The sequence below is a fragment of the Desulfosporosinus sp. genome, from assembly GCF_014237355.1.
Taxonomy (GTDB): Bacteria; Bacillota; Desulfitobacteriia; order Desulfitobacteriales; family Desulfitobacteriaceae; genus Desulfosporosinus.
This window is the reverse complement of record NZ_JABZFS010000056.1, coordinates 1-57,671: the sequence shown is the minus strand read 5'-3', so window position 1 is coordinate 57,671 and position 57,671 is coordinate 1. Positions and strand designations below refer to the sequence as shown.

51 protein-coding genes (1 of these 51 running past the window's edge) are annotated in these 57,671 nt (G+C 42.4%); 40 read left to right on the top strand and 11 right to left on the bottom strand.

The annotated features are described in order from the left end of the window. Nucleotides 1-40 carry the 3' portion of a type II toxin-antitoxin system RelE/ParE family toxin gene (locus HGJ98_RS12090; protein WP_291351670.1) on the top strand. It extends 275 nt beyond the left edge of the window, so the window shows 40 of its 315 coding nt (coding positions 276-315); its start codon lies beyond the left edge, outside the window; it ends in the stop codon at nucleotides 38-40. An 11-nt stretch (nucleotides 41-51) separates the two neighbouring features. On the opposite strand, the gene HGJ98_RS12085 is transcribed toward HGJ98_RS12090, so the two are convergent. Beyond that, nucleotides 52-210, bottom strand: a complete 159-nt coding sequence (locus tag HGJ98_RS12085; RefSeq protein ID WP_291351669.1) for a DUF1659 domain-containing protein — start codon at nucleotides 208-210, stop codon at nucleotides 52-54. Between the two features lie 159 nt (nucleotides 211-369). On the opposite strand from HGJ98_RS12085, the gene HGJ98_RS12080 reads away from it, so the two are divergent. From HGJ98_RS12080 to HGJ98_RS11945, 28 genes are all read left to right on the top strand, one after another. Next, nucleotides 370-1,752 carry an MFS transporter gene (locus tag HGJ98_RS12080; RefSeq protein WP_291351668.1) on the top strand — a complete coding sequence of 461 codons (1,383 nt, stop codon included), beginning with the start codon at nucleotides 370-372 and terminating at the stop codon, nucleotides 1,750-1,752. A 195-nt stretch (nucleotides 1,753-1,947) separates the two neighbouring features. Further along, complete coding sequence (locus HGJ98_RS12075; protein WP_291351667.1) at nucleotides 1,948-3,411, top strand: FAD-binding oxidoreductase; 1,464 nt, start codon at nucleotides 1,948-1,950, stop codon at nucleotides 3,409-3,411. Between the two features lie 314 nt (nucleotides 3,412-3,725). Next, nucleotides 3,726-5,399: a methyl-accepting chemotaxis protein gene (locus HGJ98_RS12070; protein WP_291351666.1), complete on the top strand. Its 1,674-nt coding sequence runs from the start codon at nucleotides 3,726-3,728 to the stop codon at nucleotides 5,397-5,399. A gap of 15 nt (nucleotides 5,400-5,414) precedes the next feature. Then, complete coding sequence (locus HGJ98_RS12065) at nucleotides 5,415-5,717, top strand: STAS domain-containing protein (RefSeq protein ID WP_291351683.1); 303 nt, start codon at nucleotides 5,415-5,417, stop codon at nucleotides 5,715-5,717. 189 nt (nucleotides 5,718-5,906) lie between these two features. After that, the gene (locus tag HGJ98_RS12060; protein WP_291351665.1) at nucleotides 5,907-9,149 is read left to right on the top strand and encodes a PAS domain S-box protein; all 3,243 of its coding nucleotides are present in this window, start codon (nucleotides 5,907-5,909) and stop codon (nucleotides 9,147-9,149) included. A 225-nt stretch (nucleotides 9,150-9,374) separates the two neighbouring features. Next, nucleotides 9,375-9,812 (top strand): hypothetical protein, encoded by a 438-nt coding sequence (locus HGJ98_RS12055; protein ID WP_291351664.1) that lies wholly within the window; start codon nucleotides 9,375-9,377, stop codon nucleotides 9,810-9,812. A gap of 185 nt (nucleotides 9,813-9,997) precedes the next feature. Next, nucleotides 9,998-10,327 carry a CGGC domain-containing protein gene (locus tag HGJ98_RS12050; RefSeq protein WP_291351663.1) on the top strand — a complete coding sequence of 110 codons (330 nt, stop codon included), beginning with the start codon at nucleotides 9,998-10,000 and terminating at the stop codon, nucleotides 10,325-10,327. 330 nt (nucleotides 10,328-10,657) lie between these two features. Next, the gene (locus HGJ98_RS12045) at nucleotides 10,658-11,446 is read left to right on the top strand and encodes an ion transporter (RefSeq protein ID WP_291351662.1); all 789 of its coding nucleotides are present in this window, start codon (nucleotides 10,658-10,660) and stop codon (nucleotides 11,444-11,446) included. A gap of 22 nt (nucleotides 11,447-11,468) precedes the next feature. Further along, a complete protein-coding gene (locus HGJ98_RS12040; protein ID WP_291351661.1) occupies nucleotides 11,469-11,573 on the top strand; it encodes a YuiA family protein in 105 nt (34 codons plus the stop codon). 154 nt (nucleotides 11,574-11,727) lie between these two features. Further along, nucleotides 11,728-12,015, top strand: a complete 288-nt coding sequence (locus tag HGJ98_RS12035) for a hypothetical protein (RefSeq protein WP_291351660.1) — start codon at nucleotides 11,728-11,730, stop codon at nucleotides 12,013-12,015. Nucleotides 12,016-12,131: 116 nt separating this feature from the next. Continuing rightward, nucleotides 12,132-13,085: a LysR family transcriptional regulator gene (locus HGJ98_RS12030; RefSeq protein WP_291351659.1), complete on the top strand. Its 954-nt coding sequence runs from the start codon at nucleotides 12,132-12,134 to the stop codon at nucleotides 13,083-13,085. Continuing rightward, nucleotides 13,066-13,983 (top strand): LysR family transcriptional regulator, encoded by a 918-nt coding sequence (locus tag HGJ98_RS12025; RefSeq protein WP_291351658.1) that lies wholly within the window; start codon nucleotides 13,066-13,068, stop codon nucleotides 13,981-13,983. The genes HGJ98_RS12030 and HGJ98_RS12025 overlap by 20 nt, the downstream gene beginning before the upstream one ends. Nucleotides 13,984-14,285: 302 nt before the next feature. Beyond that, complete coding sequence (locus HGJ98_RS12020) at nucleotides 14,286-15,794, top strand: SLC13 family permease (protein WP_291351657.1); 1,509 nt, start codon at nucleotides 14,286-14,288, stop codon at nucleotides 15,792-15,794. A gap of 126 nt (nucleotides 15,795-15,920) precedes the next feature. Further along, nucleotides 15,921-17,180 (top strand): CynX/NimT family MFS transporter, encoded by a 1,260-nt coding sequence (locus HGJ98_RS12015; protein ID WP_291351656.1) that lies wholly within the window; start codon nucleotides 15,921-15,923, stop codon nucleotides 17,178-17,180. Nucleotides 17,181-17,399: 219 nt separating this feature from the next. After that, nucleotides 17,400-19,286 (top strand): aryl-sulfate sulfotransferase, encoded by a 1,887-nt coding sequence (locus HGJ98_RS12010; protein WP_291351655.1) that lies wholly within the window; start codon nucleotides 17,400-17,402, stop codon nucleotides 19,284-19,286. A gap of 211 nt (nucleotides 19,287-19,497) precedes the next feature. Continuing rightward, on the top strand, nucleotides 19,498-19,821 hold the full coding sequence (locus tag HGJ98_RS12005) for a co-chaperone YbbN (protein WP_291351654.1): 324 nt from the start codon (nucleotides 19,498-19,500) through the stop codon (nucleotides 19,819-19,821). A gap of 83 nt (nucleotides 19,822-19,904) precedes the next feature. Beyond that, nucleotides 19,905-21,128: an FAD-dependent oxidoreductase gene (locus HGJ98_RS12000; protein WP_291351653.1), complete on the top strand. Its 1,224-nt coding sequence runs from the start codon at nucleotides 19,905-19,907 to the stop codon at nucleotides 21,126-21,128. Nucleotides 21,129-21,269: 141 nt separating this feature from the next. Beyond that, a complete protein-coding gene (locus HGJ98_RS11995; RefSeq protein WP_291351652.1) occupies nucleotides 21,270-22,430 on the top strand; it encodes an ABC transporter substrate-binding protein in 1,161 nt (386 codons plus the stop codon). Between the two features lie 18 nt (nucleotides 22,431-22,448). Further along, complete coding sequence (locus HGJ98_RS11990) at nucleotides 22,449-23,327, top strand: branched-chain amino acid ABC transporter permease (RefSeq protein ID WP_291351651.1); 879 nt, start codon at nucleotides 22,449-22,451, stop codon at nucleotides 23,325-23,327. Continuing rightward, complete coding sequence (locus HGJ98_RS11985) at nucleotides 23,328-24,269, top strand: branched-chain amino acid ABC transporter permease (RefSeq protein ID WP_291351650.1); 942 nt, start codon at nucleotides 23,328-23,330, stop codon at nucleotides 24,267-24,269. Next, nucleotides 24,269-25,030, top strand: a complete 762-nt coding sequence (locus tag HGJ98_RS11980; protein ID WP_291351649.1) for an ABC transporter ATP-binding protein — start codon at nucleotides 24,269-24,271, stop codon at nucleotides 25,028-25,030. Before HGJ98_RS11985 ends, HGJ98_RS11980 begins: the two co-directional genes overlap by 1 nt. 2 nt (nucleotides 25,031-25,032) lie before the next feature. Next, the gene (locus HGJ98_RS11975; RefSeq protein ID WP_291351648.1) at nucleotides 25,033-25,749 is read left to right on the top strand and encodes an ABC transporter ATP-binding protein; all 717 of its coding nucleotides are present in this window, start codon (nucleotides 25,033-25,035) and stop codon (nucleotides 25,747-25,749) included. A 216-nt stretch (nucleotides 25,750-25,965) separates the two neighbouring features. Continuing rightward, nucleotides 25,966-28,134: an LUD domain-containing protein gene (locus tag HGJ98_RS11970; RefSeq protein WP_291351647.1), complete on the top strand. Its 2,169-nt coding sequence runs from the start codon at nucleotides 25,966-25,968 to the stop codon at nucleotides 28,132-28,134. Between the two features lie 5 nt (nucleotides 28,135-28,139). Beyond that, nucleotides 28,140-29,213, top strand: coding sequence for an LUD domain-containing protein (locus HGJ98_RS11965; RefSeq protein WP_291351646.1), 1,074 nt, complete (start codon nucleotides 28,140-28,142; stop codon nucleotides 29,211-29,213). 26 nt (nucleotides 29,214-29,239) lie between these two features. Further along, nucleotides 29,240-29,977 (top strand): FadR/GntR family transcriptional regulator, encoded by a 738-nt coding sequence (locus tag HGJ98_RS11960; protein WP_291351645.1) that lies wholly within the window; start codon nucleotides 29,240-29,242, stop codon nucleotides 29,975-29,977. A 212-nt stretch (nucleotides 29,978-30,189) separates the two neighbouring features. Beyond that, nucleotides 30,190-30,396 (top strand): nucleotidyltransferase domain-containing protein, encoded by a 207-nt coding sequence (locus HGJ98_RS11955; protein WP_367142727.1) that lies wholly within the window; start codon nucleotides 30,190-30,192, stop codon nucleotides 30,394-30,396. A gap of 80 nt (nucleotides 30,397-30,476) precedes the next feature. After that, nucleotides 30,477-30,728, top strand: coding sequence for an HI0074 family nucleotidyltransferase substrate-binding subunit (locus HGJ98_RS22410; protein WP_367142724.1), 252 nt, complete (start codon nucleotides 30,477-30,479; stop codon nucleotides 30,726-30,728). A gap of 211 nt (nucleotides 30,729-30,939) precedes the next feature. Next, nucleotides 30,940-31,530 (top strand): transposase, encoded by a 591-nt coding sequence (locus HGJ98_RS11945; RefSeq protein WP_291351644.1) that lies wholly within the window; start codon nucleotides 30,940-30,942, stop codon nucleotides 31,528-31,530. A 49-nt stretch (nucleotides 31,531-31,579) separates the two neighbouring features. Here the strand turns inward: HGJ98_RS11945 and HGJ98_RS11940 are convergent, their stop codons facing one another. The 5 genes from HGJ98_RS11940 to HGJ98_RS11920 form a co-directional block, all read right to left on the bottom strand. After that, complete coding sequence (locus HGJ98_RS11940; protein WP_291351643.1) at nucleotides 31,580-32,722, bottom strand: VanW family protein; 1,143 nt, start codon at nucleotides 32,720-32,722, stop codon at nucleotides 31,580-31,582. Nucleotides 32,723-32,896: 174 nt separating this feature from the next. Then, complete coding sequence (locus HGJ98_RS11935) at nucleotides 32,897-33,025, bottom strand: hypothetical protein (RefSeq protein ID WP_291351642.1); 129 nt, start codon at nucleotides 33,023-33,025, stop codon at nucleotides 32,897-32,899. Between the two features lie 196 nt (nucleotides 33,026-33,221). Then, complete coding sequence (locus HGJ98_RS11930) at nucleotides 33,222-33,458, bottom strand: toxin Cry1Ac domain D-VI-related protein (protein ID WP_291351641.1); 237 nt, start codon at nucleotides 33,456-33,458, stop codon at nucleotides 33,222-33,224. Nucleotides 33,459-33,770: 312 nt separating this feature from the next. Next, complete coding sequence (locus HGJ98_RS11925; RefSeq protein ID WP_291351640.1) at nucleotides 33,771-34,484, bottom strand: formate dehydrogenase subunit gamma; 714 nt, start codon at nucleotides 34,482-34,484, stop codon at nucleotides 33,771-33,773. Nucleotides 34,485-34,489: 5 nt separating this feature from the next. After that, nucleotides 34,490-35,128: a cytochrome c3 family protein gene (locus HGJ98_RS11920; protein WP_291351639.1), complete on the bottom strand. Its 639-nt coding sequence runs from the start codon at nucleotides 35,126-35,128 to the stop codon at nucleotides 34,490-34,492. A gap of 477 nt (nucleotides 35,129-35,605) precedes the next feature. On the opposite strand from HGJ98_RS11920, the gene HGJ98_RS11915 reads away from it, so the two are divergent. From HGJ98_RS11915 to HGJ98_RS11880, 8 genes are all read left to right on the top strand, one after another. Next, nucleotides 35,606-36,652 carry a GDP-mannose 4,6-dehydratase gene (locus tag HGJ98_RS11915; protein WP_291351638.1) on the top strand — a complete coding sequence of 349 codons (1,047 nt, stop codon included), beginning with the start codon at nucleotides 35,606-35,608 and terminating at the stop codon, nucleotides 36,650-36,652. Between the two features lie 326 nt (nucleotides 36,653-36,978). Beyond that, on the top strand, nucleotides 36,979-37,536 hold the full coding sequence (locus HGJ98_RS11910; RefSeq protein WP_291351637.1) for a LemA family protein: 558 nt from the start codon (nucleotides 36,979-36,981) through the stop codon (nucleotides 37,534-37,536). A 49-nt stretch (nucleotides 37,537-37,585) separates the two neighbouring features. Further along, complete coding sequence (locus tag HGJ98_RS11905) at nucleotides 37,586-38,338, top strand: YgcG family protein (RefSeq protein WP_291351636.1); 753 nt, start codon at nucleotides 37,586-37,588, stop codon at nucleotides 38,336-38,338. Nucleotides 38,339-38,798: 460 nt separating this feature from the next. After that, nucleotides 38,799-40,157: a thiolase family protein gene (locus HGJ98_RS11900; protein WP_291351635.1), complete on the top strand. Its 1,359-nt coding sequence runs from the start codon at nucleotides 38,799-38,801 to the stop codon at nucleotides 40,155-40,157. A gap of 63 nt (nucleotides 40,158-40,220) precedes the next feature. Then, nucleotides 40,221-41,369, top strand: coding sequence for an acyl-CoA dehydrogenase family protein (locus HGJ98_RS11895; RefSeq protein ID WP_291351634.1), 1,149 nt, complete (start codon nucleotides 40,221-40,223; stop codon nucleotides 41,367-41,369). A gap of 210 nt (nucleotides 41,370-41,579) precedes the next feature. Further along, on the top strand, nucleotides 41,580-41,720 hold the full coding sequence (locus HGJ98_RS11890) for a CoA-transferase (protein ID WP_291351633.1): 141 nt from the start codon (nucleotides 41,580-41,582) through the stop codon (nucleotides 41,718-41,720). Nucleotides 41,721-42,003: 283 nt separating this feature from the next. Beyond that, on the top strand, nucleotides 42,004-43,386 hold the full coding sequence (locus tag HGJ98_RS11885; RefSeq protein ID WP_291351632.1) for a DUF5667 domain-containing protein: 1,383 nt from the start codon (nucleotides 42,004-42,006) through the stop codon (nucleotides 43,384-43,386). A gap of 372 nt (nucleotides 43,387-43,758) precedes the next feature. Continuing rightward, nucleotides 43,759-44,703 (top strand): hypothetical protein, encoded by a 945-nt coding sequence (locus HGJ98_RS11880; protein ID WP_291351631.1) that lies wholly within the window; start codon nucleotides 43,759-43,761, stop codon nucleotides 44,701-44,703. Nucleotides 44,704-44,847: 144 nt separating this feature from the next. On the opposite strand, the gene HGJ98_RS11875 is transcribed toward HGJ98_RS11880, so the two are convergent. Next, nucleotides 44,848-45,984, bottom strand: a complete 1,137-nt coding sequence (locus HGJ98_RS11875; protein ID WP_291351630.1) for an HD domain-containing phosphohydrolase — start codon at nucleotides 45,982-45,984, stop codon at nucleotides 44,848-44,850. 78 nt (nucleotides 45,985-46,062) lie between these two features. After that, nucleotides 46,063-46,410, bottom strand: coding sequence for a DUF3307 domain-containing protein (locus HGJ98_RS11870; RefSeq protein ID WP_291351629.1), 348 nt, complete (start codon nucleotides 46,408-46,410; stop codon nucleotides 46,063-46,065). Nucleotides 46,411-46,629: 219 nt separating this feature from the next. Between HGJ98_RS11870 and HGJ98_RS11865 the strand changes: the two genes are divergently transcribed. Genes HGJ98_RS11865 through HGJ98_RS11855 form a run of 3 tightly spaced genes read left to right on the top strand, consistent with a single transcriptional unit; the run spans nucleotide 46,630 to nucleotide 55,074 of the window. Next, complete coding sequence (locus tag HGJ98_RS11865) at nucleotides 46,630-48,843, top strand: cell wall-binding repeat-containing protein (RefSeq protein ID WP_291351628.1); 2,214 nt, start codon at nucleotides 46,630-46,632, stop codon at nucleotides 48,841-48,843. A 16-nt stretch (nucleotides 48,844-48,859) separates the two neighbouring features. Further along, a complete protein-coding gene (locus HGJ98_RS11860; protein ID WP_291351627.1) occupies nucleotides 48,860-50,641 on the top strand; it encodes an adenylate/guanylate cyclase domain-containing protein in 1,782 nt (593 codons plus the stop codon). Further along, the gene (locus HGJ98_RS11855) at nucleotides 50,641-55,074 is read left to right on the top strand and encodes a FecR domain-containing protein (protein ID WP_291351626.1); all 4,434 of its coding nucleotides are present in this window, start codon (nucleotides 50,641-50,643) and stop codon (nucleotides 55,072-55,074) included. The genes HGJ98_RS11860 and HGJ98_RS11855 overlap by 1 nt, the downstream gene beginning before the upstream one ends. Before the next feature lie 99 nt (nucleotides 55,075-55,173). On the opposite strand, the gene HGJ98_RS11850 is transcribed toward HGJ98_RS11855, so the two are convergent. The 3 genes from HGJ98_RS11850 to HGJ98_RS11840 all read right to left on the bottom strand — a co-directional run bounded on the left by HGJ98_RS11850 (nucleotide 55,174) and on the right by HGJ98_RS11840 (nucleotide 57,497). Next, entirely contained in the window at nucleotides 55,174-55,737 is a 564-nt protein-coding gene (locus HGJ98_RS11850; protein WP_291351625.1) for a hypothetical protein, read from the bottom strand. A gap of 10 nt (nucleotides 55,738-55,747) precedes the next feature. Further along, a complete protein-coding gene (locus HGJ98_RS11845) occupies nucleotides 55,748-56,443 on the bottom strand; it encodes a hypothetical protein (protein WP_291351624.1) in 696 nt (231 codons plus the stop codon). 190 nt (nucleotides 56,444-56,633) lie between these two features. Further along, nucleotides 56,634-57,497 (bottom strand): DUF2589 domain-containing protein, encoded by an 864-nt coding sequence (locus tag HGJ98_RS11840; RefSeq protein WP_291351623.1) that lies wholly within the window; start codon nucleotides 57,495-57,497, stop codon nucleotides 56,634-56,636. Nucleotides 57,498-57,671 lie beyond the last annotated feature (174 nt).

Here is a 57,671-nt window from a genome sequence, read left to right as displayed (position 1 = left end):
TGTGATGTATGGCGGAAGAAATGTGGAGGAACAATTATAGTTCAAAAGGAATCATTCGTTCTTCAGGATGCGCCCGCGGAACAGCACTCCAATCAATGGATAGTCTTGAAGACTATAAAGGGCTACAGCAACATCATATATGTCCAGGACTGTTGTGCTTGATTTCACATCGGAGAAGCTACGCTGACTCAGGATGGGTAGGCCTTTCATACAATACTAAGGATTGAGGATGTTTTTAAATATTACCTTCTGAACCATGCACTTTTTCGCCATATTTTACGGTCAATTAGGATTATAGTTGTACTATGGACAAATCAAGCTAGGTAGCTTGATTCAGAGATGAGAAAGAGTGTTTTAGGGGGAATTAATATGGAACAGAATCGATCTATCGTAAAGCTCACTATGGTTATTGTCATGATAACATCCTTTATGACCCCATTTATGGGCAATGCCATCAATCTGGGTATTCCGCAGATGGCGCTGGAATTCGGCGTTGGTCAATCGTTGCTGAACTGGGTCGTTACCAGTTATCTTTTGGCGACGGCTGCTTTTTTGCTTCCCTTTGGACGTTTAGCGGATATTATGGGCCGGAAAAAAGTTTTTATCATTGGAATGTTCCTTTTTGCCTTAACGGCTGTAGGCTGCGGGTTCGCTTTTTCGTTCCCTATGTTAATAATTTTCAGAGTCTTGCAAGGAATCGCCAGTGCCATGATTTTTGGAACTTCTATGGCGATACTAACGTCGGTTGTCCCGCCAAAAGAACGTGGAAAAGCCATGGGACTAAGCGCTGCAACGACCTATATTGGCCTTTCACTAGGGCCGGTCTTAGGAGGCTTGATATGCAGTACGATAGGTTGGCGAGGAATCTTTTATTTTACCTTTATACTTTCCTTAGTTGTCCTTAGTTTAACATTGGCTAAGCTCTCTGGTGAATGGTTGGGGGCAGTGGACAAATTTGATACGTGGGGTGGGATTCTTTGGATCTTTGGCATAGTGCTCTTTCTCTATGGGTTAACTGATATTACAGCAGGTTTTCAGTATATGGTTACCTTTATTCTCGGGCTGACCCTTTTGATCGCTTTTGTTGTCTATGAAACTAAAATCTCTAATCCCTTATTGCCTGTACGTATGTTTATGAGTAATCGTTCGTTTACTTTTTCAAATTTAGCTGCCCTTATTAACTACAGTGCTACCTTTGCCTTAACCTTCCTGATGTCTTTATATCTACAAAATGTGCAAACTATCGGAATCTCTCAATCAGGCTTGATTCTATTGTCCCAGCCCATACTTATGGCCGCACTTTCCCCTTTAGCCGGGCGATTATCGGATCGAATCAATTCCCAAATACTCGCTTCCTTAGGGATGGCTATTACCACTTTGGGACTCTTCTTTTTTATCTTTCTGGATGAAAAGACATCTATTTTACTTGTGATAATTAATCTGGCGTTTATCGGACTAGGCTTTGCCTTTTTTTCCTCGCCCAATTCAAATGCTGTAATGAGTTCCGTCGATCGAACCCTCTACGGAGTTGCGTCTTCTACCCTTGGAACCATGAGACTGCTCGGGCAGACGCTGAGTATGACGATTGTAGCTCTCATTACTTCTTTAGGCATGAAAAATCTAACCCTTGATTCACCAGACTATGTTACAAGTTTCCTGCAAAGTTCCAGAACCAGTTTTATTGTTTTTTCGGTTCTCTGTTGCATAGGGATTTTTGCCTCTTTGGCAAGAGGAAGGAAGTTGGGAGTCTGACCCACTTTGGGGTCACGAATTCGAATTGTTTGGGGAATTGTTTGGGGGTCTGACCCCCACACAATGGGAAACGATTCTGACAATTTGCCCTGGGTGAGACTATTGACAATTTCCGTTGATTCAGTTATTCTTATTCAGTCGCCCCTATACGGGTGGGGGGTACTGTTAAGAATTACTGAATAGGAGGGTCTCGCTTTGGCAGCAGCATTTAACATTAAAACCAATAGGACATTTACTTTGATTAGAAAGAGAGCATGGCTGATAACCCTTCTGGTAGCAATAGGGGGGTTATGGTATCCTAAGCTGGGCTTGCTGGTTATCCCAATAATTTTGTCCCTGACTGGTTTGGCATTTTTTAGGGGGAGACAGTGGTGTGGAAATTTCTGTCCCCATGGCAGTTTATATGATTATTTGGCCCTTCCCTTAAGTTTGAATAAGAAAATCCCATCGTTCTTTAAATCTAAGGGTGTGCTCGGCCTTGTGCTTGCATGGTTCGGATACAGTATGACCAACAAATTACTAAAGACATTACCAACCCTTGGAACGGAGAGTTTTCTCGATAAGTTGGGCTTTGTTTTTGTAACGACGTATCTTATGGTGTTGATTGTCGGGGGCTTTTTGAGTATCTTCATTGCACCGAGAACTTGGTGTCAGTTTTGTCCAATGGGCACCCTTCAGATGTTGTCCTATAAGCTTGGTAAACTTCTGGGAGTGGCCAAGGTAACGGATCAAAAGATCACGATTGCTGCAAAAGAAAAGTGTCATAACTGCGGTAAATGCTCAAGGGTTTGCCCCATGCAGTTAGCTCCGTATCAAGAGTTTTCGGGTAAAAATCAATTTGACAATGAGAAGTGTATCAAATGTTCTACCTGTGTAGTAAACTGCCCAGCAAAAATTCTGTCCCTGAACACTGAGGAAAAGGCTGCTCAGCTTATTCAAATTACGGATATCGACGGATATGACAAGAGAGTAAAAATTAGTGCGGTTCTCACCAAGATTACGAAACTAAAAGAGGATGTTACGGAATACACCTTTGATTTTAAAACCCCACCAAGGGTTGACTACAAAGCGGGACAGTTTATTCTAGTTAAAGTTCAAGATAATCCTAGGATGAGTCGTGCCTATTCAATATCTTCCTATAATAAGGATGGCAGAAGTCTGAGTGTAACAGTCAAGACTATGACAGATGGATACGGCACAGGGCTTATAGCTGGTTTCAAAGTTGGAGACAAAGTAGAATTGGATGGTCCGATGGGTAAGGAGTTGGTGGTCGACAAATCGGTGAAAAAGGTACTTCTGGTGGCAGGAGGTATTGGGATCACTCCTTTTAGATCTATTGTTACTGAATTGCTGAACTCGCCCAATAAGATTGAGGAAATCAAACTTATCTATGGTGTTAACAAGCAACAGGAATTTATTTTCGATGAAGACTTTAAGAAGATGGAATATGAGCATAAGACGTTTGAATTTATCAAGGTGGTTGCTGCGGATGACACCTGGGAAGGGAAAAAGGGTTTTGTGACTAATGTGATACAGGAAATGGACCTGGATGATTACAAAGTCTATATTTGCGGACCCAAGCCTATGATTGGGCCGGCTATGAAAGTTCTCAACCAGCGTAATGTCAATGAAGAGAATATCTTTGTTGAAAGCGCATAAGAAGGATACTAATCGAAGGGCATAAAGGTAGGGAGGGTTCTTGGTTCCTCAAATGGAACTAGATCCCTCCCTAATTGTTTACCCTTGTTTCTGGTTATGGAAATTCGACTAATTTTTCTGAAAAATATAAACAGTTAGTATTTATGGATAAAAATGATTATTTTTGTCCAGTGTTACAGAAATTTGGCAGGAATTTACGAATATATACAGAATTTCTGTAATATCATCTTTGTGACTAAATCAGCTATAAGGGAGGGATCTTGATTCTACCTATTAGAATCAAGGAATGAATGAATATGACTTTAGCCAAGAAAATGTTATTTTATTTTATGTTAGTCGTTTTGGCAGCGATCGGGGGATTTACATATACCATTTATGGTAGTAATAAAGCTCAAGTGTCTGTCGAGAATCTCAAAGAGTATGAGGTATTACGTCTAGAAAAGAATAATGATATTGCATATTATGCCCTGGGCCAATCCTCTAATCTGAGGGCATATTTACTCTATGGTCAAGAACAGTATCTCGCAGAATATAGGCGGCTAGCAGGCTTGAATGCCAAGCTTGAAGACGAGCTTATTAAGGAGGCTCGTACGGAGGAAGCACGTGTTTTGTCCGTGGAAATCAAAGAACTTAATGATCAATACTCCAAAGGTGCTGAGGAGAAACTTATTCCTATGGTGCAGGCAGGCAACATTGAAGGAGCAATGGAGTATGCGGTTAAAGTATTGGCACCTCTAGGAAACCAAATGAATGCCAAGCTTGAAGAAGCAAAAACTTATCGTAAGAATGTGATTAATGTTGCTATGGATGATACTTATAATGTAACAAAACAAGCAAAACTAGTTGCCATATCCTCTTCCATTCTAGTAACTATTTTGGGAATCTTAATTGGGTTGATTGCTGCCCGGAGAATTACGAACCCGATTAAGGTGTTGCAGAGGTTAATGGCTCAGGCGAGTGAAGGAAATTTAATGGTAAAAGCAGAGGTCAAAACTAAGGATGAGATCGGGCAGTTGAGCGAGTCCTTTAATACTATGATTTCCTCCCAACTGGAAATTGTCAAGTCTGTGCGAAACAGTTCGATTGAACTGGCTGCAGCCTCTGAGGAAATGTCGGCTTCTTCGACTGAAGTATCGGCGACCACAACGACCATCTCTGATAGAACCCAGATGGTTGCAAAGTCCATGGAGGAGGCCTCCAATTCAAGCACGGAAACGTCACAAGTTCTGGTCGAACTTTCGGCGCTTATTCAAATTGCAAAGGATAAGGCTACCTCCGCCAGTGTTAAATCAGATACTTCAATAAATGCTGCTAAGGAGGGAATGGCTACTGTAAATATTGCTATGCAAAGCATGAATACTATTCATAATAAGACAAGAGAAGCAGAAAAGGTTATTCTTCTTCTGAATGAATACTCTCAAAAAATTGGGATGATTAATGAAACCATTACTGGTATTGCCGAACAAACCAATCTATTGGCTCTTAATGCAGCTATTGAGGCCGCCCGGGCTGGTGAATCGGGCAGAGGCTTTGCGGTTGTAGCGGAGGAAGTTCGAAAGCTCGCTGAACAATCGAATACTGAGGCCAGTAATATTTCGGAGCTTATTTCTAAGATTACGGAAAATACAGATAGTGCGGTTGTAGCAATGAAACACAGTCTAACTGAAGTTGAAGTCGGGGTGGAAGAGGTCGGTAAGGCAGGGAAATCCCTTGAAAACATTTTAGCTGCTGTTGCGGAAACCGTCAGTGATATAGATGGGATTGCCAGGGTAACCAACGATGAGGTTGCCTCCTCAGATAAAATTGTTCAGCTCATCGAGGTTGTTGCAGAGGATATAGAAGGGACAAGCCGAGATGCTCAAGAGGTTTCCTCAGCAATTGAGGAAATCACAGCAACTATCGAAACTTTAGCGGCAAGTTCCCAGCAGACCAGTGCAATGGCACAAAACCTGCACAATCTAATTACTAAGTTTAAAGTTGAAGAGTAAAGGAGAGAGATTGTTATCAAACATTCGATTAAGGTCAGTGGAAATCATGCAAGTGTGTTTTTAATGGACAAAATATACGTTCACGATGCTTCCTTACTAAGGGATGATCTCTTAGAGATCATTGACCAAGGAATTATAGATATTAAGATTGACCTCTCAGGTCTTACTTATATCGATAGTTCAGGACTGGGAACGTTAGTGACGATTAATAAACGCACTAAAGAAAAAAACGGCAGACTTGTGTTGGTAGGTGCTCAAGGACTCCCTTTCGATCTGATTAAACGCACTAGGCTTGATAAAGTATTTATAATTGAATAACTTATTCTTCACTAGGATGTAGACGATATTTTATGGAGAAACGCTATTTGAATACCCTAATAATGTCGTAAAGGCTCTAGGTTAAGAGATTGAATGATCTGTTGGCCTAGAGCCGAATTTTATTAAAACAGGCATTTATCAACTAAAGAATATAAGTACATCAACGAGGGATGGCAGGAGGTTACCAAATTGAGTAATAAAAAACATCATCACGAGGTCGCTGATCATCAATACAGAGACTCTTTTGAGTTATTGTTTAATCAAATAGAGGATTGCCTTTATATTGTAGATATTAAGGGGGGAATCATCAAGGCAAATAAAGCTGCCCTAGAGAAATTGGAGAATACCCATGAAGAAATAGTAGGCCTTAATGTTAATGATGTTCTTGTTAAGACAATGACGAGTGACATTACAGAGAGTAGGAAGCAAGAAGAGGCTGCAAATACATTAAAGAATACAAAATTAGTGCTTGATGGTGTACCATTTCTCGCTTGGATGAAAGATCGAGAAGGTAAATATATTGTAGTTAATCATGCTTTTGAAGAGTTTTACAACATTAAGAATACAGATATTATGGGTAAAACTGATTTTGATATTTTCCCTTATGAAATAGCCTTGCAACATAAAAAAAGCGAGGAAGCCTTAATCACTTCGAAAAAGAAATTAATGAGCCCTCTGCACTCGGATAAAGTGGGTGGCAGGTGGTTAGAATCCTTTGTAACCCTGTTCTTTGAGGATGATGGCGAGGTTGCAGGAACTTTAGGAGTTGCCAATAATATTACAGTACATAAGCAGCTCGAGATTGAGCTGAATAACCAAAAGAGATTTCTCAAAACAATGCTTGATACCATTCCTGATTTTATTTTTTTTAAAGATCTAAACAGTAGGTTTTTAGGATGTAACAAAGCTATGTCGGAAAAGGTTCTCGGTTTAAATACGGATGAGGTTAAAGGTAAGACAGACCTAGACCTTATAAAGGATCTTGAACTGGCGGAATTTTATCGTCGAAGGGACCGAGAGGTTCTTTTGGTCCGTAAGACCTTGAAGAATGAAGAAAAAATTTTTTTAACAGATGGTACTGTACTTGAGACTGAAACAGTAAAAACCCCATTTTGGGATGAACAGGGAAACATTGCCGGGTTAATAGGAATTGCCAGAGATATTACGGAGAGAAAAAGGCTTGAAAAACAACTTAGGAAACAGGCCGAATATGCCGAGCAGCTCTTTAGAACTGTTCCGAGTGCTGTCGTTTCAGTCGATAAAGACAGGAGAATTACTCGATGGAATAAAATAGCTGAAGAAATATCCGGATATACTGCTGCTGAAGTCCTAGGCAAAGAATGCTCATGGGTGTTACATGGAGTAGGTATTGAGGGATGCGAGATGTGTCGCAAGGCTTACGACTCGCCGCTAATTAATCAAATGAGTACTATGTTAACAAAAGATGGCCAAATTAGGTATGTATTGAAGAGTATAGCGGTGGTAAAAGATGAGCATGGTCGAGTCAGCGAAAAAGTGGAATGCTTTGAAGATATCACCAGTTTGATCAAAATGGAGGCAGAGCTTAGGGAAAGTAAAGATACTTATGCTGCCATCGTAAATAATGCTCCCCAAATTGTGGTTATTCATAGAAAAGGGATCATTCAATTTGTGAATAATGCTGGCAATAAAGTATTGGGTTATAAGGAAGAAGAATGTATCGGCCATCATATGAAGGATTTTATGACTGAAAGTTCATTGAGGAAAGTTGACTTAGCGCTCAAAAATAGGGCTAAGGGGAAAGATGGTCTGCCTTATGAAATAGAACTGATTCAAAAATCCGGTGAAATTTGTCATGTTCTTTTAAAGGGTACTGATATAACCTTTGAAGGGGAACAAGCTACCCTAGCTGTTATGATGGATATTACGGAAAGTAAACAGTTAAATGCAAAACTTCGAGCCAGCGAAGAGAAGTTCAGGCAGATTGCCAAAACCATCAACGAGATTTTTCTTATTTCTGACAGAGAGAAAATTATCTATGTTAGTCCAGCCTATGAAAGAATCAGTGGAATGTCTTGTCAAAGTCTTCTAGATAATCAAGATTCTCTTGTGGAGTTGATCCATCCAGCTGACCGTGGGAGGATGAAGGCTTCCATTTTTCACAGTTTTCATAACATATTTCAAGCGACGAACGAGGAGTTTAGAATTATACGACAGGATGGAGAAATACGGTGGCTCTGGTTGCAAAGCTATCCAATAAGAGATGGGGCTATCGAGAGTACTCTTAAAGCTACCAGTATCGTTGATATTACTGATCGAAAGATAATGGAAGAGCAGCTCCGGGAGAGAGAACGACAAACCCAAATGGAGCTTTTATTGGCTGAGCGGGTTCAACGGGATTCCCTACCTCACCCTTTTGTTGGAGCTCAAGTACGTGTTGAAACCATCTTTGAGCCCTATAGGACAGTTAGTGGAGATTTTTTTAACTATCAGTGGTTTGAAGATAATAAAAAATTATGTGGCTACATTATGGATGTCAGTGGACATGGTGTTGCGACTGCTTTACAAACTGCAACCTTTAAAATGATGTTGGATAACGTACTTTTAACTGGGGAAACGGTTGAAGAGGATACCCTTCGGATTATCAATCAAAGAATCATACATTACTTATATGAAGATTCTTTTTTAGCCCTATTGTATTTTGAATTTGACTTACAAGCAGGGGTTCTTAAACTTATCAGCGCGGGAATAACCCTATTTTTGGCTGCGAATACTCAGGAGTGTTCCTTAGCCCCCATATCTGGTTGTTATCTGGGGATTATAGATGATCCAGAAATTGAAACAAAACTAATACCACTCAGGCCTGGGGACATATTTTGTTTGATGAGTGATGGTGCATCTGATCTCATAGAATTGCTGGGAATAAGTAAACAAGATAGTTTTACGGAATATAAGAATTGGCTTGAAAAACTAGCCAGATATCCAGAGAGAAACGACGATTTTTCCGTTATTTGCATAGAAATTCTTGAGGAAAACATGAATATGAAGTTGTTTGAAATAAAAAATAATCAAGACCTCCAGGGAGTACAAGTAAAGATTAGCGAGTTTCTAGAACAGGTCGCTCCAAGCCAGGCGACGACCTTAGAGGTTGCCATCAACGAAGCTTTGAATAATGGTTTACAGGCAGGTGGACGAGTATGCGTCAAATTAAAGCGAATGGGTGATAGGCTCATAATAAGGGTAAAAGACGATGGCCCAGGTTTTAATACTGAGGTACTGAAGATTCAACCGGATAAAGGAAGGATTGAAGAGGAGTTCGACGAGCTTTCAGAAGCCGAAGGTGGACGCGGTATTCTCTTGATGAGACTATTCTGTGACAAAGTAGTCTATAACGCCATGGGAAACGAAGTGCTGCTCATGAAGAAGAATGTGGGGAATTGTGTGGGGGTCTGACCCCCACACAATGGGAAACGATTCTGACAATTATCGGCAGCGGTTTTCCCTTTCCTTTTAGGTTTAAAAAGGACGATTCCAGCCAATTTGGCTGGAATCGCTTTAGCTGCTAATTAAATCTTTGAGCAATTTAATATTAGGAATAACAATGCTTGAGCGGCTTTTGGTAATTAGACCATCGTCGAGGGTATTTATGCTATTGGAGACGTTGTAAATAAATATCAGTTGACTCATGTTGCCTCTGCCCAGGGGATCATCGCGGCGGGGAACATTATGGGGAAGGATGTCAAAATGGATTATAGTGCCGTTCCTAGCTGCGTTTTTACAAATCCAGAGGTAGCCTCAGTAGGCCTGACGGAACAAGAAGCAAAGGCTAGAGAAATACCTAATAGTATAGGAAAATTTAATTTTATGGCTAACGGGAAAGCACTGGCCATGGGTGAAAGTGAAGGTCTAGTCAAGATCATGGCCCATCAAGAGAGTGATGTTGTGTTAGGGATTCATATTATCGGTCCTCATGCCTCAGATTTAATCTCGGAAGCAACTTTAGCAGTCAGCAGACAAATCACGTCTAAAGAATTGGCAGAAACAATCCACGCCCACCCAACCTTAGCCGAGGCAATTATGGAAGCAGCAGAAAACGTGGGAAACATGGGGGTCTGACCCAAAACCTAAATTGTGTGGAAATTGTGTGGGGGTCTGACCCAAAACCTAAATTGTGTGGAAATTGTGTGGGGGTCTGACCCCCACAATTTCCACACAATTCACTGCATTATTTTTTGGACTGTGCGGCATGTCACATCTATCCCTTAGAAATAGAGGTATAATGAACTCAAGAGGTGTGACATATGAAAATCGGAATTCTAGTAAGAGAAGAAACTGCGATGAATTGTACCGGAAAGGGCTGTCTTAATGCTCTTTTGCAACGAAAAGATTCCTTTGCCAGATATACGGATGAGATAGAATTGCTAACCTTCACTCACGTTGGTGGGGATTTAGATCGAAAGATTAAAAGCATGATTCAAGCTGGTATAGAATCTGTACACCTGTCTTCCTGTCTAAGGGCAAGGTCGCCAGAATATGCGTCTTTGATTGAACGTCTTTCTAAGGATTTTACGGTTGTGGGATATACACATGGACCAGAGAAAAGGATGAACATTAGATTGGATAATCGATAGAGAAAGAGTAAGCAATGAGCTTTTCATCTTCGGATGGAAAGCTTTTTTAAGTAATCAGAAAGCATGAGTTTAACGTTATTGCTATGAAAGCAACTCGAGTGATGTGTCATCCTGAAGGAGGGACGACTCAAGGATCTAGATCCTTCACTATCGCTCAGGTATGACAGAATAATCTTTCGCTAATCGTGATGCAGGTAAAGAATCTAAGCACAGCAAAGAATCTTATTTAGTATAAACGATGGGAAAGATTGATTTGTGAAATGCATAGGAAAATACAAAGACATGGCGAATACTTATTAAGTATCGAACATTTAACAAAGAGGGGATTCAATGAATAGATTAAGTGCTATTTATGAGATGGCAATGTTTTTCTTAATATTATTGTATATAACCGTAATTTCGGTTACTTACTCAGGGAGTAATGTACTTAGTCATCAGCAAATCAGATGGATAGAAACGGGTATTATCTTTTATCTTTCAATTGAATATTTGGTAAGGCTTTATCGAGCACCCCAAAAATGGGCTTTCGTTAGGGAAAATATCTTTGATTTAATTGCCATTATTCCTTTTGATTCATGGTTTCAAATCGCGCGTTTAATGCGTGTTGTCCGTTTACTGCGAATTGTAAAAATATCTAAGACCATTCGGGGTATTTTAAACTTAAGCGGCTTAAATTTTGTGTTTGCGTTTACAGTTTTAATCGTAACTTGGGGCGCTATAAGTATTTATGTATTAGAGAAAGATACGAATCCATCGATTAACAGTTTTTTTGACTCGATATGGTGGACAGTGGTGACTGTAACAACGGTTGGATATGGTGATATTTATCCGGTGACTACTGGTGGAAGATTCATAGCAAGTATTCTTATGATAGTCGGTATTGGTTTGATTGGTTCGATTACCGGAAGTATGGCGATGTACTTTTCAAATCTAAAACAAACTGACGAAGAAGGAAAGAACGGATCAGATTGTGATGATGATTTAGAGACATACATTGATAGTCAACTGAAAACACTCCCTAAACTAAATGAAGAGGAGCTTGAGCATCTGTTATCTTCAATTCGAATCCTTCATAGGAAAAAAATTAATGGTAACGGATTCATCAATAATACTCCTTAACGATAAACGAGGAGGAAATGGTATGAAATGTGAAACATGCAAAGGGAAGGGGAAAATACAAATAACACTGCCTATTCCTATGGAAATTATTTGTCCGACGTGTAACGGTACGGGCAAAAAAGTTTAGGTCTAAAGGGGGTCAGACCCCCACACAACGGGAAACACAAATAGAAAAAACTAATACAACTCATACTAAGTTCCAATTTCACTTCTGGAGTCCTTGGTATTATGATAGAGACACTAAGACATCGGCGAAGATAAGGGATGAAGGAGGAGTTAGTATGTACGAGTATTCAAAAGAGGAGATCCAACGTATCAAGGATTCGATCAGAGTTACAACGAATGACGCTGGACAGATTTCCGTGGATTATCAACCAGCAGCGATCAAGGAGGATCATCCATCAATGAGTGCTATTTTGGATTGCGCCTATCAACAGATGTATTCCTTTTCGCTGATTAAAATAATCTATAATGCCCTGTTTAAGAAAACGAAGATTGCTCAATCAACTCCTTGTGCAGCCTTCGCTGATTGGATGAATGAAATCGATCATGCTGTTGGAGTAAAATAGCAAGACTCCGCCTTTCTAAATTTAGAGGGGTGGAGTCTTTCAACTTTCAATCATCTGTTTTAAATGCTATTATGATTACAGAAAATGGAGTTTTATAACAATGATTGAGGTGGGCAATGCGCATAGAACAGCTCCAGCATATTATTGAAATTGACAATAAAAAATCCATATCCGAAGCAGCCAAAACGTTTTTTATGAGTCAGCCGCAGCTTAGTCACTCTGTTAAGAATCTGGAAGCTCAATTGGGCTATAAGATTTTTCGGCGTAATAAAGCGGGTCTCATTCCGACTGCTCAGGGTAAAGAAGTTTTGGGACTGGCTCGTGAAATTATCAATAATGTCGAAGAAATGAAAACGATTGGAAGTAGAGAGGCAGATCTCACGGGAAATTTGAGTTTGTCCCTTGGACCAGCTGTTTTTAACGCTTTTGGGTCCCAAATCATTGAAGGCTTTTATCAGATGTATCCGAACGTCAACCTAATGATTACAGAAGATATAGCTCTAGAAGTGATTGAGAAAGTGGCAAACAGGACTTGCTTAGTGGGTGTTACGGGCTGGCCTGATGAACAGGATGATACTAGGAAGATGCTTCTTGATGCTAGCAATATTGCCTATCAAGAAGTAATTAAGGACTATTTTGGTTTGATTGTTGGAAATCAGCATCCTTTAGCTAAAAAAGAAGTTGTCACCTTGGCAGACCTTGAAGAGATGACTTTTGTCGATTATTACGGCTTCACTGAAGGCTTTTTAAGAATGTTTGGGATTAAACCGAAGAATCAATCCATTTTCGTTTATAATCGTGAGGTTTTAAAATCGATTATCGCTGCTAATGAAGGAATTGCAATTTTCCCACGGTTTTTTTTATTAAATGATATTTATTTGGAACAAGGACTGCTTAACATACGAGGGATAGAAAACATTACTGATCGGATGAAAGTAACGATGTACCTTATATATTCTAGGGTTGAACCCTTGTCGCCGTTGGCTAAGCAGTTGATTAAAATGATTATCGAGACCATTCGGGAAACTATGCATAGGAGTCTAACATACAATGCGCATAGAACAATTTAAACAAATTGTCCAAATTCATGAGCAACAGTCTATATCCAAAGCGGCCAGTGATTTGTTTATCAGCCAACCATCGTTAAGTATATCCGTCAATAATCTTGAAGAGGAACTTGGCCTTAAAATATTCGATCGGAGCAATGCTGGAGTTATTGCCACGGAGCAAGGGAAAGAAATATTAAGACTAGCTGAAAATATACTAGACTTAAGTGATAAGATGACTGGGATTATGGAGGGGACTAAGGTCTCGATTCGAAATCTCCAGATGGCAATGCCGGCTTCCTTCGCCAATGTCATTGTTCCAGGGCTTCTTAGACAATTTCGGGAACTTTATCCTAATGTTAATCTTCATACACATGAGGCGTCTTATTATGAAATTGTAGATCTAATGGACAAAGGCATATATTCCATAGGGATAGTAAGCTGCAGAGTGGATCTTGAATACAATTTTATCCAACAGCTCAAAGAAAGAGATATTGCCTGGGAGGTTATTCCAGGGGGAGAGCGTTTAAGAATGTCTCTTTTTATAAGCAGTAAGAATCCTTTAGCTGATAGGGAATGGATCAGTAAGTCCGAACTAAGGAATTTGAGGATGATTTCCTATAAAGAAAACTATTCCAAGTTTTCTAAAGACTTAGAACGTTCCTCGAATAAACCTGTCATTGTTGAAGATGTTGAACTTTTAAAAAAACTAATCAGTAATGACTTTGGCTTTTCAATTTTCCCCGAAATCTTAGCCTATAATGATTTGTATGTAAAAAGTGGTATGATCAAGGTTATTCCCATTAAGGAGTTAAGTGAGCCCTCGAATGTTTATATACTTTATTCCAACAAAGAGTTGTTGTCGTTTATTGAAAGGGAATTGCTGACGATTGTAAAAGAGTTGATTACCGACACACTATGATGGACCGGAAGGTCTTCGCGGATCAAGTGATTCTTAAATATACTCACGGGGGTTAAAACCCAGTGAGTATATTTTTTTTGACATAATACCTATGAGAAAACCTATATTATGCAGGTCAATTATTCTAATCTACAATAGAAAAAGATAATCGTTTTATACGGATTGAATTATACCCAATTATGCGAAATTGTGCACAATCACTGATTGGAGGGCATCTAATCCGTAAGCCCATCATTAAACCAAGGGTTGGTGAAGGGGACTTAGATCCTTTACAGAAAAATGATAGGAGGAGGCTTTTGACAATGGCAGTTAAACTAGAAGAGCAACCAAGCAACGCACTACCGACAAATAATCAACTGAAGAGTATCGATGCAAAACCAGGCATGGATAAAGAATTATTAAAAGTCATTGGATTTTTTGTGATTGCAGGCTTAGGCTGGATTTTGCCAGCTCCAGCACCTATTACACCGATCGGAATGAAAGTTTTTTTGGTCTTTCTAGCAACGATTTATGGCTGGACGGTAACCAAGCATGTTTGGCCTAGTTTATTAGCTTGTTTAATGTTCCCGCTGTCGGGTGTTGTCAATATGAAGCAATTCATCGCCATGGGCTGGGGCAGCGACGCCTTTTATTTCATGATACTTACATTTGCTCTAATTAAGTTCTTAGAGGAAGCAGGGGTTAGCCAATTCTTAGCTTCTTGGCTCATGAGCCGTCAGTTTATACAGGGGCACCCTTGGCGTTTGATTTTTATGATCTTAGTGACCGCTTATGTCGTTTGCAGCTTAGTTAACACCTTTATCGGTATTTTCTTAGTTTGGGAAATTGTTTACACCATTACTAAAACCATCAAGCAAAAACCTTTTGACAAATTTCCAACCCTTATGATCTTCGGGGTTGCCATGATGGGGGCTTTAAGCCTTTCGGCAATGCCTTGGGGGAATAATGCTATTGTAAACTTAGGGGTTTATGCTAACTTGATGGGTGAACCAGGTAACATGGTTCGTTATATTATATACACCGTCCCGGTAGGTATCCTTTCCATAATTGCTTATCTTGTACTTTGTAAGTATGTCTTTAAATTAGATATCACACCCCTCAAAGAACTAACGGGTGACATGATTGACCCTAAGGGTCTCCAATTAACTAAAGTGAAAACAATTGCTTTAGTTGCTTTAGGAAGTTTTATTGTCCTCTTGCTTTTACCTAGCCTGTTACCAAAAGGCACGCCACTTTGGTATCTACTCAATAACATGGGTATTGTTGGGGTTATGGTATTCCTCTTTGCCGTTCTTTCGTTAATCAAAGTCGATGGTAAGAACATCTTCGACTTTGTCGCCTTCGCTCGTAATGGGATACCTTGGAATATGGTGGTTATGGTTTTGGTTATCTTAGCCATCGGTGGCTGCTTAATGAGCCCTTCCACTGGGATTAATGCCTTCCTTCAACAAAACATGGCTCCCCTCCTCACTAGCTTATCCCCAGTCATGTTTGTTATCGCAATCACGGTAATCACACTTGTCCTGACCAACTTCATGATTAATATGGTGATCGTTGCTATCTTCTTACCAGTAGCAATCAGTATGTCTGCGAATATTGGCATCCATCCAGAACAAATTTCCTATTTAATTATGGTGGTTAGTACCATTGCGATTTTAACCCCAGCCGCCTCTGCAGCATCGGTTCTCTTATTCCCAAATACTCAATGGATTCGTGCGAAGGATATTTATCAATATGGTGGAATTACAGTGCTTGTGGTCACAACTATCGCTGTTGCGGTTAATTACCTCTTTATGGGCTTCTTCTATTAGAAGGATCTTTTAAAATGATCGTTCAAAGCATCCAACACCCACTTGCAAGAAGTGGGTGTCTCAAAGGTAGATAAAGTGTTAAAGGATTTACCTAATACACTTTTCCAAGGAAGTAGGAGGAATATAGTGAAATACAAGGCATGGTTGGTGACAATAATTGTATTTCTAGCTGGAGTATTGTTTGCAGCTGGGAATTTTAAAGTTCCTCCGACGATGGTCGCAGTTTTGGGAGAAATGAAGGTAAGTATAATCATGGGGGGCTGGCTAATGTCCTCGTCAGCTCTGGCTGGAATCGTACTGGCATTACCGGCTGGCGGAATTATGTCGAAAATAGGACCGAAAAAGCTAGGACTTTTTGCTTTGTTCTGTGCCTTGATCGGTAATATTGTCGGGGCGTTGGCCGCGAATTTCATGATGTTGATGGTTGGGCGATTGATCGAGGGAATAGGCTTTGGTTTGATCGGTGTCGTCGCCCCAGCCATTATTGCCCTTTGCTTTCCCGCTGAAAAACGTGGTTTACCCATGGCGATCTGGTCTGTCTGGGTGGGTACTGGAATGTTGCTCATCTTTTCTGCTACCAATGTTATTATGCCGCTCTTTAGCTGGCGTGGCGTTTGGTGGTTCGTAGCCATCTTGGCCGCCATAATGATGGTGCTATTTGCAGGGGGTGTTCAGGTTCCTGAGGTTGCCGAGGCTGAACCTGGAGTTTTAAAGCAGGAAACGGCAGCGTTGAAGCCCGCTTTGCCCTATGAAGGCTTCAAATCTCCTGCTTCCTGGCTGCTCAGTCTAATTTTTATGATGTTTGGTTTTGGGGTTGGGGCCATGATGACGTTTGCGCCGACGTTCATGGTTGAAGAAGTAGGGATGGATGTGGCAAACGCCAATATGAACACTAGCGTGATAACCCTGGGTATGATTACTGGCGGCATCCTTATGGGCTTTATTTTGAACAAGGTGAAAAACCGTTCATTCCTGTTGGTTGTCAGTATGGTTTTAACGGCGATCTTCATGGGTCTAACGTTCGAGGTGACCTCTCCGAACTTGATATTGCCCTTTATGCTGATAATGGGCTTGATTTACTCCATGGTTCCCGCAGTAATATTTACGATATCTCCTGAAGCGGCGGTTTCACCAGCTACGGTGGGGATCACCATGGGTATCATCGTTTTAGGACAAAATTTATCCGGTTTCATCGGACCTGTTTTTATCGGGGCGATAGTGGAAAGGGGTGGAGGAGCATGGAGTGCGGCAACCCTGCCCTTAGTTGTGGCTGGCCTTATTGGAGTGATAGCCTCTGTATTGTATGGTCTGGTGATGAAGAAAAGAGCTTCTGGCCAGAGCTCGCAGTTAAGCGGTCTCCTCAATAAGAAGACGGGCGCTGCATGAGTTAATCAGTTTGTTAGGCTCCAGCTTCTTCAAGGGAGTGGGATCCGTTCTTTTTGTAAGGAGATTGTATTTTTCACATATCAATTATGCCAAAACCTATATTACGCCCTCAGAGTGGTTTTGGGCTACTATTATAATAGCTAATAGGAGTACACTGTTTTTTATAGTTTAAGGGGAAGTGGAACCGCGTATTAACTTAAGCTTGAAAGGGGTTAAATCATGACAAATCAAATCAAACATGAACAGATTGCCCATATCATCACGAAGCAATATAACTTGGAGCAAGCAATGCTAGCAGAATTCGAAGCTGGCAATTATACGATTGATAACCCTCTGGTTAAATTAAATCCTTATGGGGTTTGCCCTTTGACGGCTATGGTTTTATTCGAAACTCCAGTCCTGACGGAAGCTACGATCGTTGTTAAAGGGAAAGAACACCCTGGAGATATTCGACATACGTTCCCGGCCAGCAAGAAGCATATTCTGCCTGTTTATGGCCTTTATGCTGATTATGAAAATACGGTTGAAATCGTGATGGCTAATGGTCAGAAAAACGTGATTTGTATTCAAACAGGTCCTATTCACCCCGATGTACCCTTAGCAACCTCGATTAAGACCACGTCTGAGTATATGGGACATAATATGATGTTCCTGACAGCTGCTATGCGATCTATGCCTGTAGGCTATGACTATGCAGGGGATGTTCGTTGGTATACCAACGAGAATTTTTCCTTCGATGTGAAGCGCATGCCTAATGGACATATTTTAATTGGAACTGAGCGCTTGGTTAAAATGCCTTATTTTACAACAGGACTTTACGAAATGGCCTTTAGCGGTAAGATCTTTAAAGAATACAGAACACCTAGTGGTTATCACCACGACCAATTCATCATGGAAGATGGCAATATCTTAGTGCTGTCCTTTGATTTTTATTCAGGTACGGTTGAAGACGTGTGCTTACTGATCGATCCCAACACGGGTGAAGTCTTAAAGTCATGGGATTACAAAAACGTCCTGCCTCAGAATGTCGCGGGTTCGGGCAGCCAAGACGAACATGACTGGTTCCATAACAATGCCGTTTGGTATGATAAGAAAACCCACAGCCTGACTTTCTCTGGTCGTCATCAGGACGCCGTGATTAACCTTGATTTCGAAACTGGAAAGTTAAACTGGATTCTTGGTGACCCTGAGGGTTGGCCGCAGGAAATGGTTGATAAATATTTCTTTACACCGGTTGGCGACGGAGTGTTTGACTGGCAATATGAACAGCATGCCTGTGTTATTTTGCCCGATGGGGATGTTATGCTCTTTGACAACGGTCATTTTAGAGCAAAGAATAAGGAGAACTACCTGGCCAACAGCAAAAACTTCTCCCGTGGCGTCCGATATCGAATTGATACCGAGAAAATGACCATCCAACAAATTTGGCAATACGGTAAAGAGCGCGGCGCTGAATTCTTCTCTCCATATATCTGTAATGTAGAGTATTATAATGAAGGACATTACATGGTCCATTCCGGTGGAATCGGCTACGAGAATGGTGAGACCTGCGAGGGAATGGCTGTTATGAAAGTTATGCAGCCAGAATTTAAGGATAGTATTACCTTCAACTCCATTACCTGTGAGCTTAAAGATGATGTCTTAATGTATGAATTACAAGTACCTGCCAATTGCTATCGTGCAGAAAAGCTGCCCCTTTACTATGCCAATGAGACCGCTGAATTAGGTGCCGGAAAACTTCTTGGCAATTTAATTGAGACTCAAACCACAAAAATGAAAATTAAAGCTCAAGAAACCGGTCAGTTAGTACCCGACCATTACGAGGCATCCATCATCGAGGAAGAGGACCGCATGACCTTTAACGCCATCTTTGAAACCGGTGAAATGGCCCAATTACTCTTGGTAGACGAGTCAGGCGAGGTGAGACGTTATCCCATCAATACCGTCGCTCAGAACTTCCAAGCTATGTGTGTAGGTACCTTCCAGAAGGCTGATCCTAGGAATGTTGACGTCTTCATCAACAAAACAGGTCTATCCGGTAAGTACCAAGTCAAGTTGGTTGCCGAAGAAAAACTTTACGAAACCGGCGTGACAATCTCCGCGTAGAGTTAAGGGAATTGTGTGGGGGTCTGACCCCCACACAACGGGGAACTATTCTGACAATTAATTCTCGGTCAAAAACCGTGGTTAAGAGTACGGCTTGAGAATTAGTTTAAGTGAGCTACATGACAAACTAAATTAGCGACTGAGAAGTAACGACAGAGGATATTTACTTCTCAGTTGCTTTCAATGTTTCATTATGAAGGAGTTGGAGATTATGTCATTAAAACAACTAAGTGCTGCAGCTTTTGAGGAAGTTATCTATGATAATGGTAAACCGTGTGTAGTCATATTTTCAAGAAAAGAGTGCCATGTCTGTAAAGAAGTTGTACCAGTCTTAGAAGAATTACAACCGAAATACGAAAACAAGTTTGGTTTCTATTATGTTGACGTAGAAGAAGATAAGGCCTTGTTCCAACGGTTCTCCTTAAAAGGCGTTCCCCAGCTGCTCTACTTTAAAGATGGTGAGTACCACGGTAAACAAGCCGGCAAAGTTGAGGAAGACCAAGTCGAAGAAAGAATCGCCCACATCCTCGAGTAGGAATTGCGTGGGAATTGTGTGGGGGTCTGACCCCCACACAATGGGGAACTATTCTGACAATTTAAGGAGAGGAAGTGAAGGGTATGGCGAATAGCTATGATTTAATTATAATTGGTGGGGGTCCTGGGGGACTTTCTGCCGCGATCTATGGGGGAAGGGCTAAACTTAAGACCCTGGTCATCAACAAAGGGGCTATTGGTGGCTTAGTTAATACGACTCGGGAAATCGTCAATTATCCGGGATATGGGCAAATCAGCGGACCGGATCTGATGAAGGATTTTAAGAAACATGCAGAGACCTTTGGGGTTGAATTTGTAAAAGGTGAGGTTACTCAGACGGATTTTTCACAAGGGGAAAAGAAGGTTGTGACCAAAAAGGGCCAGGAGTTTTTAGCGAAAGCGGTTATTGTGGCTTGTGGCAGCGAGCCTAGGTTACTCAATATCCCGGGTGAAAAGCGACTAAGGGGTATGGGCGTAGCGTATTGCGCGACTTGTGATGCCGAGTTCTTCGAGGGGGAAGATGTTGTTGTCGTCGGAAGCGGTGACCAGGCTATTGAAGAAGGCATGTTCATTACCAAGTTTGCCCGTAAGGTCACGGTTATTGTTTTACATGATGAAGGAATTCTGGATTGCAATAAGGTCAGTGCAGAGAGAGCCTTAAATCATGAAAAAATGGAGTTTATCTGGAACTCGACCATTGAGGAAGTTGTAGGTAAAGAGAATGTCGAAGGGGTAAAAATCAAGAATTTAAAAACTGGTTTGACGTCAGAGCTTAGCTGCCAGGGGGTCTTTTTCTTCGTGGGTATGGTCCCCTCGACGGGCTATCTTAAAGACAGTGGTATAGAGATGAATAAACGAGGGTATATCCCCGTCAACGAGCTGATGGAAACCAACCTTGAAGGGGTCTATGCAGTGGGGGACAACCGAGTAAAATATCTCAGACAAGTTGTCTCCGCTGCTGGGGACGGTGCAACTGCCGCTGTTGCAGCAGAGCGCTATATTGAAGAAGTTAATGACTTTAACAGCAATGTTTTGCAAAGTGAAAAAAAGGTTCTGTTATTGTTCTTTAATGCCCAAGACAATGAAAGCCTCAAGTATCGCACAGCTTTGGAAGAACTGAACGAGAAATCGGAAACGGGCTGTAAAATCCTCTGCGTCGATATGGCAACGAAAAAAAACCTAGCCGAAAAATATGCCATTAAAGCCATCCCCTCAGTCCTTGTGCTGGATAAGGGGACTGAGACCAACCGCCTTGAGGGTTTAGAGGGTCTGACCCCCACACAATGGGAAACGATTCTGACAATTTGAGCTTAGGAACCGGGATGTTATACATCTCGGTTTTTTTTTTTAATCTTTTATTAATACAAAGAAGGTATTCGGCAAAATTTGACGAATATTAATTTATCTATTATAAAACACAAACATAATAAGGACGGTGTATTTGTAACAATGAAAAAAGGCTTTATAAAGAAGTGGGTTACTGGTCTGACCATTGGTGCGCTGCTGTTGACGACGGCAGGATGCGGAGGAGGGGGTACTGCTCCCGCAGCAAATAATGATTCAAAAGGTGAAGCAGCTAAGATTGGGGTTATCGCCTATCTGACAGGGGGCGGAGCGGCCTATGGTACTGCAATCAAGGAAGGGTTAGATCTCGCTAAGGATGAGATTAATGCCCAGGGCAAGGTTCAGATTGAGCTCATTTACACAGATTCCCGCGGGGAAAAGACGGAAGCCATCAATGCTGCCAATAAACTAATTAATAAGGACAATGTTGTAGGAATTATCGGACCAACTCTGAGTGGAGAGATGTTTGCCGCTGGACCCATTGCTAATCAAGCAGGAGTTCCGATTATGGGAACCTCGACGACTGCAGAAGGGATCCCTGCCTTGGGAGACTTTGTCTTCCGGAATGCTTTGCCTGAGTTTTTAGCGGTTCCCCAGGCTGTTGAGAAGGCAATTTCCACCTATGACTTGAAAAAAGTTGCCGTTATGTACTCTAATAATAACGACTGGGCAGTGTCCGGGTATAAGACCATTGAAAGTACACTTAAGAAAAATGGTGTAGAAATCATTGCCACCGAAACGTTTGCGGATAAAGACACAGATTACTCTGCTCAATTGACGAAAATTGCTTCTTTAAAACCCGATGCGGTAATGGTTTCCAGCCTATATCAGGAAGCTGCTCTCGTTTTAAAGAAAGCAAGAGAAATTGGGATTACGGTTCCTTTTGTCGGAACGAATGGCTTTAACTCCCCTGAGCTGATCAAGATCGCCGGACCAGCTGCTGATGGAGCTATCGTGGCCAGCCCTTGGTTCCCAGGTAAAGCCGATGAAAAAGTTCAGAAGTTTATTGCGGATTACAAAGCAAAATACAATAACAAAGTACCGGATCAGTTTGCAGCTCAAGCCTACGATGCACTTTATTTGTATGCTAGTGCCTTAGAGCAAGCTGGAACGACCACAGATCGTCAAAAGCTGCGTGATGCCATAGCGACGATTAAAGATTTCCAAGGTGTAACTGGAAAATTCGCCTTTGATGAAAATCGTGAACCAGTAATGAATGCTACGGTTTTGATTATTAAGGATGGTCAGTTTACGGAATTGAAATAACGATTAGGAGTGAACGTTTTGTTCTGGCAACAATTGGTCAATGGCTTAACCTTGGGAAGTACGTATTCCCTTGTCGCGTTAGGTTACACCTTGATTATGGGGGTCCTAAACATCATTAATATGGCTCATGGAGAGATATTTATGATTGGGGCTTTCGTCGGGTTGTACCTTGTGACTTATTTTGAAGTGAATATTTTCGTGGCCATGGCTGGAGCTATGGTGACCAGTGCGTTGCTAGGTTGTCTAATGGAAACGGTAGCCTTGCGTCCTTTGAGACGCAAGGCTGTTTCCCACCTAGCGCCGTTGATTAGTACTATCGGGGTAGCTATATTTCTTGAGAGTCTAGCTTTAAATCTCTTTGGACCTCAGTCCCAGGCGTTTCCGACTGAATTAGCTGCAGTGCAAATGCAACTTGGGCCTATTCGGATTTCCCTGGTTCAAATTATCATACTTGGTATGTCCTTCGGTTTAATGTTCGTCCTGCGTTTTTGGCTTTCCAAAACCCGGGTTGGCAAAGCCATCCGGACAACGGCTGAGAACATTGAGACGGCTAATCTCCTGGGGATTAACACCAACAAAATTATCTTTTTAACTGTAGCACTTGCCTCAGGACTAGGGGGAATCGCCGGGGTTCTGGTAGGTCTCTCCTTTAATGCCGTAGAACCGACCATGGGATTATCAATGGGCTTAAAAGGTCTGGCCGTTTTGATCCTTGGTGGTATGGGAAATATCACCGGAGCAATGCTGGGCGGGTTGATTCTAGGAATTGCTGAAGTGTTCACCGTCGCTTACGGTGCCTCTTCCTATAGGGATGCAGTCGCCTTTGGAATGATTATTCTTATTCTGTTTATTCGTCCTCAAGGACTTTTTGGAAAACGGCAAGGGGGACGTTTCTAAATGGATATGTTATTAAATCAATATTATCTTCAAATTGCTGTCTTTGTTATGGTGAATGCCATTCTTGGAGTAAGCATTTATTTGACTCTATCAACCGGTCAATTGTCTCTGGGAAATGCCGGATTTATGAGTATTGGAGCTTACACTTGTGCAATTCTGACTGTCAAAGCAGGCTTCCCTGTCTATTTGGCCATCCCAATCGGGGGGATTGCTGCAAGTTTAATGTCGATCATCATAGGCTTTCCCGCCTTGCGGCTAACAGGGATTTACCTAGCTATTGCTACCCTTGGCTTTGGTGAAGTGGTTCGAGTTATTGTGTTAAACCTAAAAATCACAAACGGTGCCTTGGGGATCTCGGGAATCCCAACTCTTGGAACTAAGATTAGCAAAATGCTGTCCTCCTTCGGATTACCTCAGAAGTTTGGAGGATTAAGCGTTCAACAGACTAGTACCTTACTGGTATTATTGATTCTAGTTTTGATCCTCGTTTTTCTGGTCTTTTTCTGTGTAAGGCTCAATCGGTCAAGAGTGGGTCGGGCCTTTGCGGCTATTAAAGCAGATGAGTCGGCAGCGGAAGCCATGGGAATTAATACGACCTATTACAAATTGCTGGCCTTTGCTTTAGGGGCTTTAATCGCCGGGATTGCGGGTGGCTTATCCGCCCATTTAACCTTTTTTATCGGACCGAAAGATTTTGCTTACCACCGTACCGTCGAGATTCTGCTTTATGCGGTCTTAGGAGGAAGCGACTTGGTTTTTGGCCCCATCGTTGGGGCATTGATCCTAACCTTGCTGCCCGAACTGTTGCGCTCAGCTTCAAATTACCGACTGATGATTTACGGAGCACTTTTGGTGATCATGATGGCTTTCAGACCTCAGGGTCTCATCAGTGAGGAGACGGTTCGCTTTTGGAAGAGTAAGCTTGGAAGGGGGAGTAAATAATGACGTTAGTCCTTGACCAAGTAAGTAAAAACTTTGGCGGTTTGGCAGCGTTGAGTAACGTAAGTTTTAAGGTGACTGAGGGAGAAATCATTGGAATTATCGGCCCCAATGGTGCTGGCAAGACAACCCTCTTTAACTTAATCACGGGGATTTTTCCTCCTACTGCGGGGAAGATCACCTATCAAGGTAAGGATTTGTTAGGGTTGCGACCCTATAAGGTTACAGAATTAGGCTTAGCTCGTACCTTTCAGAATATCCGGCTCTTTGGACATTTGAGCCCTTTGGACAATGTTATGGTTGGGGCGCATTGCCGGACAAAAGCTGGGGTCTGGAAAGGACTATGGCGCACTCCTGCCCAACGTAAGGAAGAGAAGGCTACCCGGGAACGTGCCCAGACTTTGCTTAAATTAGTCGGGGTTGAAGAGGATATAGACTCTCCGGCAAGTTCACTTCCCTATGGGCAACAACGTCGCTTGGAAATTGCCCGGGCGCTTGCGACGGAACCGGAAATAATTCTACTCGATGAGCCAGCGGCTGGGATGAATGAGAATGAAACTGACGATTTACGGCTGCTGATTAAAAAGATTCAAACCATGGGTAAGACCGTCGTATTAATTGAACATGATATGAACCTTGTCATGAATGTTTGTGACCGCGTTATGGTGATTAATTTCGGACAAATGATTGCAGAAGGTACTCCGGCTGAGATTCAGCAGAACCCAATGGTTATTGAGGCGTATTTGGGCCGGGAGGAGGGATAGAGATGCTTAACATTAAAGGTTTGTCCACGAGTTATGGTAGTATTCAAGCCATTAAAGGGATTGACATCGACGTTCCCGAAGGCTCTATTGTTTCTCTGATCGGGGCGAATGGGGCAGGGAAAACGACGACGATGAAATCTCTGGTTGGGCTTCTCAAGCCTCAGGCTGGACAGATTACCTTCCAAGGGCAGGAGATACGAGGGTTTGCCCCTCACAAAATTGTTAACCTGGGCATGTCGCTGGTTCCCGAGGGCCGGAATATTTTAGCCGGCATGACGGTGCTGGAGAACTTGGAAATGGGAGCCTATCAGAGAAAAGATAAAGAGGTTCAGGCTGATTTCGAGAAGGTATTTAAACGCTTTCCCATCTTAGAGGAACGCAAGCAACAATTGGGAGGAACTCTTTCTGGAGGACAGCAACAAATGCTGGCCATCGGACGTGCTCTTATGGCTAGACCGAAACTTCTCTTGCTTGATGAACCTTCCATGGGGTTAGCTCCTTTGGTTGTATCCGATATTTTTAAAGTTATTCAAGAGATCAATCAGGAAGGGACGACGATTCTGCTTGTTGAACAAAACGTCCGCCAAGCCTTAAAGATTGCTCACTATGCCTATGTTCTGGAAACCGGCAAGATCGTGTTGCATGGAAAAGCGGATGAGGTTGCCAAAAATCCACGGGTTATGGAAGCTTATCTGGGTGGAGCTAAGGCGGGTGCCTAAGGGGTCTCCTTGATGATGAATCTATTGATAACTAAATGATAAGAACTAAAAGAGTTAGGCAGAGGAGCAACTGGTTTGTAATATCTGCACTTGTTAATAAATTCATCCCCCGCTTTCTCTGTAGGAGGGGGGATTTTCTCTTTGCTTGGACATCCCTAATTAGCAGGCTTAAGCATTGTGGTCCAACCTGTAAACCGAAGAGAGGAGACGTTTATCATGGGAAATCAAACCCATAAAATCGTCAAAAGTAAGGTCACGGAAGGTCTTCACGATATGGAATCACGGAAAGGGAGGTTTCGCGCCTTTGATGCGATTCGCCCGGCCATGTTAAAGATGGTTCCCAATTATCCTGAGCTTTCCAATCGTTTGCGCAAAATCAAAGAATATAGCATGGATCATTTAGACGAAGTGATCGCCAGAGCGCAACGGTCCTTAGAAGAAAAGGGCTGTAAAGTGTATCTCGCCGAAACGTCTGAAGATGCTCAGAACTATATTGCCAGTCTTATTCCCAAGGAAGGCTTGGTCGTTAAGTCTAAGTCAAATGCCGGTAAAGAAATTAACATCTCTCATTATCTCGAAGATCGTGGCGTGACCGTGGTAGAAACGGATTTGGGAGATCGAATTAATCAGCTGGCTAAGAGTGAAGCGAGTCACTCCCTGGCACCGGCAATTCATATTCCCATCGAAAAAGTAACCGAACTTTTTTCTGAAGAAGAGGGAACTCAGTTAGAATGCACCCCCGAAGCGTTGGTTATTTCTGCTCGTAAAGGTCTACGGGATTTTCTGGTTAAAGCGGATGTGGGCATCTCAGGAGCGAATGCCATTGCTGCGGATACGGGGAGTGTTTTCGTTACGGAGAACGAAGGTAATATTCGAGCGGTATCCATGATGCCTAGAGTTCACATTGTGATCGCTGGTGTGGAAAAAATCGTCTCGACCCTTGAAGATGCCATGCAAGTGGTGCGAGCAGCAGCAGTTTACGGTGTAGGACAAGACATCGGGACCTATGTTTCAGTGATCTCAGGTGTTAGTGAATCCCTTGATCCGGATCTTGAAGATTATTCCCACGGTCAGGGTCCTAAAGAAGTGCATATTGTTTTATTAAAAAATGGACGTAAAGAAGCTATGGATGCAGGCTTTAAAGAGTCTCTTTACTGTATCAATTGTGGAAGTTGCTTAAACTTTTGCCCAGTCTACCAGGAAGTCGGCGGTAAATACGGATATAAATATCTCGGGGGTCGGGGTTTGGTTTTTGCTGCCTTTCATGGTGACTTAGAAAAGTCTGAAGAAAATGGTTTATCTCTCTGTATCGGATGTCAAAAGTGTCAAACTGCCTGTCCAGTACAGATGGCGACGCCTAATATGTTATGGAAACTTCGCCAAAATGCGGTGGCTAAAGAAGGGGCCGGCTGGAAGAAGGATTTGATCTTCTCGATGTTAAGCAAACCCAATACCCTGCCGATGGTCAGTAAATTAGCGTCGACCTTTGGGAAACTGGCCTTAAAAGAGGCAGATAAAGGTAAAGGGATGACCTCCCGTTTAACCTTTAATTCGTTTGGGTTACCTCAAGAACGTGTGATTCCGCGCTTCTCTAAGAAATCCTTTATGGAAATTGCCAAACCTAAAGCCCTTTCTAAGCCGGTTAAAAAGGTTGGTTTTTATCCAGGGTGCGTGGTGAATTACACTGAGACGGATCTCGGGGAAGCGCTGCTTCATGTCTTAGGAGAAAATAATGTTGAGGTAAAACTAGCTAAAGAGGATGTTTGCTGTGGGATTCCAAGTATTGTAAGTGGGGATCTGGCTCATGCCAAATCTATGGCTCTCAAAAACATTGAAACTTACAGTGAGTTTGATATGGATTCATTGGTTTTTGTCTGCCCCAGTTGTGCGGTTGCCTTCAAAGAGGAGTACCCTAAACTGTTTGCGGGGGATTCCTCTGAGCTTCAGGAAAAAGTGAAAAAACTCGCTTTAAAGGTTAAAGATATCAATGAATTCCTTAGCCAAGATATTGATTTAAAGCCTCCAAACCAAAGAGTCACGGAAACGGTGACCTATCATGATCCTTGCCATCTCGCTCGAAGTATGGGTGTTAAAAAAGAACCTAGAGAACTTATCCAAACGATCCCGGGCGTGAGTTATGTGGAAATGCAGGATGCGGATACGTGCTGTGGATTTGGTGGATCCTTTAGCTTAAGTTTCTATGAGCTTTCGCAACGGATAAATGAGGGAAAATTAAAGACCGTTAATGATACTAAGGCCACCACCTTAGCGACGAGTTGTCCGGGATGTATGGTTCATTTCCGTGATGGGATTGCTCAGCACAAAATGAAGCAAAACGTTTCTCACGTTATTCAAATTTTGAGCCGGGCCTATGGGAGGAGATGAGCAACATGAGTAGCACGAGTGGTGCAAGTTCGAGCGCTGGTAAGATAAGTAGTAACGACAGTACAAACAGTACGAAAGCTGAAAAGATATTAAAGGGAATAAGTTCCCGCCGCGACAAACTTCTTCAAGAATATCCAAATTTAGCTAGCCAAGTGCAGGAGATTAAAAGCAAGACAGCGAATAATCTTAAAGATTCTGTGGAAAAGGCAGTTTCTTCTCTCAAAGGTAAAGGATGTCATGTGATTTTTGCGAAGGATGCAGGGGAGGCTCAAGAGCAGATCCTAAAAATTCTGGCTGGGAATCCGAGTGTAGCCCTTAGTAAAAATTCCGTTTTTAAAGAGATCGGGTTGAGAAATTTTCTAACCTCGAAGAAGGTTGAGGTTTTTGACACGGACCTAGGGGAACGAGTTGCCGGGACAAAAGTCGACGCCCACCCTTGGATAGCCAGTATCAATACGTCAATTCCTAATAAAGAGTGGGTGGCTCAGGTCAAGGATGAGATCAAGCACCAGGTTGCCCATATGCAGTACGGAATTACAGGAGCAGAGGCAATTGTTGAACAAAATGGAACCATCGCTCTGTTAGAAAGCGAGGGGAATGTTCGGTTCACCTCAAATCTTCCCTATAACCATATCGTCGTGGCAGGAATAGATAAAATTGTCCCCTCACTTGAAGATGCTTTGGCCGTTTGCCGGGCGATTAGTGTCTATGGGATGGGAAAAGATATCCTTAAATATATCTCCTTTATCAGCGGTCCCAGCAGAACGGCGGATATCGAGTTTAGAATGGTCCAAGGTATGCATGGCCCTAAGGAAGTGTTCGTTATACTCCTCGATAATGGACGTCTGGCAGCGGCTGAAAACAAGCAATGGGATTTGCTAAAATGTCTGCACTGCGGAGGATGTCTCGTCGATTGCCCAAGTTATCTTAGTGAAGGATTAGAGAAAGGCTATTATTATACGGGGAAAAGGGCCAGTGTCTTAGCTGCTTTTTTAAAGGAATCCGAGCCCGTTGAGCATGGGGTTTGTGGAGACTGCTCGTTATGTAATAAACACTGTCCTATGGGTATTCAAGTATAGCTTTTGACGCACTTATGGAGGTTTTAATGCAGTTTGAAAAAATTACCAAACCTCATCGAACCTATCAAGAGGTTTTAAAACAAATTAATCATTTAATAGTCGATGGCAAGCTCCGTCCGGGGGATCGACTCATGGGTGAACGAGAAATGGCGGTAGAACTAGGAGTTAGCCGGACTACTTTACGTGAGGCTTTAAGAACCATGGAGTTCTTAGGATGGGTTGAGATTAAGCCGGGAGATGGTACGTTCATTCGTGATATTCACTTAAATGAAGTAATCAGCCCCTTGGCCTTAGCTTTATCGGTGGAGCCGACAAGAATAGACGAACTTTGGGAAACTCGGATAACCCTCGAGGTCGAATGCGCAGGCTTAGCAGCTCTGCGAGCCTCAAAGGAAGACTTGCAGCAAATTTCCCATGCCCTTCGAGATATGAAGTCTTCCTTACACGATCTGGATGCCTATGCTAAAGCAGATATGAGATTTCACTTTCACGTAACTCAAGCTTCCCAAAATTCGATGATGCATCGACTTCTGCAGACGTTTGTCGTTCATATTTTTGATCTGATTAAGAAAACAGGCCCCCTCCGTTTTAGTCACGACATAGGGGGACTAAACACAATACAAGAGCATATTTCCATCTACGAAGCAATCGCAAGTCAGGAAGCAGAACAAGCAAGAACCCTCATGAGAAAACACCTCGAAGCCTCGCGAAACGAAATCGGAGGGTCAGACCCCCACACAACGGGAAACAATTCTGACAATTAAACCTAGAAAGAGCCCTTCCATCCAAGTTGATGGGAGGGCTTTTTGGGGTCAGACCCCCACACAATGGGAAACAATTCTGAAATATCAAGCGGAAGGCATCGTTTATTTGCCATTAATACCATGGTGTAATATGGTAGATCATAATTTTTCTTAAAGAGGGGACGAAAGTATGGCTTTTGGTTTAGACAAAGAGTTGATACAAAGACCGAAAAATCGGTCAAAACTATGCCGTAGATCAAATTATTCTATTCGGAACGCGAGCAAGAGGTGATCATAAGCCAACAAGCGATATTGATTTGGCAGTTTTTCTATCAGAGTCTAATTGTAAAGGGCATTTGATCAGTGAGTTTGATGACCTCAATACCCTCCTGAAAATAGATACCATATTCGTCAATGAAACATTGAACCTGAATTATTGAAGAATATCAAGAAAGACGGTGTATTACTTTATGAGCGAGCCATACATAAAGCTTAGTAACTATACAATGCACTTTCGAGATTGAATGAGGGGATCGCTAAATACAATGAAGCCAATGATCTGTTAAGGGATGGAGTAATACAGAGGTTTGAGTTTACCTTTGAGCTTGCTTGGAAAACTTTAAAGGCAGTCTTTGAAGATGAGGGCTTAATAGGATTAAATTCTCCTAAGACGGTTTTGCGTGAAGCCTTTGCGATGGGGCTTATCCAAGATGATGAATTATGGCTTACTATGCTGAGTGATAGAAATTCGACCAGCACGCATCTACAATGAACAACTTGCAATTGAAATATGTCGTAATATACAAGAGAGATATGCAAGTGCATTTGTGGATTTGCTTAAGACAATTGAAGCGAGGCTTGACTAGGTTGGAGTTTGGGGCGAAGAAAGAAGAAAAATATAGTATGGTATTATAAATGGTAGGAAAAATGGAAGGAGATGGCGAATGACTAAAAAATAGGGAATTAGGTGGGGAGTGGAAGAGGTGGCGAGGAAATCGAGGGTTTGGTGGCCGGGAGCGGATTATCATATCATGTGCAGGGGAAACCGCCGGTCGGACATTTTCATGGATGAGGTCGATCGGAAAGTATTCCTGAGTATGTTGGCCCAAGTCAAAGAAAAACATCCCTTTATCCTGCATGCTTACTGCTTGATGAGTAATCATGTGCATTTCCACTTAGAAACGATTGATACAGATCCAGGAAAGATTATGAAACTGTTGAATATGAAATACGCTATTTTCTTCAATAACAAGTACCACCTTGAAGGGCATTTGATGCAAGGGCGGTTTCGGGCCGAAATTGTAACTAATGAACGATATTTTTTAGCACTTAGTCGTTACATACATTTAAACCCCGTTGTAGCAGGCATTGTACTTCATCCTAAAGATTATCGGTGGAGCAGTTATAATGCCTATGTGGAGGGGAAATTTTCTTTCCTTGTAAATACGAAGAAAACATTAGGCTATTTTCCTAATCCTAAAATCAGCAACTTCGAGGAGTTTACGGTGGCGGGTATAAAAACGGACTCCTCAGATGATTCGTTATTACCTTTAAGACTACAGCTTGAGGACTAGTAGACTAGGGAGCTCGTGACTTCTTCCTTATTAATAGGAAGGAGATTTTTTATTTGCTTCCATAAATTCTAAAGCTCAATGTATTTCCATCGACTAGGCTGCGGATAAGAATAAAACTGTCGGTATCATTTCTGAACTTAAAATCTAAGGTAGGGTAAGCCACTGTAGCATCCTGACCAAGTGGGACATAGGTGACGGGCAAGCTGTGGCGCGTACGTTCCATAACCCTTAAGGAGGGGTAGGCCAATTGAACCGCATTATAAAGAGTGCTGGAAACTTGACAGACTCCTCCACCTAGACCGGGTACAAAGGTATTTCCTTCAATAATCATAGCCTCCTGATATCCTGCCTCGGAAGTTCTGGGGCCTACCGTATGATTAAATGAGAACACCTCTCCAGGTTTTAGCACCTTACCATCGATGGCTTTAGAGGCAAGCTTCAGGTTAAGTGATCGTGCCTTCTGATTTGGATCAAAACGAGTGGTATAGTCGCTTAAGAGGTCCTTCTTTTTTACGGTCTCGAGGTCTGTTTTCGTAAGAGTGGGTTTGACTATGATAAAGGGAACTTGAATTGTCTGGGCTTCAGGGGTCTGATTCTTTATGCTTTTGATAAGTGAGTCGAGGTCTACTTGTTTTCCTATTTTTTCTGGGACGATTTGCAGAGAGTTATCCGGGTTTATGGAAAAGTACGCATCTGTTGAAGGAATGTTTAGGGTTGAGAGATGTTTATTCAGAGCTTCTTTTAGAACAAATTCATTCCATTGCAGGTCAGGTTCAAAGGAGATCCCCCTGCTTGCCTTATATTTAGCAATAGCCTTATGAAAGAGGTTTCCTTCTCGTCCGACAAGATAGGCTTTTTGAAGTGGTTCAGCAAAGGTATAAGTGAGACCGAGTTTCTCTAGGTCTATGAGGCAGCTTTTCTCATCGGAGATGAAATGGAGGGGATGTTTATAAATTTTATTACGTTGTTCCTCTAGTTTGGACTCAGCTTCCTCAATAGAAAGTTGTCCCAAGGGGATTTCTAAGACAACACCGCTGGCGATGGTTCCTCTGTCCCAGGTATATAGGACGAGTGAAAGGATAAGCGCTACAAATAAGGTGATTACTACACTTAAACTAATAAGTAAGACTTTGTGCTGTTTTAATCGATTTTGAGTACTTGTTTTTTCGGCTGGTCTAGTATCCTCTTCCACGTTAATTCTCCCTTCTCGTCTAGTGACCATTAACTATATGCGAGAAGGGAGAAAATTTTCATAGAGATTGACATGGATATTTTTGGACTATGGCTTTGATGAGAATTGTGAGAATTGAGAATTGTGTGGGGGTCTGACCCCCACACAATGGGAAAGAATTCTGAAAATTATTACTTAGTTATGGCAGGGTTTAGGTGGTCTTGGGGGAATAGGTGGTCTAGAGAGTTCTCGGATGATTTCCCACAGTTGCCAAATGATGGTCAACAATAAGATGATAATGACGACTAAAGCTGTTAGAATCATATACTTCACTCCTTATTTTTTGATATACCTGGGGCTGAGGGGGCTCTTTATGTATTCTATTCAGCATGTCTCCTGGATGTTCTTGGAAAAAGCGACCTCACAGACGTTAGTCTGTAAGGTCGCTTGATTTAGTATCTCCAGTTAGAGTTAAAGGAGGCCTATTTGGTAAAGTATAGCCCACTTAATATTAAACTTCTTACTGTGTATCTGCATCTAGTAAGGCTTGTGCAATTGCAATTGTCGTTTGTCTAGCTAGCTTAGTATCTTCATCGGCAATAGTATCAACAAGGGCTGTAGCAGCATCAATTTGAGCTTGATCTACACCTTCAGCTAAAACTTTTTCAGCATCTGCAACGGTAGCATCGACAAATAAATCATCAATAGCAGCTTGTGCAGCGGCAACTTTGGCCAGCTTCTTCTGCTGCTTCGGCACTGCCTGCAGCAACTCCAAGAAGCGAATGAAACCATTACACAACTATTAGACAAGCACACAAATAGAAACGGTCCGTATTTCTACTACGCTGAGAAATACGGACCGTTTTAGCTATCGGGTTTCTTTCCCTGGACCGGGTAGCGGAGGAATTGTGTGGGGGTCTGACCCCCACACAATGGGAAACAATTCTGATAATTACCTAGGTTAGCGTGAATCCCCACATGATTATTAGAATAAGTAATACCCCGTATAAGATCATCTGAAATATTGTCAGTGGTAAGCTTTTCCTGTATTTGTAGTATTGTGACATAGTCATTCTCCTTTGATTGTATCCTTGCCGGATCCTTTATCTTCACGTTCGAGTCGTTCCAATTCCAAGGGATGGTCTTCTTTCATTTCTTCTCGAGATATTGTACCTCTGTACCAAACATGATTCATTGGGAAGAATCTCGGGCTGAAGTGGGAGTTGAAGAAATGCCATATGAAGATAGCGCTGATGGCCAGCATTGCTTCGTCCGTGTGAGCATATCTTGCCGAATCAATGACCCAGATAGGCATATACTGAGTGAAAATCTGTGGAAACCACATCATTAAGCCAGACCCGCCCATAATGGCCATACCCCAGAACACGGCCCAGTAGTCGAATTTTTCTTTATAGGTGTAACGGTCAAATTTAGGTGGATCTTTTCTCAGGCCTAATAAGTACTTTACATCATGTATGACATCTACAAAATCTTTGCCGCTAGGCAATATTGCAAGGGATAGTTTTTTGGTTACGATAGGTTGAATCACTAGGTAGAGCAAGTGATAAACAAAAGAGAGTAGCATGACAGCTGCCGCAACTAGATGAACGAAAAGCATGTTGTCAAAACCACCAAACAGCGAGACAACCCCTTGGGAGATGCTGCTTTGTTCAAACTTAATAGGCAAGCCGGTGATTGTTAGAACGATAAAGCTGGTAAACATCCCGATGTGCTGGATTCGTTGGTGGAGATCAAAACGTTGAAAAACGTGTTCCGTTTCCATTGGTATTACCCCCTCTTCCGTTCCCGAAGAATTGTACGCAGGTTATGGTATAGTTGTAGTTCAATATGAATAACTAGTGCAGTAATCGTAATAAGGGTTAGCCAAATAAAAAACTTAGCAGTATAGTACATGGGCGCTCCCGGACCGGTCGGTGCAAGCTTGAAGTGTTGAGATCCCTCGGCAAAGCCTGGTGAGGGCTTATCATGGCAGGTGGCACAGGTTTGCGGTATGTTAGCTTTGGCAACTTTGGAATTGGGGTTGTCTGCTCCTAAAACGTCGTGAGCACCGTGACAGTCTGCGCACGTTGCTGAACGTTGGCTGCCAAGATGTACAGCTTTACCATGAAAGCTCTCTCTATAACTTTCGGTGATCTGTCCTTTATGGCAGTACGAACAGGTTACAACGCTCTCTTTTTTATCCAGTGAAGCGCCTTCAGGGTGTGGAAACCCTGTTATGTCGGTATGGCAGCTTGTACAACTTAAAAAGCTGTGAACAGACCCTTCAACGTTTTGGCCGACATCACCATGGCATTGAAGACAAGTTTCCTGGGCTTGCACCTCTGTTGCAAAGGCAGCTACCGCTAGGAGTAATAACGTTATTAGGCTCAGTACCTTCAATATCCGCCCTTTTTTTAGTTTGTCCATTCACTGCACCTCTTTAAATTTATTGATTATGGTCTCTTGGCTTTCAAAGCACATCCAATTCCTATGGAAACTTAGCTGGCACTAAGCCACCAGGCGAGGAAAATACAGTTTACTATTCACTAATGGTGCTGCGAAGGGGTGTGAAAGTCTGTTTAGCTAGTAAGGGGTTATATGATTGGGACCGACTTTATTATGTCGCAATAAACCGTAAAGCATACGTTATTAGGGTTATGCTAAGTCCTATCGTAGGAGGTTACACATCCCTGTTAGTACGCTAGATAAATAAGAAGTTATTTTTTCTGAGACGCCGTGTCTGAAGTAACTCGTTGACTAATGATGCAACATCGAAGCCTTGATTTGGGAGTCTCATGATTGGACAATCACTTTTGCGAAGGACTGCGGTGATGATGAGCAATCTGGTACACGCCAGAATAAGATGAGGGGAGGTGAGTTTGATTAAAAGGAGACAAATAAAAAATGATTGAAGGATATACAAAATTAGACCCCAGTAAAACCTATTTGATTACTGGAGGTGCTGGTTTTATCGGATTTTTCCTGTCTAAAAAGCTATTAGATCACGGCTGCAGAGTCGTGGGAATGGATAATCTGAATGACTACTATGATGTGAGTTTAAAGGAGAACAGACTGAAACAGTTAGAAGGATATGTCCGTTATACTTTCATCAAAGGGGATATCTCAGATAAGGAAATGGTCATAAAAGTCTTTGAAGATTACAAGCCGACGATTATTGTGAATCTGGCAGCGCAGGCGGGTGTTCGCTATAGTATAGAGAATCCGGATTCCTATATTAAGAGTAACATCATCGGGTTCTATAATATTTTAGAAGCTTGTCGGCATAATCCGGTTGATCATTTAGTTTACGCATCCTCCAGTTCAGTGTATGGTGCTAATAAGAAAGTTCCCTTCTCAACCGGAGATCAGGTGGACAATCCGGTATCGCTTTATGCTGCTAGTAAAAAATCCAATGAGTTAATGGCGCATACCTATAGCCAATTGTACGGAATACCTTCTACAGGTTTAAGATTTTTCACGGTTTACGGCCCGATGGGAAGACCGGATATGGCCTATTTCGGTTTTACTGAGAAGATCTTTAAGGGCGAGAAAATCGAGGTGTTTAACTTTGGTGACTGTTCTAGAGATTTTACCTATATCGATGATATTGTGGAATCTGTAGCGCGGATCCTTGGCAATCCACCAGCTAAGAAGGTTGATAAGGACAGCATCCTAAACGGCATTCAATACGCAGTTTATAATATCGGCAACAATCAACCTGAGCAATTGACGGATTATATCGCTGCCCTAGAAAAAGCGTTAAGTAAGGCTGTCGGGAGAACGATGGTTGCAGAGAAGGAGTTCCTACCCATGCAGCAGGGGGATGTAAAGGCCACTTATAGTGACAGTTCTCCATTGGAGCGAGATTTTGATTTCAAACCTAGTACGAGTATCGAAAAGGGCTTACAGAAGTTCGCGGATTGGTATGTGGAGTATTATAAAGTGAAGTAGTTCTTTGCTTTGTTGAAGCAGAGAGTGGAGTACAAGGATTGGATCTCCCCTAGTAGATTTGGCTCTACCAGGGGAGGTTTTTATATTTTTATGTTGGCTATACTGAGGCTATAAACCTTAGTGGGCCCGACTAATGCTCAATGTCCATCAAGTTGGTTATGTAATGAAATAATTACTGTATTAATAATTTTAAATTAAGGAGGCATGATATTTTATGCAGGTACAACAAAAAATAGGAGGTATACCTTCGCTGACTATTCATCATTGCCGGGGAACGAACGTTGGGAGATTATTGAGTACATACTATAGCTAGGAGGGGTTTACTGATGAAAAAATGGTTAATCCCAGTAGGGATAATTGTCCTTCTGGGAGTATTGATGATCTCAGGGTACAATAACATGGTAAAGATTTCAGAAGATGTTAATGGGAGTTGGAGCCAGGTGCAAAACCAGTTGCAACGCAGGGCAGATTTGATTCCTAATTTGGTGGAGACCGTGAAGGGGTATGCCGCGCAGGAAAAAGAAGTGTTTACTGAGGTGGCTGAAGCAAGAGCAAAATTAGCAGGTGCAACAACTGTGGCGGCTGCAGGTCAGGCGGACCAGGCTTTAACTAGCGCACTGGGAAGGTTATTGGCCATCTCCGAAAGCTATCCTCAGTTAAAATCTGATGCAAACTTTCGGGCTTTACAGGATGAGCTAGCTGGTACAGAAAATCGCATTGCAACAGCACGGATGGACTATAATAATACCGTTCAGAGCTATAATACTAAAACCAAGACCTTTCCTACATCACTTTATGCCGGAATCTTAGGCTTTGGGCCAAGGGATTACTTTAAACCGACTGCTGGCGTAGAAAATGTTCCGTCGGTTGATTTTTCCAAGTAAGCGGTAAACGAAGGGAATGAAAGCTATGAAGAAGATATCCCTTCTTTCGGTGTTAAGTATATTCTTATTATTGTTACTTGCCACCGCTTCCCCATTAATGGCAGCAACCCTTGACATTCCTCAACCGAGCCGTAATTTTTTTGTTTTAGATCAGGCCAATATTCTAGATCAATCGACAGAGCAAATAATTATTCAAACGTCTGCCGCTTTACAACAAAAAACGAAAGCTCAATTAGTGGTCGTGACGGTTAATAGCTTGAACGGAGCAGCACCTGAGGAATATGCTTTATCTATTTTACGGGGATGGGGGATCGGAGATAAAACACTCAATAATGGACTGCTTATGCTTGTGTCACCAACGGAGCGGGTCTCTCGGATTGAGGTTGGTTATGGGCTGGAAGGAGCTTTACCTGATGCTAAGACGGGTCAGATTCAGGATGAGTATATGATTCCGTATTTTCAAGCGAATGATTATAACAAGGGAATTCTTAATGGCTACAGTGCCTTAGCTCAGGAAACGGCGAAGGAGTATCAAGTTGCCATAGAAATAAATTCACCCCAAGCGTTGCCTGTTTCGTCAACAGCTTCATCTTCGGCAAATAAGCCTCTGCCGATCTGGGCTAAAGCCATTTTATTTGTCGGTATCCTCCTAGTGATCTATCTTGATCAGCGTTTATTTAACGGTTTCTTTCTCGGCTTAATTTTAGGCTTGTTACTCCGAGGCAGAGGCGGCGGGGGTGGCGGAGGTTTCGGTGGCGGCGGTGGTTCCGGCGGAGGAGGCGGCAGCAGCCGACGTTGGTAGTGAAAAGTGGGAGATTTCAAAAATGTTTAAATAAAATAAGGGGTTTCTTCATACCTAAAAAAGCTCTTGCAGGAATAAAAATCTGCAGGGGCATTTTTTATAGGGTGTCTACAATTTGAGACGGATTTCCATTCGTAGACATATTTGAAAACTAGGGCTAATCCCTGTATTGGGTTGTATTGTGAGAAAAAAGAAGAGAATGTGTATATCTTCGTAGACATATTGGGAGTAAATAATTCTGAATAATTAATACAGTATATAAATTTTGAATAGTACGAAATAGCCCCATTATGGGCGGTTCAGAGCTAGGGTCCGAGAATCCTTAAAATAGTAAGAATATTGGCATCATTCTTGCATTTTATATTATTTATTGAGGTTTAATGTGAGGTGATTAAGCCCAGAACTAAGACTTTCGCTCAATAAAAGTTTCAAAACTTTAAGGAATAAGGAGGATTTCGTGATGTCTAAAGTTACCCAAAAGCTTGAACTCACAAGAAAAGGCTATTATAAGGATGCGAAAATCAGTGCTTTCGGTGAAAGAAAGCCTGATTACTCAACTATGGGAAGGAAAATAGACAATACCTTTGCCAAACAACGAGAGGTAGTTTGTGTTGAAGCCTGCAGAACCCCCTATGGTAAGTCTCTTGGTGCATTAGTAGAGTATGATGCTGCCCAGTTAGGGGCATTAGCGATTAAAGAAGTTATTCGCAGAACGGAAGGAAAGGTCGCTCCTGGCGATGTTGACTATGTCATCATGGGGCATGTGGTACAAGCTGGCTGTGGTCAAGTTCCGAGTCGTCAAGCTACTCTCCTGGCGGGATTGCCCGAACATGTGCCTTCCATTACGGTTAATAAGGTTTGCTCCTCCGGGGTTAAAACCATTGATCTAGGTGCTCAGATGATAGCCCTAGGAAGAGCTGACATTGTGATTGCTGGTGGTCAAGAGAGTATGAGCAACATCCCCTTTGCCCTGCCGGATATGAGACGTGGGAAGAAAATGGGTTTTATAAACGCTAATTGTGAAGATCTGATGGTAAAGGATGGACTCTGGGACGCAGTCTATGATCGGCATATGGCGATTCATGGGTCTGAAGTGGCTGATGAATTTGGTTACAGCCGTGAAGAACAAGATGAATGGGCTCTACATTCTCAGCTGGCTGCGGCAGAGGCTATGGCAGCTGGAAAATTAGACGACGAAATTTTTCCGATTGTTATTAAAAAGGGCAAAGAAGTTATGGAAAAGGATGAAGGGCCTCGAGCTAATACAACCATGGAAGGCTTGGCGAAGCTGGGTCCGGTGTTCAATCATGTCAGTGCTGTTACCGGAAAACCTGGCAGTGTAACCGCTGGTAATGCACCTGGTACCAATGATGGCGGCGATGTTTGCTTACTTATGAGCCGGGCTAAGGCAGATGAACTAGGAATAAAACCTCTGTTTACTATTGTGGATTATGCGGAAGTATCGCAACCCACGAAGGATATTGCGACGGTTCCCGGCCTTTCGATTAAGAAGGTGCTCGAACAAAACAATTTAACACTGGATGATATTAAATTGATTGAGATTAATGAGGCCTTTGCAGCGGTAGCTCTGGTAAGTGCTCGCAGCATTCTAGGTATGTCTAAGGAGCAGATGTTTGAAAAAGTTAATGTCAACGGCGGGGCGGTTGCCTACGGTCATCCTATCGGCGCTACCGGAGCGAGAATAGTTATGACCCTGGCATATGAGTTGAAACGTCGTGGCGGTGGTTATGGAGTCTGTGGAATCTGTGCCGGTCATGCCCAGGGCGATGCAATGCTGATTCGTGTGGATGCTGATTAATTAAAGACCAAATGCAACTGACAAATCGTACGTATTTAATAAAACGATAGGAGTGGGGTTAATATGGATTTTCAACTAAGTAACGAAACACTAATGGTTAGGGACATGGTTAGAAAATTTGCTAAATCTCAAGTAGCACCTCTGGCAGAGGTCCTGGACAAAAGTCATGAATTTCCTAAGGATACTTGGAATAAGATGAGAGAACTAGGCCTAACCGGATTTCCTGTTCCTGAAGAATGGGGCGGTGGAGGCGGTACATATCTCGATTTTGCAATTATCGTTGAGGAGTTAGCTAAGGCCTGCGCCTCAACAGCTGTTGTAACCAGCGTACACACTGGTTTGGGTTGTATGAGTATTTATCTCTATGGAAGTCAGTATCTGAAAGATAAATATCTTAAGAGACTGTCTACTGGTGAGATTATTGGTGCCTATGCTTTGACTGAGCCTAACGCTGGATCTGATGCTGCTGCCCTAAAATGCAAAGCGGAAGATATGGGCGATCATTTCCTGGTTAACGGCAGTAAAATATTTATTACCAATGGTGGACATGCCACAACCTATTGCACTTTTGTGAAAACGGATTTAACTGCTCCCAAAGGGAAAGGGATTACTTGCTTGATTATCGAGAAAGACACCCCTGGGTTTACGATCAGCAAACCTGTTGAAAAAATGGGGATGCACGCTGATCCAACCTGTGAACTATATTTTGAAAATGTCAAAGTTCCCAAAGAAAACGTCTTAGGAGAAATCAACAATGGCTTTGCTGTTGCGATGGGACTGCTGGCTGGAGGTCGTATCACGATCGGTGCCCAAGGCTTGGGAATTGCTGAAGGGGCCCTAGAATATACCATTAATTACATTAAGGAAAGAAAACAATTTGATAAACCTCTGGCTGCCAATCAGGGCGTTCAGTTTATGATTGCAGAGATGGCTACCAAGATAGAAGCTGCTCAGATGCTGATTTACAGAGCTGCCTGGCTTAAGGATAACAAATTGCCTCATAACAAAGAAGCCTCAATGGCCAAGTACTTCGCTACGGATGTTGCTATGGAAGTCACGACCAACTGCGTACAATTGATGGGCGGATATGGTTACTGCTCAGAATATCCCGTTGAACGTATGATGAGGGATGCTAAAATTACTCAAATTTATGAAGGGTCTAATCAGATTCAGCGTATGATCATCGGACGTGAAGTTATCGGTCGGTTTTAATTAAGAAGAGTTGATGTAAAAAGGTTTAATCAAAGCTGAGCAGCGAACTTCAGTGGGGGAGTCTGTTTTCTTTGCAGCCAAATATTCCTATGGGGGAAGGCGGCTTAGGATAACCCCTTACTGGACATTCGTCTCTGAAGTAGGGTACGCAGGGCACCCACTTTTGAAGTGGGTGCCTTAACGACGGATAAATAGGGGAGGTTTTGCATAATGGCCAGACCTAAGATAGTTAGTCTCAGTGAAGCGATAGGACAGATCAAGAACGGAGATATGTTAGCATTCGGAGGATTTGCCGTTTGGCGGCGTCCTATGGCTGCTATTTATGAACTTATTCGGCATGGCATAGTCTGAGTGGATGTACGAAAAGCCGTAATTACAAGCCGTTACCAGGGACGATTCTTAGTGCTTTTATGAGAACTAAGAATCGTCCCTGCGCGTGCGTCCCGGCATAGGGAAGTTTTGTAAGTTCTAGGGGAATAGGAGATTTTATAATAGGTATGAATAGGTTAAAAGAACCTTTCTTCTAGTCCATTCGTCCTGATCTGAGGAAATATGCTTGTTGGAGCATTTGGGGCAGTGTATAATGCGACAATAAGATAGAGTTTTCTAAGGGATTTTTTAAGGAGTGAATAGGATGGATATGCTAAAAAAGAGACTTGCCATAGCTTTAACCTTAGCTCTCTGTGTCATGCCAATAAGTGCCCCTCTCGCTTTTGCCGAGACGATTCCATCTGTAGAAGTGGAGGAAACCACGCCTACCCCCAATGAGGAGACTACGACAGAACCTAGTACAGACGCTGAAATTATCACTGATATTGAAGAGACAAATGTTGAAGAAGAGACTGAGACTAATGAACCTGAAGATATAGCTGAAAACGAAACTGGTGAAGCTCCTGAGGGCACAGAAAGCGTTGATGAGGATCTGCCTCCGGTGCTTAATGAAAACGGAGAAGTCATTTCACCCGGTACACTTCCGGATTCCCCTTTTTATTGGCTGACAACCTTGATTGAGAAACTTCAAGTAGTTTTAACGTTTGACCCCGTGAAGAAAACAGAGCTTCTGGAGGAACAAGCCCTTGAGAGAATTGCAGAAGCTGGGGCATTGATTGAGAAGGGAGATACTGAAGAAGCTGAAGGCGCCCTTAAAGCCTACACCGCGAAAGTCGCTGAGGCTGAGGCTTTTGTAGATCAACTAACTCAAACAGATTCCGAAATCAAACAAAAACTTGAGACTGCGCTCAGTACAACTCAGGCTAATAATGTTCAAACCTTAGGAGGCCTCTTAGATAAGCTTCCGCCCCAAGCTGCCCAAAGAGTCGCGGTAAACATTGTACGCTCCATGGAAAAAAGCATTGCCAAGATGGATAAAAAGGAGCAACAAAGGGTTGCTAAAGAACTGAAAAGAGCAACCGAAGACTTAGAAGAGAGTGAATTAACTGAGGAAGAGGTAGTCGCTTTAGAAAACCTCGACCAAGTTCTTGAGGATGGTCAGTTAGAGGAAGAAGCTATAGCAGCTACCCCGAGCGCAGCTTTCAATACCATGGCGCTAACGACAGATTCCAATCGTCAGTCCTTAGTTTTAGACGCAAAAGGTAAAGTGACAAAGGCAAAATCAGAAGCAAACTCAGAATTTGAACCAACCAAGCAGCAAGCACAAAAGCTAAAAGCTAAAGTTGAGGATAAAAACCAGTCTAAAGATGTTTCTAATCAAAAACCTGAAGTTAAATCTATAGATCCAGCTAAAGATAAAACTAAAGCTGAAGCAGAAGCAGAAGCAGAAGCAAAATCAAAAGCAAAAGATGAAGCACAAGCAGAAGTAGAAGTACTGAAAGAAAAACTACAACAAGAGCAAAAACTACAAGAAGGTAATCTTCAAAAAGAATCAGAGAAGAGTGCCTTGAAAGAAAAAGATCAAAGTTCCAGTAACTCTGCCCAGAAGCAAACTGGAGAGAAAACTCAGCAAAAGGCTTCTAAAGATCGAGAAAAGGGAGATAAATCAGGAGGCAATGAAAGATAAAAAACATAGCCAAAAGTTAAATCAAACTAAGCTAAGCTAGTCAGGTCAAGTCAAGACTAAGCAAGCTAAGCATACTTTAGCATAAGTTAGCCGATAATTTCTCGCGTGGAATTATCGGCTTTTATTTGCTTTCAAGAACCATCCAGTTTTCATTAGGTGGAAGTATTATAAATTATAACTTTTGATAAGATACCTTAGATGTTTGTAACATAGGGTATTATTTTGTCGTTCCCTATCATAATCTGTTGGATAATAATGGATAATTATTTAAAGTACCCCCTCAAAATACCTAGCGAGGAACTAAATAATTAGTGAGAGGCAATATCGTCCATCTAAGACGGCCTCGTATGAATTTAAGGGGAGGTATATCAATTGAAAAAGGTTATGAAAAAATTGGTCCCTATTTTATTAGTTTCGCTCTTAGCACTTCCATCTGCTGCCTTAGCAAAAGGGGTGGAAGACTCCGCTAAGATGAAGAGCTTTGGGAAGGGAAAAACTGATCAGAATAAACATATGAATGCTATGTGGAGCAGGTTTGATATTGATCTAGAGAAAAATAACGGAAAAGTACTAATTATCGATAATAATCCCGTCTTCGATTTTGAGGTAGTCGGGGGGGAAAACGGAAATTTAGCGAATGGGGATTCCATACTAATCAACGTTATTAATCGTGGCGGAAATGTTGTAAAACAACTGAATTATTCCATAGATGGTCTTGAAGTAGTTGATGATGTTGAAGAAACTGAGAATGTCCATCTTTATACTACGAATCAGGATCTAGATACAACCTATGGAGCGGTTAGATTTTTAAATTTCAATAACCTAGCCACAAGCGCTGAGGTGTATTTGACGGATGCTCAAGAAAATCTTGGTACATCGGATCGTACTTCGATTAACTTCTATCGTGGAACCACAATTGATGGGGAAAAACCGTATGGGGATTGGGAAGAACGGAATAAGGTGCGTTTTGGGTATGATGCAGAGGATGGGAAGGTTTGGGTCGAACTTAATGCTGAATATGAATATCGGGCAGAGTATGATACGGTAAAGGATGCAGATTTCGATGCAATTCAATTTATGCTCTTAAATCGAGAATCTGATTCGGCTGTAAAACTTAAGAATATCAAGCTGAATGGAAAAGCGATCAGTGATAGTGATACGGTTTTAGTCGGAGACTCAGACTGGCCGAAGTGGAATCTTGAGGGAAAAATTCAAAACTCTCATGGAAATTTCACAGTTGAAGCAGATCTTCTCATTACAGGGGATCAACCTAAAGGTGAGATTAACAAGTTAGAGATAGTGTTCGGGAAAAAGTAGCGCTACAAATAGTTTTCAAGGGTAAGAGAAGGGCATTAAGGGACGGCTCTTGGTTCCATTTATGGAACCAAGAACCGTCCCTATTTCTACTTTGTTACTATAAAAGATTATGGTATCAGGTGGCGAAACCAAAACTTGAGTGTCTTAATCAGCATACTCTTCTTTCAAAGCAAAAATTTCCTCTAAGCAATCCATAAATGCATCAATAAGTTGGGGATCGAATTGTACTCCGCGTTCTTCTTTGAAAAGGTTGATAACTCGGTCAATTTCCCAGGCTTTCTTATAGCAGCGATCACTGGCTAGAGCATCGAACACGTCAGCAACAGCAGTGATGCGACCGTAAATGTGAATTTCTTCTCCTTTGAGGCCTTGAGGATAGCCGGTGCCGTTCCATTTTTCATGGTGCTGATGTGAGATTATCGCTGCAGATTTAAGTAGTTGCCGATTAGATTTTTTCAAAAGTTCATAGCCAATCTTTGTATGGGCTTGCATCAGGGCAAATTCTTCATCCGTTAACTTTCCGGGTTTCTTTAGGATAGAATCCGGAATAGCAACTTTTCCAATATCGTGCATGGGAGAGGCGGTTTTGATAAGCTCAGCTTCGACAGGGCTCAGACCAAGACGAAGAGCTAGAACTTTGGAGTATTCTGCGACTCTCTTCACATGATTTCCGGTTTCTTTGGAACGGCTTTCTCCGATTTCACCCATCAAATAAATAATCTCTTTTTGAGTTTGTTCAATTTCCTTATTAAGTATGGCGGCTTCTAAGGCTTTGCCGCTGTAGGAGGCAGCTAGAGTTAGTAAATCTATATCCTGACTAGAAAAGACTCCTGCTGAGGTCATCTTATTGATGGCTTGATAGACTCCCATGTTTTCGCCTTGCTGATTTTGAATTGGAATGACGAGAACAGATTTTGTGCGGTAGCCAGTCTGAAGATCGACTTCCGGGTTAAAACGGGCATCTTTGTAGGCATCCTCGATGAAGATGCTTTGGTTGTTTTTCAAAGCAAAACCCGCCAATCCCGCCTCTGCGGGCATGGTCAAGGCCTTTACGCCATGGGCGACTTTTGTCCAGAGCAGATTATTCTCCTTGTCATGAAGCCATAAGGTGCAGCGATCTGCTAGGATCAGCTCGCGACCCATATCCGCCATATAGAGTAAGATATGGTCTAAATTTTTTTCCGGGGCGATTAAGGATATGTAATGAAAGATGATATGCAGCATTTGTTCTGGGGTCAGGTCGTCTTTGAGCTTAACCTCAAGGTCTTGGAGTTCGTGCATTTTAGGTTACTCCTTTCGACAGCTTGGTTAAAGGATACTTTGCAGAATCCCTTGAAAAAGTTATGGGAAGGATCGGTTTTATTGTACTTGTAATATGAAGGCTAGGAGGGTGAGGTGAAAGACTTGATCTACCATGATGCCAAGCCATTGGTTTTTCGAAAGATCCGTACGCATAACGTGACGGACCCACCAGGCCACAAAGATTCGGCGATCAAGAAGGATATGCCCCAGAAAAATGATAAGGAGCTGCCACCAGACTAAACCGCCAAAACCAAGGAAGGCTATTACTCCCAGCGTCGAAGTGTATACGGTTGAATGGGCTATTAGCGGGAACCATTTGGTCGCTTTGTTCATGGCCATCCAACTAGTTTGGAGAGGGAAATCTCCAAGGAGATGGGCTAATAATAGGAGATCAAAGGAACTCATTTCTAAACCTCATTTCTGATGAGTTCTTCATTTTTTTATCGTCATAATATCATTTTCGAGGGTCCGTGTACATAATCAAAATAGTTGGAATTTGTCAAAGCATTTGTGAAAATATTATCCTATAAAAGGAAAGTATTTGCAGGATTATCAAAACAAATGAAGAATATTCACATTTTAGAGTTCCATATTTTGATAATTCACCAGGCAGGAGGAATACTCGTGAAGAAACGCTCATCGTTTCGAATTTATGCTTTATTAATGTGTATCGTGACGTTCCTAGTCTTTCAGCCTTGCATTGTTTCAGCAAACCAGGAATTAAACAAGATAGAACGGTTGTATGGCAATAGCCGCTATGACACTATGTTTCAAATCGCTTTGAAGTTCCCAGCGGTGGTGGATAATGTTGTGCTTACCACGGGAAGTAATTTTCCGGACGCACTGGCAGGTGTGCCATTAGCTCATCAAAAGCAAGGCCCGCTTCTTTTATTAGGAAGTACACCAGAACTAAGTCAGGAGGCCTTTAAATATATAAAAGAACACCTTAATAAATCCGGAAATATCTACATTCTAGGTGGCCCAGTGGCTGTGCCGGAGCGTTTTGTTGAGGCTTTAGTAAATCTAGGGTTTAAGCACGAAAATATACATCGGATTGCGGGGCATGACCGATATGAGACTGCCTTGGCTATTGCTAAAGAACTTGATCATTCGGGATCAGAGTTTTATCTAGTTCAAGGGGATAATTTCCCGGATGCCTTGTCTGCTTCCGTTCTGGCTGCGACAACAGGTTATGTAAATGCAGAGAAGTCAAACTATTTAAAATTGAAAGGGCAAACGGTTCCAGCCTCTTTAGGGGGAGTTCCATTAATTTTGCTCCCTTCGAAGGGTCCGATTCCGGACGCAATTATTCAATATTTGAATTCAATCCCGAATACCTCGAATGACTTAAAGCAAACCTTTCATGTGGTTGGTGGCACGGCTGTGATCCCTGAAGCAAGTGTGAATCAACTAAAATCCCAGATTACTCGGATTGCTCCAGATGGTGTGAGCCGGATTAGCGGGAACAACCGCTATGGTACGATGGAAAAGATCAATAGTTCGGTGAGTCATTTTGATGCTTCTTGGCAGGACGACGAAAGCGGTCTTCCAATTCCACATATTTACCTGGCGTCCGGTGAAAATTTTCCCGATGCTCTAACGGGTGCGGTGTTGGCGGCCAAAAACCAGGCTCCCCTGGTCTTAGTCAATAACTCCTTACCTCAGGAAACCTGCGAATTACTTAAGGGCTACTGGCAGCGCAACCAAAAAGGGCTTGCTCAGAATTCTCAGGTTACGGCTTTAGGAGGGTCAGGGATTATCGCGGATAAAACCCTTATAGCAGTTAGTTATATGTTGAACTATGGACAATCCATTGTAGGTAAGCCTCAGGTGCGGACCTTTGCTGGCTCGGGAAGTTTAGGCTACCTGGACGCTGAAAATTTGGCAGCCCAATTTGCGATGCCCTGGGGAATTGCGCAAGGAAATGATGGAACGGTATATGTGTCAGATACTCAAAACCACCGAATTCGTGGGATCGCTGAAGGTAAAGTTACGACGGTGGCCGGTATGGCCACGGTGAAGGATGATTATGGCCTTTCTGTTGGAGGTTTTCAAGATGGTCTAGGGACTGAGGCCAGGTTTAATCAACCTAAGGGTCTGGCAGTTGACCCGGATGGAAGGATTTATGTTGCGGATTCTGCTAATGGTGCAATTCGTGTCATTGATAAGTCGGGGCTTGTGAAAACGTTAGTTAACGGCTTAAGCTCTCCGTCTGATCTTGTCCTAGGGAGAGAGGGAGAACTCTATGTTACGGAAACCCTGAATCATCGTATCCTGCGTGTGGAAAAAAACGGAGAGTGGTCCGTTTTAGCTGGTGGCGGGTATGAGACAAGAAGTAACTGGCTTTTCGGTGGATATGTGGATGGACAGGGAGAACAGGCTCAATTTAATGAACCTTCTGGCATCGCTTTAGGACCAGAAGGATCCTTATATGTGGCGGATACTGGAAACCAAAGGATCAGGGTGGTATCCCCTGAGGGAGAGGTGACAACCTTAGCTGGGTCCGGTACTGTTCCAATTGTCGATACCACCTATTTTAAAGGAGGGTTCCAAGATGGTTCCCTACTTGAAGCCAAATTTAACTTTCCCAGCGGCATAGCCGTGTCGACAGAAGGCACAGTTTATGTGACAGATACCTATAACCATCGTTTGAGAGAGATCAGCAAGGCTGGTAGGGTCAAAACCTTAGCAGGAAATGGTTTATCCGGTAAGCAAAACGGATTCCCTGAACAAGTTCAGTTTGATAGCCCGGCAGCAGTTAAGATCACTAAGGAAGGTAATCTTTTAATGGTTGATCAATATAATAACTCCATTCGTTTGCTCGAATGGCAGCCGTAAAGGGGTGGAGTGAGTTATGAAGAAGATTTATGCCGTGATCATTATCCTGCTGGTGATGGGTGTTTCCTACTTTAATGAAGTCTTATATAATGCGGAACGCAGCGTGACGGATCGGGTGACCATTGAGCCGAGGAAGGTAGATTCCAGGATTAAACTTTTGGCCATTGACGAAAAAAGTCTGGATACGGTGGGAAGATGGCCTTGGCCACGCAACATTATTGCTGAACTATCAGACCAGCTTTTGTCTAAAGGGGCTCTGGCTGTGTGGCCGGACATTTATTACAGTAATAAGAGTCAGAATCCTGCGGAAGATCAGGCCTGGGAGCAGGTGGTTGCCAAACACCAGAATTTATTTCTTCCGGTCTACTTTGATTTTCAGACTCGAAAAGTAAATCGCCAGGTCGTAGTGGAAGGTTTGCAAAAACCAGTGATCCCGATTGATCTTAAGCAAACAGGGCATATCAACGTTATTGAGGATGATGATCGGGTCGTACGCAATGTAATGTTGGGGATCTCCCATGAAGAAACTCGTGTTCCGGCTATTAGTGTTAAACTGGCGAATTTACTTTTGCCGACCGATCAACAGTTAGTGTGGACTGAGGATAACCACTGGTTAAAGGGGAAAACTCCTCTGCCGGTTGGGCCTCAGAACGAACTATATTTTTCCTATGCAACAAAACCTCTCGATCAAAGCATTGAAACGATTTCCATCTCCAGAGTACTAAGTGGAGAGGTTGACCCTGCCTATTTTGCCGGTTCGGTGGTGTTGATAGGACCTTATGCGATGGGTTTGGATGATGCTTATTATACTCCTACGAGCAAAAAACTGGAGATGTACGGCGTAGCGATTCATGCTAATGTCATTCAGAGCTTATTAGATGAGAAGATTTACACGAGGGCTTCTCATCCAGTGGGCCTAATGGTGATGGTTTTACTTGGCCTATTAGCCTATTTCAGTATGGAACGTGTGAGGGCTAAGTGGTCGATTCTCATAATGGTGGGGTTATTGACGATCTACTCCTTTGCAGAAGTTATTGTCTTCCAAACGCTACATATTTTACTGCCTTATCTATACCCTGTCTTGACGATTATCTCAGTGTACATCTTTTCCGTGGTCTCTCAGTACCTTCAAGAACGGAGGGAGCGGGGACGAGTTACTGGAATTTTTGGTCGTTACGTCTCGAAAGCGGTGGTTCAAGAAATCTTGTCCACTAAAGAAGAGATTAAGGTCGGTGGAGTCCGCAAAGACATAACCTTGGTATTTGTCGATATCCGTGGATTCACTCCACTATCAGAGAAAATGGAACCCGAGGATGTTATTAAGATTCTCAATGAGTACTTAGACCTTTGTTCCCGGGCCGTGTTTGCACAGGAAGGGACCATCGATAAGTTTATTGGAGATGGTGTGATGTCAATCTTTGGAGCACCCATCGAACAGGAAAATCATCCGGAACGAGCGATTAGGGCTGCCTTGCAGATGCAGAGCGGGGCGGGAAGGCTTGCGGAACGTCTCCTAGAACAGTATGGTCGATCCGTAAGTTTTGGGATCGGAATTAATTCTGGTCCGGCAGTTGTGGGAAATATCGGGTCACAAGAGCGCTTAGACTATACCGCGATTGGGGATACGGTAAATTTAGCAGCTAGGCTGGAGTCCAATGCTAAACCAGGGCAGATTTTAATCAGTAAGGAGACCTATGAGCGGGTCAAAGAGAGGTTCAGGGTGACAGCGTTAGATCCTATTAAGGTTAAAGGAAAAGAAAACCTGGTGGAGATTTTCCAGGTGGAGGGAGAGTTCTAATGAGGTGTGATAAGCTTAAACCCAGGCTCATGACTACGATTGCCCTAGCCTTCATCCTATTCTTTAGCCAGATAATCACTTTTCCTCAGGAAGCTATGGCTGCTCAACCGTCAGTCGTTTTAAGTGGGGTAAAAGGAGAAGTCCTCGTTAAGAAAGGGGGCGGACTGCGTGAATTGTCCGCTGTAAATGGCATGGAACTCGTTCAGGGTGACTGGTTGCGAACAGGTAAAAACGGGACTGCTAAGCTTTCCTATGGCGATGGGACAGAAGCAACCATTGGTTCTAATTCCTCTCTAACTATTCAAAGGTTGACCCGGAGTGATTTTGCTGAGGTCTCTTCACAAGCGAAGGCGCGGGTCACGTTTTCCCAGAGCGGTCAACAGTCTTCCCTTCAATTATGGTCGGGGAGTGTGTGGAATAAAGTTAAAAGTCTTTTAAATATGGATGATTCCTACGAAGTAGAGACTCCTACGGCTGTGATGGGTGTACGTGGAACGTTGTATCTGGTCAGTGTGAATCCGGAAAATGGTGCGACACAAGGGGATGTTGTTGAAGGTGTTGTGGGTGTGACTCAAAATAATGAAGCGACTCAGTCAGCACCGATCCAACTAGTCACAATGGGTCAGACCTTAAGATTAGTTTCTTTGGATGAACCTATGCCTGAACACCAAGTCATTGATCCTCAGGAGTTGATTCGGTCGGCTCAAGCAGAGATCTTGGTGCAGTTAGTGAATGATATTATGGAAAGGGCGAAGGACTTAACGGTTTTAACGCAAGAACAACAGTCTGCTTATAAACAGACGGGAGTTGTTGATCACCTTAAAGCGGCCATCGGAACCTCCTTTAAAGTCGACGAGTTAGCTAAATTCAGTAAGGAGTTTGTGACTAGTCTGAAGACATCCGATAAGTTGGAAGAAGTTAAACAGGTGCTTAAGGATAACGATCAGTCGTTTGAACTTTTGCAATCAACGATTAACACTCTGAAAAATGAAACTGAGGAAATTAGATCAGAAATTGTGGAAACGGCTAAAGAAAGTGGAGTTAGTGAGGAAGAGATTGAGAGTCTTGAAAAAGAGGCAGTAGGAATACCGCCGACCCCGGATTCGATAACTCAGTCCCCGATAACGACAACGCCTACTCCCCCAACACCTCCGACTACAGGGTCGAATAATGGCAGCAGCAGTAGTGGTTCGACCACGGTGATATCTAATGAATATACGGTGAGCCTTGGAACAATTAGTAATGTGCCTTACAGGACTGACAGTACTACTTTTCTGTCCAATATTCTAAAAGGCGAGAGCCACCAGACTTGGGATGTTTCAGGAGTGCATAATCCAGTCCGAAACGGTGATCGGCTTGTGGTGATTGCCCAAAATGGGACGCAAATGGTTTATACAATTTCTATTATTCCTTCGGAATTGGGGATGCCTGTTCCCGTTAGTCAAGGTACTCCAATTACATTTACAAATGGAGTAAGCCTTGATTTGGGTAGTTTAAGTATACTGCCTAACGTGACTGTGACAGCAGAGGAAGTAGATTCTGCAAGTTTACCTGAAGGCACGATAATTGGAGGCAAGGTCATTAACTTCACATTCAGTGGAATGACGGTTAATAACTCTGTGACTTTGACATTACCAATTGATCCAGATGCTGATCCTGAAAAAGTTGGCATTTACTACCTCAATGGTTCAGTGTGGGAGTATCAGGATTCAATCGTTCAAGATGGAAAAGTGGTTGCTACGGTTAATCATTTTTCTACCTATGGGGTTTTAGAAGATACAGTACCACCGACGTTAACTTCCGTGACAGAGGGAGCGGTGACAATTGGTGATATGGTTGAGGCTGCTAGTACTGAAGAAGGGTTTATTTATCTAGTTCCGTCTGCTACATCTCAAGCCTTAGATGATTTGAATTTGGCGGTAACTGAAACTAAAGGAACCAAGGCAGCGGTAAACGCAAATACTCCAGTCAGCCTTATTACAACAGGCTTGGCTTCTGGAACCTATAAAATTTATGCAATCGATAGAGCCGGAAATATTTCAAGCGGATGGGCTGTTACTTTGAATGCTTCAGACGTCGGAACCGGCATCATAACTGGAGTAGCAAAATTTCCTGATTCAGTAGTACTTGTTGACTATTCCGGTATAAAGATTACAGCGAAGGGCTTCACAACGGAAGGGATAGCTATTGAGTTTGTCACTACTACAAGCAGCGATGGTACCTTTTCATTAACGCAACTTCCAAAAGGGAATTATATATTAGAGGCAAGCAAAACTGGTTATTACAGTACAAGTAAAGTAGCAGAGGCGATCAATGATCAAACTACAGTATTAGAAGAGGTTATGATTCTCTATCCGGAGGTAGTCTCAGGTACTGTGAAGGGATATGCTAAGTTTATTGATCAGCAAGATTACCAAGGAATAGTAGTAAAAATCCAGACTTTGGAAGGAAGACTCTTACCAGATCTGATTGCAATGACTGATTCCCAAGGGTACTTTGAATTTACTGACGTTCCTGTTGATAATATCACTGATAAAAGCACCTACATTTTCACTGCGTATGCATTAGATGGGGCAATGGGCTATGCTACTGATAGTGTTGAAGTGACAGTAAATGCTAATCAGATAACAACCATTTCAGAGACGCTTTGGCTGAGACCAGCGGCTGAAGAGGTTATAATCTTTGCTGATGATCCATCACCATGGGGTAGTGAAGCTCTACAGGACATGTTAGAAGAGCTTGGGGTTTCCTATAATATTTATTCTTCAGAGTCCATGAGTGAAATACCTTTACCCATTAATAAAACCGTATGGATTATCAATGATCAGCCTCAAGATTTTTATAATGCCTACAAAGCTAACCAAAGTCGTTTCGATGATTTTGTAAAACAAGGGGGGACACTCCTTTTCGAAGCCTGTGACCAAGGAGGCGGAGGTGGCTCAATAGTTGGGGCAGGAGCAACGCTGCCTGGAGGGGTTGTTAATGAAATCTACTACGATGAATATAATACAAATGTTAACACCAGCCACCCAATGATGGCGGGGGTTCCAGCGAACTTGCAAGGAAATTACGCTTCCCATAACTATTTTATCAACCTTCCAGATATATCAACAGTACTTTGCGCGGATAGTTTGGGTAATCCAACTCTTGTGGAGTATAAGTACGAGCAAGGTAGAGTAGTAGCGACAGGGCAACCTTTGGAATTCTACTGGGGAAGTAATAATAACCTTCTCCAAATCTACCCCAATATGATCTATTATACATTTCATAAACCTGTTAGTTCAGGGTTAACAGATCCGTTCTTTGTAATAAGTAATGATAACGGCACGGTCACTGTTGAACCTATAAAATCCCAGAACACGTTAACCTACACAGCTGTAGTAGAAAATGACGTAGACTGGCTTACCCTAACACCCACCGCTGCAGAAGGTAAGATTACCGTTAATGGTTTAGGGGTTAATAGCGGAACTGCATCCGATCCTATTTACTTGAACGTTGGAGGCAATACAATATATGTAGTGGTATCGGAAGTCGCTAAGATGCCTAAGGCTTATACCATTACTGTGACAAGAGAAGGTTCTGACCTAGAGGCGCCTAGGGATATAAATACGTTTACAGGCAACGGTTTTGTCGTTCTAGATTGGAATCCTGTAATTGATGCTACAAACTACAAAGTGTTCCAATCAACGGACCTTGATGGAGAATATACAGAAGTATATCCTGGAATCTCAAAGACGGATACTCACTGGGTGGTAACAGGTTTAACCAATGACACGACTTATTACTTTATGGTGAAAGCAAGTAACGTAATGGGTGACAGCATGTACTCCGATATCGTTTCTGCCAAGCCCCAGATGGTGGTGCCCGGTACAGTCGTGGGCTTACAGGCAGCAGCGGAAGATGGGCAGGTAAATCTTAGTTGGCAAGGTGAGTTGGGTGCTGAATTCTATAGAGTATATCAATCTATCACAAGCGGTGGACCATATACGGAAGTTGATCCGAGTATTAAAAAGATAGATACTAGCTTCGCTGTGGGGGATTTAAGTAACGGAACAACTTATTACTTTGTTGTGAAGGCGAGCAATGAAGCGGGTGACGGAGAAAACTCCAGTGAGGTATCGGCTCAGCCTATAGCTATACCAGACAACACAGTAGCAAATTTTGCTTGTATAATGAAATCGGATACTACGGCAACCTTCACTTGGTCGCCTGTAGTGGGAGCAACAGGGATAAAGATTGAAAAGGCACTTACCGGAACTAGTGAATGGAATAATGCTACAGGTGAAACAATCGAAGTGGGTGCAACAACAGCGCTAGTAATAGGATTGACCGCATCCACCGGATACGACTTTAGACTAGTAGTAACTGGTGGATTAAATGCTGGAATTTCAAATATATTAGTCAATGTTAAGACAGAGACGCCAGGAGTGTGATAAAAATAAGGAATGAGACAAAGATAAGCTCCCTCGATTCAGGGAGCTTATCTTTTTGTGCGTTTCAGAAAGCATAACTACCGTTATATACTATCCCTTTTAATTGGACATGGCTCTGTCTAAAAGTATAAGAATGTCTTGGGAACTTACCAACCCCTTGATGTGGAGACATATGTTGCAAAGGTCAGGATCAGCTAATAGCCGTTGCCAGGTTTCTTTTAAATAAATAGAGCGATCGGTAACGGAATCTTCAGGAGGGTTAAACAAACCTTTGCGTTCTGCAAGGGGGGCAATTTGACGGATATATCGTTCAGCTTCATTGATTTGGGTTAGGGATCCTTTGATCAGACTGGTTATTAGTTCGTTAGCTTTTTTTAAGGTTTCCACGGCGACTGCATCCATCACTTTTCGATGGGTTTTATGGCTCGAAAATTCTATCCCTTGTGGAAGTAATCCTCTTTCAACGGAAATCAAGGAACCTTTAAGAATTGCAATATCTGAACAGGCCTGCATGCGATTATTTTCAAGCACTTTTTCTAATTGTTCCAACCAATCTTTAACTGTCTGAACAAAAGTAGATTCTTTTTTTTCGAAGAGACGAATTAATCTCGGGATTTGAGTTAATACACTCTCTAATTCTTCAATATTTAATAATCTTAACATCATCCAACACCTATTCAGGAATCAATCGGCGCACGGCAACGTCGCCTTCATCCACTGTAGTCCATTCAAGGGAATCTTCGGTCACTGTAAAGCGGACGTAGGCTAAAATATCCTTAGAACCCGCATTTTTTATATCAGACGTATTGGCTGTAATATCCAGCCTCGGTTGATCGCGTAAGTATTTGCTAAATTCGGAATAGAGCTGTTGTCTTAGTTCATGAGCGAATTCATCAAGTTTATTATTGTTTTTATCATCTTCAAGGGGGGTGGACTCTTTCAGCTCTCTGATAACTGATGCCACAAGCTTATCCGCGATATGGGTTATTCTTATAGGAGTATAGTCTAATTGTTTAAATTCTTCAAAAATCTTATCTGTTTGTATATTAATGTTATTCATTTTTGTCGTCCTCGGATAAAGAGTACTGATTATATTAAGTTGTCTGGGAAGCAGCTTGCGAAACTTTGCTTGCATATAGGATAGAATTTGATCATTGCTAGAACGACCGGTAGGTTCTTGAATATTGTTGATGACTAAGGGAACGTCGATGGATAAAGTAGGTATTTTAAAGCGTGGTACAGGAAGATACTTAAGGTAAGGATCTCTGGCATAGCGCTCTGCGATGTTTACAGCCTCATAATCAGCCTGGGCACGTGCATTTGTTATCTCGGTAATTAAATAGCCGAGATAATCTCCTAGGTACGGCATATAATCTTTCCTTTCAAGATGAAAATTTTTTAAGTAAAGGGGAAAGAAGGAGCACCTTATAACTGTCTCGCAAATGGAAAAAACGTATCCAATAGACTAACTGCTGCAATTTACCCCCGCTTTTTTGTAAGTGGGGGTAAATTGGTTCTAACTCTGGATTTTGATGGGTTAATAAGCCAAGAAATTAATTCTATGACGTTGGTAAAACTGGTTGAGATCGGATGGAGTCTTCAAGAATTCCTAAAATTTTCTCCAGTCCTGCAGGCATTTCTTCCTGTACTGCCCGGACATGAACGTTCATTGAGTAAGTGCGATTAACTTTTTCACCCTGAGTCGTATTTCGCTGGTAAGAGGTAGATACATTTAGTTTGGCGGAGGCGTAGAGAAACCCGCCCTTTGCTTCTGTCGAAGCATTTAACGTAAAACTATCATCTACCTGGCGGTATTCCATGGAATTGATTTTTACATTAAAATCTAAGGTCGTTTCATCAATTCTGATGAAGGGTATAGGAAGCATAGTGAGAATTGGCACTTCAAGCTTCATATCAGTGTAGATTGCAGGTGTTGCTTCTGTGCCGGGAGTGAAATTGACGATTGCTTCCGCTTGGGTCCCTTCTGGGTCATCTGAGCCGGATAGTTGGATTTTCGGAGCTGTTTTGTAGCCGGTACCGAGGCTGGTTATATTAATTGCGGTAACCTTACCATCAGAAACGACAGCCTCTGCTGTGGCATCACGTCCACCACCATCGGAAAGGGTAACTGTAGGCTTTTTAGAGTAACCGCTTCCAACATTTGTGACGCTAATCGAAAAAGAGTATGTTGTTGCTGGCTGATAGGGTTGAACCTCTTTTGGGTACTTGAAGGTTACATAAATCGGGTCTCCGGTATTGGAGTTCTCAGGATCCTTACTGTCTCCGGCTTTGAAACCCACGGCTTTGATAAAGTTTACTGAACTCATTGCCGCTTGGGCTTGAGCTTCAACGACAGCTATAAGCGGTCCGCCGATAATGTTTTTGAAATCCAAGGTAGACAGTTCTTGCCCAGGATGTATCATTATTTGACCTCCTCTCTTAGTTTTTTTGATTACCAAAATAATGTATTCTCCTCAAGATAATGGAAGTCCTTCCAATATATATAGGACGAAAGTCTATACTTTATAGGACCTTCGAATATTTCTCTTCAAATTGTAAAGTATAAGCACAAATAAAGAAGTAAACTAGTTTAGTTA

Bases quoted from the DNA above. Each gene is read 5' to 3' on its own strand.
- HGJ98_RS11975 (WP_291351648.1), top strand. From the start codon at position 25,033: ATGCTTAACATTAAAGGTTTGTCCACGAGTTATGGTAGTATTCAAGCC.
- HGJ98_RS11970 (WP_291351647.1), top strand. From the start codon at position 25,966: ATGGGAAATCAAACCCATAAAATCGTCAAAAGTAAGGTCACGGAAGGT.
- HGJ98_RS12035 (WP_291351660.1), top strand. From the start codon at position 11,728: ATGTACGAGTATTCAAAAGAGGAGATCCAACGTATCAAGGATTCGATC.
- HGJ98_RS11870 (WP_291351629.1), bottom strand. From the start codon at position 46,410: ATGAGTTCCTTTGATCTCCTATTATTAGCCCATCTCCTTGGAGATTTC.
- HGJ98_RS12000 (WP_291351653.1), top strand. From the start codon at position 19,905: ATGGCGAATAGCTATGATTTAATTATAATTGGTGGGGGTCCTGGGGGA.
- HGJ98_RS11845 (WP_291351624.1), bottom strand. From the start codon at position 56,443: ATGCCGTACCTAGGAGATTATCTCGGCTATTTAATTACCGAGATAACA.
- HGJ98_RS11915 (WP_291351638.1), top strand. From the start codon at position 35,606: ATGATTGAAGGATATACAAAATTAGACCCCAGTAAAACCTATTTGATT.
- HGJ98_RS11995 (WP_291351652.1), top strand. From the start codon at position 21,270: ATGAAAAAAGGCTTTATAAAGAAGTGGGTTACTGGTCTGACCATTGGT.
- HGJ98_RS11920 (WP_291351639.1), bottom strand. From the start codon at position 35,128: ATGGACAAACTAAAAAAAGGGCGGATATTGAAGGTACTGAGCCTAATA.
- HGJ98_RS12080 (WP_291351668.1), top strand. From the start codon at position 370: ATGGAACAGAATCGATCTATCGTAAAGCTCACTATGGTTATTGTCATG.
- HGJ98_RS11910 (WP_291351637.1), top strand. From the start codon at position 36,979: ATGAAAAAATGGTTAATCCCAGTAGGGATAATTGTCCTTCTGGGAGTA.
- HGJ98_RS11900 (WP_291351635.1), top strand. From the start codon at position 38,799: ATGTCTAAAGTTACCCAAAAGCTTGAACTCACAAGAAAAGGCTATTAT.
- HGJ98_RS11840 (WP_291351623.1), bottom strand. From the start codon at position 57,497: ATGATACATCCTGGGCAAGAACTGTCTACCTTGGATTTCAAAAACATT.
- HGJ98_RS12070 (WP_291351666.1), top strand. From the start codon at position 3,726: ATGTTATTTTATTTTATGTTAGTCGTTTTGGCAGCGATCGGGGGATTT.
- HGJ98_RS11985 (WP_291351650.1), top strand. From the start codon at position 23,328: ATGGATATGTTATTAAATCAATATTATCTTCAAATTGCTGTCTTTGTT.
- HGJ98_RS11925 (WP_291351640.1), bottom strand. From the start codon at position 34,484: ATGGAAACGGAACACGTTTTTCAACGTTTTGATCTCCACCAACGAATC.
- HGJ98_RS11885 (WP_291351632.1), top strand. From the start codon at position 42,004: ATGGATATGCTAAAAAAGAGACTTGCCATAGCTTTAACCTTAGCTCTC.
- HGJ98_RS11965 (WP_291351646.1), top strand. From the start codon at position 28,140: ATGAGTAGCACGAGTGGTGCAAGTTCGAGCGCTGGTAAGATAAGTAGT.
- HGJ98_RS11980 (WP_291351649.1), top strand. From the start codon at position 24,269: ATGACGTTAGTCCTTGACCAAGTAAGTAAAAACTTTGGCGGTTTGGCA.
- HGJ98_RS12025 (WP_291351658.1), top strand. From the start codon at position 13,066: ATGCGCATAGAACAATTTAAACAAATTGTCCAAATTCATGAGCAACAG.
- HGJ98_RS11875 (WP_291351630.1), bottom strand. From the start codon at position 45,984: ATGCACGAACTCCAAGACCTTGAGGTTAAGCTCAAAGACGACCTGACC.
- HGJ98_RS11855 (WP_291351626.1), top strand. From the start codon at position 50,641: ATGAGGTGTGATAAGCTTAAACCCAGGCTCATGACTACGATTGCCCTA.
- HGJ98_RS11860 (WP_291351627.1), top strand. From the start codon at position 48,860: ATGAAGAAGATTTATGCCGTGATCATTATCCTGCTGGTGATGGGTGTT.
- HGJ98_RS11960 (WP_291351645.1), top strand. From the start codon at position 29,240: ATGCAGTTTGAAAAAATTACCAAACCTCATCGAACCTATCAAGAGGTT.
- HGJ98_RS12010 (WP_291351655.1), top strand. From the start codon at position 17,400: ATGACAAATCAAATCAAACATGAACAGATTGCCCATATCATCACGAAG.
- HGJ98_RS12045 (WP_291351662.1), top strand. From the start codon at position 10,658: ATGAATAGATTAAGTGCTATTTATGAGATGGCAATGTTTTTCTTAATA.
- HGJ98_RS12085 (WP_291351669.1), bottom strand. From the start codon at position 210: ATGAAAGGCCTACCCATCCTGAGTCAGCGTAGCTTCTCCGATGTGAAA.
- HGJ98_RS12040 (WP_291351661.1), top strand. From the start codon at position 11,469: ATGAAATGTGAAACATGCAAAGGGAAGGGGAAAATACAAATAACACTG.
- HGJ98_RS11850 (WP_291351625.1), bottom strand. From the start codon at position 55,737: ATGTTAAGATTATTAAATATTGAAGAATTAGAGAGTGTATTAACTCAA.
- HGJ98_RS12050 (WP_291351663.1), top strand. From the start codon at position 9,998: ATGAAAATCGGAATTCTAGTAAGAGAAGAAACTGCGATGAATTGTACC.
- HGJ98_RS11895 (WP_291351634.1), top strand. From the start codon at position 40,221: ATGGATTTTCAACTAAGTAACGAAACACTAATGGTTAGGGACATGGTT.
- HGJ98_RS11890 (WP_291351633.1), top strand. From the start codon at position 41,580: ATGGCCAGACCTAAGATAGTTAGTCTCAGTGAAGCGATAGGACAGATC.
- HGJ98_RS12020 (WP_291351657.1), top strand. From the start codon at position 14,286: ATGGCAGTTAAACTAGAAGAGCAACCAAGCAACGCACTACCGACAAAT.
- HGJ98_RS11935 (WP_291351642.1), bottom strand. From the start codon at position 33,025: ATGATTCTAACAGCTTTAGTCGTCATTATCATCTTATTGTTGACCATC.
- HGJ98_RS12005 (WP_291351654.1), top strand. From the start codon at position 19,498: ATGTCATTAAAACAACTAAGTGCTGCAGCTTTTGAGGAAGTTATCTAT.
- HGJ98_RS12030 (WP_291351659.1), top strand. From the start codon at position 12,132: ATGCGCATAGAACAGCTCCAGCATATTATTGAAATTGACAATAAAAAA.